Origin of the sequence: Psychrobacter sp. AOP7-C1-14, assembly GCF_052376135.1 — a bacterium.
Taxonomy (GTDB): Bacteria; Pseudomonadota; Gammaproteobacteria; order Pseudomonadales; family Moraxellaceae; genus Psychrobacter.
In genome coordinates this window covers 1-57,671 of sequence record NZ_JBQSVH010000009.1, presented here as the reverse complement: position 1 = coordinate 57,671, position 57,671 = coordinate 1, and the positions used below count along the sequence as shown (strand labels likewise).

Annotated in this window: 48 protein-coding genes (1 of these 48 running past the window's edge); 19 read left to right on the top strand and 29 right to left on the bottom strand. The window is 42.3% G+C overall.

Annotation, left to right across the window (positions count from 1 at the left end; genetic code table 11):
* The 8 genes from gmk to ACT3QN_RS07985 all read left to right on the top strand — a co-directional run.
* Positions 1–82, top strand: the 3' portion of a protein-coding gene (gmk, locus tag ACT3QN_RS08020; RefSeq protein ID WP_444522896.1) for a guanylate kinase. It extends 545 nt beyond the left edge of the window; 82 of the gene's 627 nt are visible here — the last part of the coding sequence; its start codon lies beyond the left edge, outside the window; it ends in the stop codon at positions 80–82.
* Positions 83–257: 175 nt separating this feature from the next.
* Entirely contained in the window at positions 258–518 is a 261-nt protein-coding gene (gene rpoZ / locus ACT3QN_RS08015) for a DNA-directed RNA polymerase subunit omega (RefSeq protein WP_068403827.1), read from the top strand.
* Between the two features lie 337 nt (positions 519–855).
* Entirely contained in the window at positions 856–3,054 is a 2,199-nt protein-coding gene (locus tag ACT3QN_RS08010) for a RelA/SpoT family protein (RefSeq protein WP_444522897.1), read from the top strand.
* A 70-nt stretch (positions 3,055–3,124) separates the two neighbouring features.
* On the top strand, positions 3,125–3,505 hold the full coding sequence (locus ACT3QN_RS08005) for a RidA family protein (protein ID WP_057761400.1): 381 nt from the start codon (positions 3,125–3,127) through the stop codon (positions 3,503–3,505).
* Between the two features lie 161 nt (positions 3,506–3,666).
* Positions 3,667–5,955, top strand: a complete 2,289-nt coding sequence (locus ACT3QN_RS08000) for a primosomal protein N' (protein ID WP_444522898.1) — start codon at positions 3,667–3,669, stop codon at positions 5,953–5,955.
* Positions 5,956–6,169: 214 nt separating this feature from the next.
* On the top strand, positions 6,170–7,360 hold the full coding sequence (locus tag ACT3QN_RS07995) for a cation diffusion facilitator family transporter (RefSeq protein ID WP_444522899.1): 1,191 nt from the start codon (positions 6,170–6,172) through the stop codon (positions 7,358–7,360).
* 301 nt (positions 7,361–7,661) lie between these two features.
* Positions 7,662–8,366 (top strand): hypothetical protein, encoded by a 705-nt coding sequence (locus ACT3QN_RS07990; RefSeq protein ID WP_444522900.1) that lies wholly within the window; start codon positions 7,662–7,664, stop codon positions 8,364–8,366.
* A 91-nt stretch (positions 8,367–8,457) separates the two neighbouring features.
* Positions 8,458–10,344 (top strand): monovalent cation:proton antiporter-2 (CPA2) family protein, encoded by a 1,887-nt coding sequence (locus tag ACT3QN_RS07985; RefSeq protein WP_444522901.1) that lies wholly within the window; start codon positions 8,458–8,460, stop codon positions 10,342–10,344.
* Between the two features lie 45 nt (positions 10,345–10,389).
* On the opposite strand, the gene ACT3QN_RS07980 is transcribed toward ACT3QN_RS07985, so the two are convergent.
* Positions 10,390–11,319: a DUF2628 domain-containing protein gene (locus tag ACT3QN_RS07980; RefSeq protein WP_444522902.1), complete on the bottom strand. Its 930-nt coding sequence runs from the start codon at positions 11,317–11,319 to the stop codon at positions 10,390–10,392.
* Between the two features lie 197 nt (positions 11,320–11,516).
* On the opposite strand from ACT3QN_RS07980, the gene trmB reads away from it, so the two are divergent.
* The 3 genes from trmB (at position 11,517) to ACT3QN_RS07965 (ending at position 15,602) form a co-directional block, all read left to right on the top strand.
* Positions 11,517–12,356, top strand: a complete 840-nt coding sequence (trmB, locus tag ACT3QN_RS07975) for a tRNA (guanosine(46)-N7)-methyltransferase TrmB (RefSeq protein ID WP_444522903.1) — start codon at positions 11,517–11,519, stop codon at positions 12,354–12,356.
* Positions 12,357–13,414: 1,058 nt separating this feature from the next.
* Positions 13,415–14,467: a recombinase RecA gene (gene recA / locus ACT3QN_RS07970; RefSeq protein WP_444522904.1), complete on the top strand. Its 1,053-nt coding sequence runs from the start codon at positions 13,415–13,417 to the stop codon at positions 14,465–14,467.
* Between the two features lie 40 nt (positions 14,468–14,507).
* Positions 14,508–15,602: a regulatory protein RecX gene (locus ACT3QN_RS07965; protein WP_444522905.1), complete on the top strand. Its 1,095-nt coding sequence runs from the start codon at positions 14,508–14,510 to the stop codon at positions 15,600–15,602.
* Between the two features lie 52 nt (positions 15,603–15,654).
* Here the strand turns inward: ACT3QN_RS07965 and ACT3QN_RS07960 are convergent, their stop codons facing one another.
* The 7 genes from ACT3QN_RS07960 to ACT3QN_RS07930 all read right to left on the bottom strand — a co-directional run bounded on the left by ACT3QN_RS07960 (position 15,655) and on the right by ACT3QN_RS07930 (position 23,272).
* Positions 15,655–17,112, bottom strand: a complete 1,458-nt coding sequence (locus ACT3QN_RS07960; RefSeq protein ID WP_444522906.1) for an anion permease — start codon at positions 17,110–17,112, stop codon at positions 15,655–15,657.
* 317 nt (positions 17,113–17,429) lie between these two features.
* Positions 17,430–18,140, bottom strand: a complete 711-nt coding sequence (locus ACT3QN_RS07955) for a YidB family protein (RefSeq protein WP_444522907.1) — start codon at positions 18,138–18,140, stop codon at positions 17,430–17,432.
* A gap of 230 nt (positions 18,141–18,370) precedes the next feature.
* Positions 18,371–18,826, bottom strand: a complete 456-nt coding sequence (locus ACT3QN_RS07950) for a hypothetical protein (protein WP_444522908.1) — start codon at positions 18,824–18,826, stop codon at positions 18,371–18,373.
* A gap of 50 nt (positions 18,827–18,876) precedes the next feature.
* Positions 18,877–19,158: an FAD assembly factor SdhE gene (locus ACT3QN_RS07945; RefSeq protein WP_444520182.1), complete on the bottom strand. Its 282-nt coding sequence runs from the start codon at positions 19,156–19,158 to the stop codon at positions 18,877–18,879.
* A 99-nt stretch (positions 19,159–19,257) separates the two neighbouring features.
* The gene (gene folP, locus ACT3QN_RS07940; protein WP_444522909.1) at positions 19,258–20,178 is read right to left on the bottom strand and encodes a dihydropteroate synthase; all 921 of its coding nucleotides are present in this window, start codon (positions 20,176–20,178) and stop codon (positions 19,258–19,260) included.
* 164 nt (positions 20,179–20,342) lie between these two features.
* On the bottom strand, positions 20,343–22,238 hold the full coding sequence (gene ftsH / locus ACT3QN_RS07935; RefSeq protein ID WP_444522910.1) for an ATP-dependent zinc metalloprotease FtsH: 1,896 nt from the start codon (positions 22,236–22,238) through the stop codon (positions 20,343–20,345).
* 401 nt (positions 22,239–22,639) lie between these two features.
* Entirely contained in the window at positions 22,640–23,272 is a 633-nt protein-coding gene (locus ACT3QN_RS07930) for an RlmE family RNA methyltransferase (protein ID WP_444522911.1), read from the bottom strand.
* 333 nt (positions 23,273–23,605) lie between these two features.
* Here ACT3QN_RS07930 and ACT3QN_RS07925 point away from each other — a divergent pair, with 333 nt between their 5' ends.
* Positions 23,606–23,917 (top strand): YhbY family RNA-binding protein, encoded by a 312-nt coding sequence (locus ACT3QN_RS07925; protein ID WP_444520186.1) that lies wholly within the window; start codon positions 23,606–23,608, stop codon positions 23,915–23,917.
* Between the two features lie 219 nt (positions 23,918–24,136).
* Positions 24,137–24,910, top strand: a complete 774-nt coding sequence (locus ACT3QN_RS07920) for a hypothetical protein (RefSeq protein ID WP_444522912.1) — start codon at positions 24,137–24,139, stop codon at positions 24,908–24,910.
* A gap of 118 nt (positions 24,911–25,028) precedes the next feature.
* On the opposite strand, the gene ACT3QN_RS07915 is transcribed toward ACT3QN_RS07920, so the two are convergent.
* Positions 25,029–25,757, bottom strand: coding sequence for a CHAP domain-containing protein (locus tag ACT3QN_RS07915; RefSeq protein ID WP_444520188.1), 729 nt, complete (start codon positions 25,755–25,757; stop codon positions 25,029–25,031).
* A gap of 249 nt (positions 25,758–26,006) precedes the next feature.
* On the opposite strand from ACT3QN_RS07915, the gene ACT3QN_RS07910 reads away from it, so the two are divergent.
* A complete protein-coding gene (locus ACT3QN_RS07910) occupies positions 26,007–26,522 on the top strand; it encodes a hypothetical protein (RefSeq protein WP_444522913.1) in 516 nt (171 codons plus the stop codon).
* A 299-nt stretch (positions 26,523–26,821) separates the two neighbouring features.
* Here ACT3QN_RS07910 and lpxC read toward each other — a convergent pair whose 3' ends face one another.
* The 12 genes from lpxC to ACT3QN_RS07850 form a co-directional block, all read right to left on the bottom strand.
* Complete coding sequence (gene lpxC, locus ACT3QN_RS07905; protein ID WP_444520190.1) at positions 26,822–27,739, bottom strand: UDP-3-O-acyl-N-acetylglucosamine deacetylase; 918 nt, start codon at positions 27,737–27,739, stop codon at positions 26,822–26,824.
* Between the two features lie 323 nt (positions 27,740–28,062).
* Positions 28,063–29,268: a cell division protein FtsZ gene (ftsZ, locus tag ACT3QN_RS07900; protein ID WP_444520191.1), complete on the bottom strand. Its 1,206-nt coding sequence runs from the start codon at positions 29,266–29,268 to the stop codon at positions 28,063–28,065.
* 256 nt (positions 29,269–29,524) lie between these two features.
* Positions 29,525–30,817 carry a cell division protein FtsA gene (gene ftsA / locus ACT3QN_RS07895; RefSeq protein WP_444522914.1) on the bottom strand — a complete coding sequence of 431 codons (1,293 nt, stop codon included), beginning with the start codon at positions 30,815–30,817 and terminating at the stop codon, positions 29,525–29,527.
* Positions 30,818–30,983: 166 nt separating this feature from the next.
* Complete coding sequence (locus ACT3QN_RS07890; RefSeq protein WP_444522915.1) at positions 30,984–31,772, bottom strand: cell division protein FtsQ/DivIB; 789 nt, start codon at positions 31,770–31,772, stop codon at positions 30,984–30,986.
* Positions 31,773–32,149: 377 nt separating this feature from the next.
* The gene (locus tag ACT3QN_RS07885) at positions 32,150–33,142 is read right to left on the bottom strand and encodes a D-alanine--D-alanine ligase (protein ID WP_444522916.1); all 993 of its coding nucleotides are present in this window, start codon (positions 33,140–33,142) and stop codon (positions 32,150–32,152) included.
* A 23-nt stretch (positions 33,143–33,165) separates the two neighbouring features.
* Positions 33,166–34,605 (bottom strand): UDP-N-acetylmuramate--L-alanine ligase, encoded by a 1,440-nt coding sequence (gene murC / locus ACT3QN_RS07880; protein ID WP_444522917.1) that lies wholly within the window; start codon positions 34,603–34,605, stop codon positions 33,166–33,168.
* Between the two features lie 66 nt (positions 34,606–34,671).
* Entirely contained in the window at positions 34,672–35,757 is a 1,086-nt protein-coding gene (gene murG / locus ACT3QN_RS07875; protein ID WP_444522918.1) for an undecaprenyldiphospho-muramoylpentapeptide beta-N-acetylglucosaminyltransferase, read from the bottom strand.
* Between the two features lie 269 nt (positions 35,758–36,026).
* Complete coding sequence (gene gshB, locus ACT3QN_RS07870; RefSeq protein WP_444522919.1) at positions 36,027–36,998, bottom strand: glutathione synthase; 972 nt, start codon at positions 36,996–36,998, stop codon at positions 36,027–36,029.
* Positions 36,999–37,050: 52 nt separating this feature from the next.
* Positions 37,051–37,752 carry an orotate phosphoribosyltransferase gene (gene pyrE / locus ACT3QN_RS07865; protein WP_444522920.1) on the bottom strand — a complete coding sequence of 234 codons (702 nt, stop codon included), beginning with the start codon at positions 37,750–37,752 and terminating at the stop codon, positions 37,051–37,053.
* A 62-nt stretch (positions 37,753–37,814) separates the two neighbouring features.
* Positions 37,815–38,849 carry a hypothetical protein gene (locus ACT3QN_RS07860; RefSeq protein WP_444522921.1) on the bottom strand — a complete coding sequence of 345 codons (1,035 nt, stop codon included), beginning with the start codon at positions 38,847–38,849 and terminating at the stop codon, positions 37,815–37,817.
* An 87-nt stretch (positions 38,850–38,936) separates the two neighbouring features.
* Positions 38,937–39,776, bottom strand: coding sequence for an SDR family oxidoreductase (locus ACT3QN_RS07855; protein WP_444522922.1), 840 nt, complete (start codon positions 39,774–39,776; stop codon positions 38,937–38,939).
* A gap of 87 nt (positions 39,777–39,863) precedes the next feature.
* Positions 39,864–42,008: an Lnb N-terminal periplasmic domain-containing protein gene (locus tag ACT3QN_RS07850; protein WP_444522923.1), complete on the bottom strand. Its 2,145-nt coding sequence runs from the start codon at positions 42,006–42,008 to the stop codon at positions 39,864–39,866.
* A 151-nt stretch (positions 42,009–42,159) separates the two neighbouring features.
* Between ACT3QN_RS07850 and ampD the strand changes: the two genes are divergently transcribed.
* The 3 genes from ampD (at position 42,160) to ACT3QN_RS07835 (ending at position 45,206) form a co-directional block, all read left to right on the top strand.
* Positions 42,160–42,789 (top strand): 1,6-anhydro-N-acetylmuramyl-L-alanine amidase AmpD, encoded by a 630-nt coding sequence (ampD, locus tag ACT3QN_RS07845; protein WP_444522924.1) that lies wholly within the window; start codon positions 42,160–42,162, stop codon positions 42,787–42,789.
* 112 nt (positions 42,790–42,901) lie between these two features.
* A complete protein-coding gene (gene murJ, locus ACT3QN_RS07840; protein WP_444522925.1) occupies positions 42,902–44,452 on the top strand; it encodes a murein biosynthesis integral membrane protein MurJ in 1,551 nt (516 codons plus the stop codon).
* A 130-nt stretch (positions 44,453–44,582) separates the two neighbouring features.
* A complete protein-coding gene (locus ACT3QN_RS07835) occupies positions 44,583–45,206 on the top strand; it encodes a hypothetical protein (RefSeq protein ID WP_444522926.1) in 624 nt (207 codons plus the stop codon).
* Here the strand turns inward: ACT3QN_RS07835 and ACT3QN_RS07830 are convergent.
* Positions 45,203–45,868, bottom strand: a complete 666-nt coding sequence (locus ACT3QN_RS07830; protein WP_444522927.1) for a GNAT family N-acetyltransferase — start codon at positions 45,866–45,868, stop codon at positions 45,203–45,205. The two genes, ACT3QN_RS07835 and ACT3QN_RS07830, sit on opposite strands and share 4 nt — an antisense overlap.
* A gap of 157 nt (positions 45,869–46,025) precedes the next feature.
* Here ACT3QN_RS07830 and ribF point away from each other — a divergent pair, with 157 nt between their 5' ends.
* Positions 46,026–47,120 (top strand): riboflavin biosynthesis protein RibF, encoded by a 1,095-nt coding sequence (gene ribF / locus ACT3QN_RS07825; RefSeq protein WP_444522928.1) that lies wholly within the window; start codon positions 46,026–46,028, stop codon positions 47,118–47,120.
* Positions 47,121–47,216: 96 nt separating this feature from the next.
* Here ribF and ACT3QN_RS07820 read toward each other — a convergent pair whose 3' ends face one another.
* The 4 genes from ACT3QN_RS07820 to ACT3QN_RS07805 all read right to left on the bottom strand — a co-directional run bounded on the left by ACT3QN_RS07820 (position 47,217) and on the right by ACT3QN_RS07805 (position 52,368).
* Positions 47,217–47,456, bottom strand: a complete 240-nt coding sequence (locus ACT3QN_RS07820; protein ID WP_444522929.1) for a DUF2789 domain-containing protein — start codon at positions 47,454–47,456, stop codon at positions 47,217–47,219.
* A gap of 277 nt (positions 47,457–47,733) precedes the next feature.
* Positions 47,734–48,723 carry a malate dehydrogenase gene (locus ACT3QN_RS07815; protein ID WP_444520209.1) on the bottom strand — a complete coding sequence of 330 codons (990 nt, stop codon included), beginning with the start codon at positions 48,721–48,723 and terminating at the stop codon, positions 47,734–47,736.
* A gap of 365 nt (positions 48,724–49,088) precedes the next feature.
* Positions 49,089–49,793 (bottom strand): ribonuclease T2, encoded by a 705-nt coding sequence (locus tag ACT3QN_RS07810; protein WP_444522930.1) that lies wholly within the window; start codon positions 49,791–49,793, stop codon positions 49,089–49,091.
* Between the two features lie 442 nt (positions 49,794–50,235).
* Positions 50,236–52,368, bottom strand: coding sequence for a transglycosylase SLT domain-containing protein (locus tag ACT3QN_RS07805; RefSeq protein WP_444522931.1), 2,133 nt, complete (start codon positions 52,366–52,368; stop codon positions 50,236–50,238).
* A gap of 347 nt (positions 52,369–52,715) precedes the next feature.
* Between ACT3QN_RS07805 and miaB the strand changes: the two genes are divergently transcribed.
* Entirely contained in the window at positions 52,716–54,209 is a 1,494-nt protein-coding gene (gene miaB, locus ACT3QN_RS07800; protein WP_444522932.1) for a tRNA (N6-isopentenyl adenosine(37)-C2)-methylthiotransferase MiaB, read from the top strand.
* 174 nt (positions 54,210–54,383) lie between these two features.
* On the opposite strand, the gene ACT3QN_RS07795 is transcribed toward miaB, so the two are convergent.
* The 3 genes from ACT3QN_RS07795 to ACT3QN_RS07785 form a co-directional block, all read right to left on the bottom strand.
* Positions 54,384–55,676, bottom strand: coding sequence for a DUF711 family protein (locus ACT3QN_RS07795; protein WP_444522933.1), 1,293 nt, complete (start codon positions 55,674–55,676; stop codon positions 54,384–54,386).
* Between the two features lie 230 nt (positions 55,677–55,906).
* On the bottom strand, positions 55,907–56,143 hold the full coding sequence (locus ACT3QN_RS07790; RefSeq protein WP_444522934.1) for a hypothetical protein: 237 nt from the start codon (positions 56,141–56,143) through the stop codon (positions 55,907–55,909).
* A gap of 141 nt (positions 56,144–56,284) precedes the next feature.
* Complete coding sequence (locus ACT3QN_RS07785; RefSeq protein WP_444522935.1) at positions 56,285–57,499, bottom strand: RtcB family protein; 1,215 nt, start codon at positions 57,497–57,499, stop codon at positions 56,285–56,287.
* Positions 57,500–57,671: the final 172 nt, after the last annotated feature.

Genomic DNA, 57,671 nt, shown 5'->3' with positions numbered 1-57,671 from the left:
AGATAGACAGACGCTTACCCGTCAACAACAACGCTATCATCGCACGATTAACAACTTGCTAAATACTCAGGTAGAAGAGTAAACTAAGCATTAATCGCATTTAGCAACTTATCTCTCAAGTAGATATAAAAAAGCAACGACGCGACTTGGCAAAAAATGCTATAATCTTTAGCTATTCCCCTTTATATTTTTGATATTATTTTTATTGAGTGGTGGGCAAGGTCCGCTACTAATAAAAACAACCGAGGTAGCTATTTATGGCACGAGTGACGATTGAAGATTGTTTGGATAATGTTGATAATCGCTTTGAGCTAATTTTGGTCGCAAGCAAACGCGCCCGCCAACTGGCCAAAGGTATTGCTGAGCCTATGGTTGATGTCGATAACGACAAGCCTACGGTACTAGCACTACGTGAAATTGCCGCTGGTAAAATCACACGCGACATTCTAAACCAGCCAGAGCATAATTTTGCTACTAGCTCGTTAGATTTAGCACTATCAGGCGACCATAGCTTCTAATAGGCTGCCTAGATAAGATGTGTTTTATAAAACCAATATGTTTTTATAAAATAAGCATACATCTTGAGTAACAATAGAGACCACAGCATAAGCTGTGGTTTTTTGGTTGTAAATATAATGTATTGGCTATTTTGGCGGCTATTTATCTCCAAAATAGACCATTGAGTTATTTTTTTCATCGTCTACTCGCTTATCAGTTGACATTGAAAGCAATTTGCGATTAATTAGAAGATGGCGTACTCATCCTCAAGTTTTGTATGGTAGGTCATTATTTAGACTCCATTTACTTTGGTAAGTGGCCCAATAAGTAGGTCATGGAAAATAGGATCATTATTTTATGAGTCAAACCCTACCCAAACTCAGTCATCAACTTGTCGATGATGCTCAATATAACTTGCTACGTTCAGTAGGTTATCTCACTGCTGCTGAACGCCGTGATATTATTGACGCTTGTGAGTTCGGAGATATTGCGCATATCAAAGACAAGCGCAAATCTGGGGAACCTTATATCACCCACCCAATCGCTGTCGCTGAAATACTAGCCGGATTTCGCTTAGATCGAGATACCATCATCGCGGCTATTTTGCATGATACAGTCGAAGACACCGAAGTAAGTGACGAACAGATTGAGCAGCGTTATGGTGCCATAGTATCTAGGTTGGTTGATGGTGTGACTAAGCTGAAGTCATCTTCGCACAATAAGCAACAAAACAAAGCGGCCACTTTTCATAAAATTTTGACGGCTACACTTGCTGACCCTCGTGTGCTTATCATTAAGCTTGCTGATCGCCTACACAACATGTCTACACTTGATGCCGTACGTCCTGAGAAGCAACGTACAACAGCACAAGAAACCTTAGATTTTTATGTGCCATTTGCACGATTGATGGGCCTGAATGATATTGCTGATTATATCGAGGTATTGTGTTATCGCAATTTAAACTCTGATATGTACAACAAGCTATCTGATAAGCTGTTACAGCATGGGCTTGGGCGTAATTTTCAGCAAGAAGCCATTCATCGTTACTTGAGTATTGTCCTCAATAATTTAGGGCTCAGTGGTCTAGTCAAAGTTTTAGACAATCGTGTGGTCATATACCGTCAGTTTTTCCGCAACCGCGGTGAAATCAGTTCGCTACTGCGTCATTATGCGTTTGAGATCGTCCTTGATAACATCGAAGCATGCGACAAACTGGCTTACTATCTGATCAAAAAGTATCAGATAGATGATAACCATATTGCTGATAATATTCGTAGGCCTCTACCAGGTGGCAACCAATCCCTCACTCTTATCTATAAACGTGATAATGATGTAGTAAAAGTCACCATTTTGACCAAGCAAATGCAAAGTGCTGCAAGACTTGGTGTCATTGGTGCTGAACATGCATCAGACGTTAGCCAGTCAGTGATTCAAGCATCACTACGTAACATGAAAGACTTGGTTGATGAAGACAACCTAAATGAAAACAGTCCTGACTTTTCAGCGGCAGTCTCTACCATCAATGAGCTAATGGATTACCTGCACTCCAGTAAAATCATTTGCTACAGTCCTCAAGGCCGTGCTTATGAGTTACCACAAGGAGCAACTGCTCTAGACTTTGCTTATGCTGTCGGGCCTATGGTTGGCAACGTCGCTGTTGGGGCAAATATTGATGGCACAGTGGCAAAGCTTGGTACTGTCGTAAAAAATGGACAGTCAGTTGAGATAGAAGTGAATAGTCATTCAGAACCAAAGGCTGAATGGCTAGGATTTGTAGTGACCAACAAAGCGCGTGAAGAGATCCTACGTTGGTTCAAAGATTTGTCCGTCGCTGACAAACAACATCACGGGCGACAAGCATTGGATCGTGCGCTTAGAACCCATCAAAAGAGCTTCGATGATCTAACAGAGTCGGACTGGAAAGATTTGACTGAGTGGCGTGGCTTGACAGAAAAAAACGCGTTGTTTGAACAGATAAGCTCAGGCACGCTGCTGCCACAACTAGTAGTAACTCGCTTATTCAGCGATGAATTAAGTGATTTACAAGCAAAAGTACATAGCGATGACATGACTGAACCGCAACAGCTAATTGCGAATGCTGCTGGTGTTGAGCTTAATTTCGGTAACTGCTGTCACCCAATATATGGTGATCCTATTGTAGGTCACCTATCACGTCACGGCTTGGTTGTTCACCGACATAAATGCTTTTCCTTAGATGATATCCGTAAAGATAATCCTTATCAGGTGATTCAACTTCGTTGGCGCAGTGACAATGCGGTCAAGCAAGGTGATATCGATGAACAAGAACTAAAAAATAGTGGGAAAATTCGTTTCCCTGCTTATTTGAAGCTTTCCGTTGCGCTTAGTGACGAACAGATTAGTGAAGTTATTTATCACTTGCGCCAGCTAAATATGGGTGTAGAAACCATTGATGTTCGTAGTACTGACAGTATTATTCAGATTGTAGTGCGTAGTCGCAATCATCTAGCACAGGGTATTCGTGAACTACGCTCACTGCTAGGTTTCCCTAACATTATGCGGTTATATCAATTATAATAAGCCTGTTTGCTGACGTATAAATTAGCAATGTTATAACCTTCAATTAACCATATACAAAGGATATCCTATGACTCGTCAAACCATCCAAACTGATAAAGCACCTGCAGCTGTCGGCACCTATTCACAAGCTGTCAAAGTCGGCAATACTGTCTATATCTCAGGTCAGCTTGGTTTTGATCCTGACACTATGGAGCTAAGAGAAGGTTTTAAGGCACAGGCTGAGCAAGTATTTGAAAATATCAAAGCTATCTGTGAAGCAGCTGGTGGCAGTTTAAATGACGTGGTCAAATTCAATGTATCTCTGACTGACTTAAGTGACTTTGCCGTCCTAAACGAAGTTTTTGTCGCCAACCTAAGCGAGCCATACCCTGCCCGCGCTGCCGTCCAAGTAGCCGCTCTACCTAAAGGTGGCGTGGTAGAAATTGAGTCTATTCTATATATTGAATAAGACGCTATTGAATGCTTAATATTTTTTGCTCATTATTAAGCGCTCATTTTAGCAACAGCCTATAAGATAAATCACAATAAGCTTAGCATCATGCTAAGCTTATTGGTCTCTGTTCTATTATTCTGATCTCATATTCACCTAATAAGACTGCGAAGCCGTTTATGTTGGTACAAGTTGCTCTGCCCGTCCCCCTTTATCGGGTATTTGACTATAGCTTACCAGCTGATAAGCCTGCTCTGTCAGACAGTGCGATACCGCCAATCGGGAGCCGCGTCGAGGTTTCATTCGGTCGTCAGACTCTGATTGGTATTGTGATTGCTCACATCTCACAAGACGATAGTAGCGTACCTGTAAATAAGATCAAACCCATCAATAAACGTCTAGATGCTGAGCCTATTTTGGACGCTGGTATGCTCAAGCTTGCCTATTGGCTAGCACGCTATTACCACTATCCACTTGGTGATGTATTGGCCGTTATCCTGCCAAGCCTTGTCCGTCAAGGTAAACCATTAGACTTACTAATTACCCATTGGCGAATTTTGCCTCATGTTACTGATGATGATTTTCGAGCCAATGCCAAGAAACAAAAGCAGCAGTTCGACATGCTAAAGCTACATGGTCAACATGGCGCAAGTGAAGACGTATTGCTACTAGAAGGAATGCAACGAGCATTTCTAAAGACACTAGAAGATAAAGGGTTAGTCGAGCGCTATATTCAGCCAAAACAAGCGCCTGCTCCAGTTAAACTGGCAAAAATGCCACTCGACCTCAATGATGAGCAGAAACTTGCTGTCGACGCTATTATCACTGCACATGAATCTGATACTTATACTGGTTTTTTGCTCAACGGTATTACTGGTAGTGGTAAAACCGAAGTTTATCTCCAAGCGATGCAAGCAGTACTAGAGGCTGGTAAACAAGTCCTTATTCTAGTACCAGAGATTGGCCTTACACCGCAAACACGTGCCAGATTTGCCAGTCGGTTTGCAGCCCACATTGTGCTATTGCATTCAGGCATGACCAACACTCACCGTTTGCAAGGTTGGCAAGACTGTCGCACGGGGCATGCACAAATCGTAATCGGTACGCGCTCGGCTGTACTATATCCGTTTGCAGACTTAGGTTTAATTGTTGTGGATGAGGCGCATGATGGCTCATATAAGCAGCAAGACACATTACGTTATCACGCGGCTGATGTTGCGCTCTATCGAGGGTTACAATATAAAATCCCAGTGATACTTGGTACTGCCACACCTTCTCTTGAGCATTTAAAACTGGTCAATGATGGCAAACTAGTAGAATACCAACTGCTTACTCGTCCGGGTAATGCCAAGCCTGCAACCATGCAACTGATCGATGCACGCTTGCAAAGCACCCATCAACAAATACAAGATGACGGTGCACGTTACGATACAGGGCTGACGGATGCCATGATCGGGGCAATACGGCAAACGCTAGAAGCTGGCGACCAGGTATTGATATTTTTGAACCGTCGTGGCTATGCGCCCGTTCTGTTGTGTGAGGCTTGTGGCTGGCAAGCAGATTGTCCTCGCTGTGATGCTCACCTGACCGTTCACTATAATAGCCAAGCCCAGCGAAGCAATTATTCAAGCAACTCTTACTTAAAGTGCCATCATTGCGATTGGCAGGCCTATATCCCTACCGTATGCCCTGATTGTGGCAGTCAAAACCTAGATGCTAAAGGGATGGGAACGACAAGGCTCAGCGAAAATCTACACGCAATCTTTGCTAATCCTCAAACAAGCAAAAATCTCTATCCGATTATTCAAATAGACCGTGACACCACAAGACGCAAAGACAGCTGGGAAAACATCTACGAGCAAATCAATAAAGGCAACCCTGCTATATTGGTCGGTACACAAATGGTCGCCAAAGGTCATCATTTCCCTAATGTCACGCTAGTTTGCTTACCCAATGCCGATCGCGGATTTTTATCAGCAGACTTCCGCTCACCAGAGCATACCGCACAGCTCATGATTCAGGTGGCTGGTCGTGCTGGTCGAGGTGACAAAGCCGGCCGCGTGTTGATTCAAACCCTACAACCTGACAACGAATTACTATTAAAACTGGTCAAAGACGGCTACTTATCATTTGCGCGCGAGTTATTGCAAGAGCGTCAAATGATGGGCTTGCCTCCTCATCGACATGCTGCATTGATACGCTCTGAAGGCAAAACATTGGCAGCCACCACGCAAGCGCTTAAAGATGCCATTGCGCATTTGCCTAATGCTCATAACCTCGTTGTCCTAGGTCCTATTGATGCACCCATGAGTAAAAAGAACAGTCGCTACCATGCACAGCTTTTATTATTGGCCAAAGACCGTCGACAACTGCATAACGTATTAGGACAATGGTGGCAGCCAGTGCTTGCTCTACCAAGCGCCAAATACCTAAAGCTCACTTTGGACATTGATCCTGTCGGTTGGTAACTTTCATCTAAAATTTAATAGACAACGACATACATTTCTACTCTTCCTCTTATCCTGTTTACTTCGTCGTTACAGCTTCTCAAGCTTGCCTGTGTTAAATTTATAATTATCAAACGGTATAGGATAAACGCTCTATGCCTACTTTATCCATAGCAAACATCACTTATCAGTAAACATCATCTATCGAACGTAGTTATCAGCGAATTTGAGTATTATGATGAATCCCAATAATCCAAACTCTGACAAGCACAATCATAGCCAGCAGCCTGATAGTACTGATGTGTCTAACTACGTTCACAAAGATGAAGAAAATAACTACACTCAGGAAAACCAAGGCCATCATGATCATGACGAGCATCTAGAACAGACAACAGTAGCGCGAGATACCAAAGGCTATCAGCGCACCTTGCTGTTCAGTTTTGTTATTATTACTGGTTACATGTTTATTGAAGCCATCGGTGGCTGGCTCACTGGTAGTTTGGCTCTGCTATCTGATGCAGGGCATATGCTAAGCGATGCGATAGCACTTGGTGCCACTTTGGTCGCATTTAAGATTGGTGAAAAAGCCGCTAATCACCAGAAAACCTTCGGCTATAAACGCTTTGAGATATTAGTCGCTACGGTAAATGGCGCGACACTTATCATAATCGCTTTGATGATTTTTTATGAGGCGATTAAACGCTTTAACTCACCGCCAGAAATTGCGACCCAAGGCATGCTTATCGTGGCGACTATCGGTATGTTGATTAATATTCTGGTCGCTTGGCTAATGCACCGAGGTAGTCAAGGTGGCAAGTCACATGGTCATAGTCATAACCATGGTACGGATGATGCCAAGGTCACAGATCAGAAACCTAATAGCACAGAACCCGTTAACCTCAATATGCAAAGTGCCTATTTGCACGTATTGGGCGATTTGTTAGGTTCAGTAGCTGCGATTATCGCTGCACTACTCATGATGGGGTTCGGTTGGGTATGGGCAGACGCAGTGGCATCAGTAATTGTCGCCGTGCTTATTTTAACCAGTGGCTACCGCGTCGTACGTGATTCTGTACATATATTGATGGAAGGGACGCCTGCCAATATATCGCTAGTCGATGTGGAACAAAAATTGCTCGAAGACTCTCAAGTACAAAAAGTACATGATCTACATGTTTGGAGTATTACTAGCGGACTTAATGCACTCTCTTGTCATGTGGTTGTTGATGGCGAAATGAGTATCCATGAATCAAATATTTTGATTGCTAGTCTAGAACAAAGACTACTAGAGCTTGGTATTCACCATGTTACTATTCAGGTCGAAAGCTCGTCTCATCCGCAGAATATCTCACATAGCGATGCATTGGTCTGTGATATCTCAGGACAGCTACCTAATTACAATAGCCATATTGGTCATAACCATTAACGATACATTCTCAGCTAAATGATTGAATAGAGAGGTCAGTAGCTCGAACCAAATCCTAGTGAATACAAGTATAGATATTTGATACTGGCCCATACTAAAGATTACGTAGAACTAGAATCTGGATTAAATCAGTACAGTTGTGATTTTCGACAAACTTTTACTTTACTCAGCTTAAAAAACTTAAGTCCAAATCAGCTTATGTGGTTATAATAACTATTATAAAGTTTTGTTTAGCATCTCAGTTAATTTTTATAATCAAGCTTTTTAGTATTTTCACTCTATCTATTGATGATACAACACTATGTCTAGACGCTCAGCACCCTTTGTCGCCCCAGACTATATCGATGATCCTGCATCAAAGGGTGGCAAAAAACACGCCAAAGTTTTGTTATCAACGCTGCAAGAAGACATTGCAAACTTTCGTAATGAACAGTTTCCACCCGATATTTTGCGACAAATTCGCGATATGCCTATTTATGAAGGTAACTTAGCCGAAGTCCAAGCATATCAGCAGCGTTGGCAAAATCTACTTGAGCGCGCAAAGGATTTTTATCCAGCGGCCAACATGCCACCGGATTATCTGCCACTCCCTGCCAGCCTTGAGATACCGCAATTTATCTATCATGTTCAACGTTTACATTTAACTAAGACACGTGCGAAAGAATCCAAAAGCTTTGGGTCAGTAGGTGCTCTGACTGATAAATGTGGTCAATATACAGATGATGAAATCGAGCGCATGACAGCAGTGTTAGACAACGATGACGAAGCGCGACTAGTAGCGCATCGTGAATTTATCGATCTGCGGGCTTATGTCTTCTGCCGCGATAGTAAGGGCGAAATGTTAGAACCTGAGCGGGTTCGCTTTTATCGTACTGGTCTTATTGTACAAGCCCTGCCCGACTTTAAGATTGTAGATAGTCGTCAGACACCGCGTAAACGCCGCAATGATGCTTATAACAATCCGCTTGCAGACAATGGTGTGTGGAAGGTTTATCGCAAAAAATAATAGATACTAGCGCGATACTGTTTTAGTCATACTGATCTTAGTCACGTCCATTTTATGTTGTGTATTTTATTCAAATTTTTAAGGAGCCCAGATGTTTGCTGCCGCCGCCGGCTCACCAAATCTCATGTTGCAAGCCACTATCTTTTTGGGAGCAGCATTGCTCTTCGTACCCCTTGGTAAACGCTTTGGTATTGCAACGGTTTTAGGCTACCTCATCACTGGACTTATATTGGGCCCGAGTGGCTTGGATGTGGCAGGCGACGCTGAGAGTCTATTGCACTTTTCAGAGTTTGGTGTGGTCATGCTGCTGTTTATTATCGGGCTTGAGCTTCAGCCTTCGCGGCTCTGGGCATTACGCCGCTCTATATTTGTATTGGGCGGTTTGCAAGTCGGTTTGACTGGCACGCTACTGATGTGGCTTTTACATCAGTTTTTCTCCTTACAGCTAGATACCGCCTTTATTGTTGGCTTTGGTTTAGCCCTATCCTCTACCGCGTTTGTACTACAGATACTGACTGAGAAACAGCAGCTTTCAAGCACGCACGGTCGAGAAGCTTTTACCATTTTACTATTCCAAGATATTGCAGTCATTCCATTGTTGGCAGTCATTCCATTTTTATCAGGGGTGCGTGAACAAAGCTACGATTTGATCTATTTTGGCAAGGTGTTTGCTGTTTTTGCAGGTCTAATTTTTGCCAGCCGTTATGTGGTTCGACCTTTCTTTAAATTTGTCGCCTCAAGTGGCGCATCAGAACTACTGACAGCGGTTGCTCTATTTATTGTGATGGGTGTATCTATTTTGATGGGCCAAATCGGTCTATCAATGGCATTAGGTGCATTTTTGACAGGTGTGTTGTTAGCAGATTCTGAGTATCGTCATGAGTTAGAGGCCAGTATCGAACCTTTCAAAGGGTTGCTACTAGGTCTGTTCTTTATGTCGGTCGGTATGCTCACCGACGTCAAACTCATTTTAGCAGAACCTATCTTTATTATTGGCTGCGCGCTCGCTCTCATGTTTATCAAGTTTGCTGTTATTGCCACTATCGCAAAAGTGTTAGGTAACCGCTTACCAACCAGTATTAGGTTAGGCGTCACATTGGCTCAAGGGGGTGAGTTTGCCTTTGTCCTATTCAGTGTTGCCACCGCTCAAAATGTCTTGCGTCCTGAACTTGCCAATACTCTTAACCTTGTCGTTACTATCTCGATGGCACTGACACCTCTGGCATTTTTATTATTAGAAAAAGTGGGTGAACCATTATTTGCTAAGAACAAACCAAGCCGCGAATACGATACTATTCCTGATCATGAGCATCAGGTAATTATCGCAGGTTTTGGTCGAGTTGGACAGATTATTGGTCGTGTACTTCGCATGCATAATATAGAATTTACTGCCATTGAACGCTCTGCAAACCGAGTAGATTTCGTACGTAAATTTGGTAACCAAGTCTATTATGGCGATCCCAAAAACCCTGAGATTCTACGTGCTGCAGGCATTCAAAAAGCACGGGTGTTTATTCTTGCCATCGACGATTTAGAGCGTTCTATCACTACTGCTCAATACTTACGCAAGAACTACCCTGAACTGATTGTATTAGCAAGAGCGCGCGATCGTCAGCACTATTATCGCTTGCGTGAGGTTGGCGTACGGCATATTTGGCGTGAGACGTATTTGTCATCTTTGGACATGTCACGCGAATCACTACAGCTATTAGGTATTTCACCAGAAAAAGCGAGAGAAACAGTAAAAACATTCCGTGATTATGATGATGATTTGATCGAACGCCAACAAGCTATTTATGATGATGAGGCTAGTATGATTGAATCCGCACAGTCAGCAATGGCTGAGCTGGAAAGCTTGTTTGACGAAGATATTGGTAAAGCGCGTAAGATGGATTTAACCGACTTTTATGAAGCGTTAAAAAGCCAAGCAACACCAGTTGATGGGAATAATGATACTGCAACGGACTCTAAGCCTTAACTCCCAGCACTAGCAATATTCAAAAACACTCGTTAAGTACAGCCCCTAATCTGCTATGCAGTTTTTAGGGGCTTGTTTTTTATTCAGTGAGCTGGTGCAATCCCAGTTATCACTGTCTGGTATATGATAAAAGACCAACGTCTGCTCGTTTAAGTAACGTATTGGGAACGTCACGTTTTGAATCGTTGCCACTACCGCACAGTCGGTCTCTGGCACGCCTGCGGCCTGAGTATCGACACGCATACGCAGCTGCTGTTGTTCGGTACTCAAAGGTAGATTGACTGGGCACTGCCCTGTCTGTTGATAAATCAATGCCACTCGGTTTTGAGCATTTTTTGCAATATTATAAGAATCAAACAACACCTCGTTTGCTTTTGGCTTGGCAATGATTGGTAAGAACTGCACCTTAATAACCGATAACGAAAACGCAAAGAAACCAAATCCTAATGCCAATCCAAATAAGCTAACGCTGCCTTCTCTTTGCAGGTGCGCCTTCTGTGCTTCCTCATCTCGTGGATGGTCATTTATCGCATCAGCGATTTCACGCCTCGCCATTCGATAGTAATATGCATCCGTCCAACGTGCGACCATGAACGACCAAAATAGCCAAATAGCGGCGGCAATACCGATACGTGTTGCCATCTGGTAAGCATCTGGTACATAGGACATTGCTACAAACTCGAAAGCAACCAGCACCAGCGCTACATTTAGCTGGATAAAAGACCACCCTGCGACACTATAGACAATTGCATCCATGTAGCGTTTGCGATATAGCAGCCAAGGAAAAGTGATAAAAAATGCAGCCCAATGCCATTCTGGCGACAGATAACCTTGCTGATCAAACTGCTCAAAACGTTTAAGGTAATAACGCTGGGTACGATTACCGATAAACCACTTATCTAACTGCTTGCGTTTAGCAGGTGTGAGCGACTCTTGATAAAATGGTGGCGGTGAATCCGTCTCGATAAATAACATAGCAACACGCTCTACTAATTCTTAGGAAAAGCATTTAAAAAACACCATTATATGATAACGCCAAAACCCGTGTGTAACATAGAGAAACCATAGCATTGACTAGCAAATGCGTGAAAATAGGATTGTTCGTTCACAGTTGTATGGATTTAACTTATAATAAGCAAACATTACCCACCTAATTAAGTCTTACGAATCCTATGAGTCAACATTCTGATATCAATGACAATATCAATAGTACCGATACTACTGATGAGCAAACCTTTAATAGCACAAGCGAGCCTATCGATACTGATAACAGCTCCAACCAAGAGGTAGAGCCGAACTCTGACAAGCACATTCGCATCGTCAATACGTTTATGAAGCGTCGTACGCACATGAACAAAAACGCTGAGCTTGCACTAACTGCTCCAGAGTTTTCTGAGTATTTGGTCAATAATAGTTTTGGTGATGGCGATCTTACCGGTATTGATAACCTACGTACGTTATTTGCAGATAGCCCAAACGGTCCAGATGCGCCGCTTACGGTAGAGATTGGTTTTGGCTTAGGTGATTCGTTTATTGAAATGGCAGCCGCTGACCCTACTCGTAACTTTGTCGGTGTAGAAGTGCATGAACCCGGTATTGGTAAATGCGCTTATATGGCTGGTACTCAAGATTTGAACAATGTAAAAATTGTCAACGGTGATGCCATTCAATTGCTCAAGCAACTACCAGAAAACCATATCGACCGTATTCAGCTATACTTCCCTGATCCATGGCAAAAAAAGCGCCACTATAAGCGTCGTTTTGTCAGTCCTGAACGTATGACCATCGTTACGCGTAGCTTAAAACAAGGCGGCTGGTTCCATACAGCAACTGACTGGGAGCATTATGCATTTTGGATGGTTGAAGTCTTGGATGGTTTCGATGGATTGACTAACAAAGCTGGTACAGGTAACTTCACTGAACGTCCTGACTTTCGTCCAATGACTAAGTTTGAGCGTCGTGGCCTCGACCGTGGGCATGGTGTTTGGGATTTGATCTATATCAAAGACTGATTGATACAGCTCTACTTTTAAGTGTTTTGACAAAGCGGCTATCTGATGTAGCCGCTTTTTTGTGGCGTTCTAAATGTTATAGAAAATATCTTTAAAAATACTAGACATCCTATGTACAACTATGTCTACTGACATCTCAGTTGAAACTCTTGAGTCATACTCCTGACTTTTAATGCCTATAGTATGGTTATGCATAAAAAAAGATAAATTTTTAATTTGTGAAACATAGCACTCACAAGTCTATTTATAAACAAAACAGCACCTTTAAAGTAACTAAAAACAAAATATAGCATCAGCTTCTAATGCCAAAGATCTACGTAAACTTATGTATTATAAGGCTTTACAGAGTTCTCCCCATAAGTTGTGGATAACCCTGTGCATAAGTCACTACTTGACAAGTTTATAGCTAAGTAAATTAAAGGATAAGGTAAAATCGTTCATTTTTTGTACAATTTATAAATTAAATAAAATCAACAACTTACATTAAATTCATATGCATAAAAAATTATTTTAAATAATCTATAAAATAATTTAACCATTCATAATGTTTCACAATTAGCGAAAATAAATGTTTTATTTATTGTGGACAACTCCTAAGTCTATTGACAAACCTAGTCGTTATCAGGTTCAAAAAACTAGCAGCCTGTAACCCCACTTCTATAGTTTTTCAAGTTTATGCCATACGACAGGTAGTGTCGTTTAGCGTCGCTCAATGCTAATTATAGTTCCTTGCTTTTGCTATAATTACTTTATCAAATCAGCAGCGTTAAGAAATAGAGTCGAGTAATTAACAGATAAATTCTGATTTAAAAACAACGATAAAGACAACGTATTGCAGATTTATTTTTACTTCTCTCGCTATTTAATTTTAATGTATAGTAGAACCATACATTTGATACTACTACCTATACCAGCCACGTGACAACCTATTTTTCGATAAAACAGCCAGACAATAATTACTGACTTTATAACAGCCAGTATTTGTTTGCCAAAAGTTTTAACAGTACTAATATTTTATTTATAGCATCAATCTAACTACAGAAAACAAGGAATCCAATATGGACGACAACAAAGCCAAAGCCCTCAAAGCGGCGCTAGGTCAAATCGAAAAGCAATTTGGTAAGAATACCATTATGCATCTAGGTGATGATGCAGCTACTATGGATGTAGATGCGGTTTCTACAGGCTCTCTTGGGTTAGACATTGCGCTTGGTATTGGTGGCCTGCCAAAAGGGCGTATCATTGAAATTTACGGCCCAGAAAGCTCGGGTAAAACGACAATGACACTGCAAGCCATTGCAGAATGCCAAAAGCAAGGCGGTACATGTGCCTTTATCGATGCCGAGCACGCGCTTGATCCTGTCTATGCCCGCAAGCTTGGTGTAAACACTGATGAATTGTTGCTATCGCAGCCTGATAATGGTGAGCAAGCGCTCGAAATTACCGATATGTTGGTGCGCTCAGGGGCAATTGACATGATCGTGATTGATTCAGTAGCAGCTTTGACACCGCGTGCCGAGATTGAAGGCGAAATGGGCGACTCGCACATGGGTCTACAAGCGCGTCTTATGAGCCAAGCCCTACGTAAAATCACTGGTAATGCTAAACGCTCTAACTGTATGGTGGTCTTTATTAACCAGATTCGTATGAAAATTGGTGTTATGTTCGGTAGCCCTGAAACCACGACTGGTGGTAATGCACTAAAATTTTACGCCTCAGTACGTATGGATATCCGCCGTATCGGTGCAGTTAAAAATGGTGATGAGATCATCGGTAACCAGACTCGTGTCAAAGTTATTAAAAACAAAATGGCACCACCTTTCCGCCAAGCTGAGTTCGAAATTACTTATGGTGCAGGTACTAACCATTTAGCCGAAGTTATTGACTTAGGCGTTGAGATTGGCGCTGTTGGCAAAGCAGGCTCTTGGTACAGCTATGGAGACGAAAAAATTGGTCAAGGTAAAGCCAACTCTGTGCTTTTCTTAAGGGAAAATCCTGCCATTGCTAAAGAGATTGAAGATAAGATTCGTGACGAAAAGCTTGGTACGAAAAAAGATAGCAAAGACTCAGAAACTGAAGAAGCAGAACAGGCTTCTGAAGCTGTACAATAATGGTTTAACAATTAACCGTTGTCAGTAACTATGATTCATTATGAAAATTAAAACTTTAGCTGAAATTCTAGCTGAGTCGGGTGCCGACTCAGCTAGTTCTATTGATAGCAAACCAAAAAAACCGTCCAAAAACTCTCGTACGAATGAGTTTAAAAAACTAGGGAAATCTAGTAAACGGACTATCCGTTCAAGTAAAGATGATTCAATCACGAATGACGCTACTATCGATACCGCGTTTTTTGAAGACCCTTCTCCTAAATCTAAAAAAACTTCTAAATCTAAAAAACGTAAGAAGCGTTTTCATCCAGCGGCTAATTTTACCGCTGAGCCTAGTGATGCCCCTACTTATCAGCTACCTGAAGCGCAAACCATTAAAGAGATGCTAGCAGAAGTCAAACACGACGTTCATAATAATGATGACGTTGATAACGGTTTGACAGTTGATACTAGTAATAGTACTAAATCACTATCCAAAAACTCAGAAAACGAAGCTGATCTTTTTGCTGTCAATGATAGTGAAGCAGGTAGCCAAAACGATAATATACCAGCCGCGCTCAAAGCCTACTTACGAACTCCTGAGCAGAAACAAGCGGAAATCGATGCGATCAAAGCAGAAAGTCGGTTGCGTTGGCTCGCATTTTATTATTTATCACGCCGTGAATACGGTAAGGCCGAGCTAAAGCAAAAGCTGATTGACAAAGAACAAAATCCAGAGAGAATTGATACTCTACTCGATGAGTTTGAAGAAAAAGGCTATCAAAGTGATTACCGCACTACTCTAATGCTAATACGTGAGAATATCCGTAAAGGCCGTGGACGTGGCCGTATCAAACAAGAATTTTATCGTAAGAAGATTGCTATGCCAGGCAACATCGATGAGTTAATTGATATGGCAAACGCAGAGTCTGATGAATTCAGTGAGTTTGTAGATGACGATGCAGATAACCTAGTGGATGGTGTAGATTGGTTAAAACTGGCAGTGGTAGCACGTACCAAAAAATATGGTGATGAGATACCAGTTGAGCAAAAGGAAAAAGCTAAGCAGCTACGGTTTTTGCAGTATAGAGGGTTTAACACCGATATCTGCTTTGCCGCACTCAATTATACGCTAGAGTCTTTAGATGAGCGTTTTTAGCCAACACTCATCTAAAGGCTAACCGGGTAAAACAATAATCTTAGATGTCCTATTAATAATAACCAAGCACTTTCCACCAAATTAAACCAGCACCTATCCAAATCACCAAATTAACCACACTCATAATCGCACCAATACCCCACCACTCTTTCAACGTCACATAACCAGAGTTGAAAATTACAGGTGCTGTGCCAGTCGCATAATGGGTTAATGTCATCATGATATTACCTGCTGCAGCCAAGATTAAAGCATATAGCATTGGCGGGGCACCTAGTGTCAAACCAACCGCATAAAATGCTGCAAATAGTGCGGTAATGTGGGCGGTAGTACTGGCAAAAAAGTAATGTATGTATAAGTAAACTAAGGTCAACATCGTCGCTGCACCTATCCAGCCTACCCCAGTTGTTCCAATGAGAGACTCAATGTTACCTGCAAACCAGCTAATCAAGCCAAGCTTATTTAGATAAGCGGCCATCATAATCAGTGCACCAAACCAAACAATAGTATCCCATGCAGATTTTTCTTTGAGAATGTCATCCCAAGTCAGTACGCCAGTCAATATCAATGTCGTCAAGCCAATGAAGGCAGTTGTCGTGGCATCAACACTATATTGCTCACCCAAAATCAGTGCAGGAATATTAGCCCATAATACCAACATAAGACCAAATACACCGAGCATTATCTTCTCATGGGTACTGACCTGCCCCATCTCTGTCAGATTATCTTTTGCAAAATTTTTGGCATCAGGTGTTGCTTTGACATCGGGGGGATAAATCAAGTAGATAACCACTGGCATGACGATCAGACAAAGCATCCCAGGTATGAACATCGCTACTGCCCACGTTGTCCATGATAGCTGAATATCGCCACCCGTTGCTTTATTCACCAGCTCTACGACTAAAGGATTGGGGGCAGTCGCCGTGATAAACATCCCAGAAGTAATAGGATTCGCGTGGTAATTTACCATTGCTAAATAGCGCCCAATTTTATTTTGAGTGCCTTCTTCTGGTGTCGAATGAAAGCTTTGCGCAATGGACTTCATAATGGGGTGAATAATACCACCACCACGGGCCGTATTAGAAGGTGTGATGGGTGCGACCATCAGTTCAGCTGCTGCTAAGGAATAAGCCACGCCAATGGTTTTTTTACCAAAAATAGAAATAAAATAATAAGCAATACGTCGACCTAAGCCTGTTTTTATCAACCCACGCGATATCATAACCGCGATACCAATTAGCCAAATCAGAGGACTGGAATAACTTGACAACGCATCGCTAATGGCTTGCTTCGGATTATCATTTGTGACGCCAGTTAGTGCTACTAAAGTGACAGCAATAATAGCAATGGCCCCAATAGGCAATACCTTACCTATGATGGCAACAATAGTCGCAATAAATAATGCCAACATATGCCACGCTTCTGGTGTGACACCCGTCGGCACTGGGATGACAAACCAAATGACCAAACCAACTAAAATAGCAACAGCTGCTTGAATGGGCTTAAATGGCATAATTAATAATCCTTGTAAAATCCTTAAGCGATTAGAGGAATGTACCTTTCGTTCAATACCATTGAGACGCTGGAACTACAACCACAACTTGAATACTAGTTCTATCCATTTTATAGGACTTATAGAACCCTTATATCACTGTTTACTTTTTTTAACATATACATTTAGATTAGCAGACAAATAGATAACAAGAACTTTGTTAAATATGATATCCATATATAAGCTACAAAAAAATAGCCCATCTATCGACGGGCTATTTTTTATTGTGTTTTCATCGAAACATCTAATTCTATAAATAGTAGCTCTTTTATAAAAAGCTACTTAAAACTACCAAGGCGGTTAGATAATTGACTAATGATTTGATCAATTTCTTCATTAGCTTCAGCTTCATTATCCAGATTGCCATTAGGAGTTAATTGGTTCATTACTTCAGGCAATAGCTCAGCGAGCCCTTGTTTTACCTCAGTTTCATTAGCGCCAGTATGAGCGGCTACTTGCTGGATTTCACTTTCGTCAAACAATCGGTTAATCTCATTCGGATCTAGATTATCATTTGTTTCGTTGTTGCTCATCCAAGAACGTGCCTGACCTTCATAGCCCATACCAGTGATTTTTGATAATGCTCCACTTAGACCACCATTACGCTTAATCCAGCTGAGTACCATGGGCATTAACGCAGCAACGAGCATACCTTTACCACCAAACCCACTACTGGTTTGTTGACCCCCTAATACACTTCCTAAAATATCACCCAGACCACCAGTACCTGCATTCATACCACTGCGCTGGCTACCGCCTGCGAGACCACCAATAATGTCATCTAAACCAAAACCGTTATCTGACTGACGATTATGCTGCTGAGTGCTATAACCACCTGCCTGACCACCGCCCAGTACACTGCCTAAAATATCACCAAGGCCCCCTGTTTGGCGTGTCTCCGTACGCTGATTGACTGGATTGCGCTGAGCATCGTCTGGATTCATTGCACTACGCGCTACTTGGCTCACTAAACTCCCTAATAAGCTCATTATATATTCCTCTTGTTATTATGTGGTTTACTACAAAAATAATGCTTTAATCTACAAAAATGTCGCATCTACCTACATGACTCTTAATAACATAATGGCAAATCTATGCGTTTTGTTCTCATTTTTTAATATAACAAACCTATTTATCTTTTGAGATAGCTGTTTTGTTATGACATGTTGAGCTTTTTCATCGTGCACAAAAAATTTAAAACCAATAGACGACTCATTATCTAGGATGAACTCTTACTGATATTGGCTAGGATATTTAACTGTCGCCATTGCTCATGATTTACTTGATCGCGAAATATAGTTGTGGAAAACATTTTTTGGTAGGGCTCAATGATATTGAACTCAATACTCGTCGCCCACTGATAGCGATGTATAGCGACTAATTCTGCTTGCCATAATTCATCACCTCGACCCGTTCGTATCAACAACTGCCATTGTTTATCGACACGCTGGCTAAGCCGTGGCTGACTGATATGCAATAGTATCGGTCTCGATACTATGAGGTAGCTTGCGACTGCTGCTGAGACTATTAAGACCAGCAAATATTGCCATAAGGCCAAAGAAGCCAGCCATGCCAATATCATCATGATGCCGATCAAACCTATATATAGTAGCCCGCGTACATAACTGGCAGGCTTAATAGGTGTATCAATGCGTAAGGAGGTTACAGATGTCATGTCAGCATACTATAGGAGATATTAATAACTACTGTGACTTTTTTTGAGGCCTAAACCAGGTCTTTGGTATGGCGCCATGTTTTTATCTTATTGACCAATGCCCAGATGTCGTCGTCTTCTGGACGATTTTGATTAGTAAAATAATCCAATAAGTCAGGGTCTTCATGAGTGAGCATTTGAGCAAATGTTTCTTGCTCAGTAGGATCGGCTGTCAAATAAAGCTCTTTAACATAAGGGTCGATATAAAAGTCTAATTCTTTTAAGCCACGGCGAGCTTGATAAATAATACGGCGCTGCTCATTGGTCGGTTCTGGCTGAGTTGTACTAGTCATAGGTTTACTCTTATTAATTTAAATAGTTTTATTAGTTGAGATAGTTTAGAAATAAATATCAGGCATAGCGTATAGAATATTGATAGTCTTAAAATCTTACTATTCGTTTGAACATGTAGAATGAGCTTCACAACGATATTCTGACAGTTGACTCCATAATGCCACTGCCTGCTGCATCATCGCCACATTATGCGTGCGAACGATGCTCGCGCCTTGTTGTAGTGCAAAAATACCAGCTGCTGTACCGATCATATCTCGTTCTGTCGCTTGGGTAGTAGCAAAGGCCTCTACTCCACTTTTGGTCAATACTTCTGCTAAAAATCGCTTACGTGAAATACCAAACATTATCGGTAGGCCAAGCATCTGTAGACGACTCAATTGGCTTAATAATGCGCAGTGATGCTCATAGTCTTTAGCAAAACCAAAACCTGGATCGATGATGATTTTTTCATGTTTTATTCCTAAACTGATGACTTCCTCAACACGCATGGCAAGCTCTGTAGTAACGTCATTAATGACATCATCGTATTGAGCCAAACCATCCATCGTCGTTGGTTCGCCGCGCATGTGCATGAGCATAACCGGTATATCAAGTTCAGCCGCCAATGCTGCTGCACCTTCACGTTTAAGAGCACGCACGTCATTCCATATGTCGGCACCTTCATCAAAAGCTGCCTGCATCACTTCAGGGCTACTAGTATCAATAGACAACCAAATACTGTCACCACAATACTGTCGGATAGCCCAAACCACTGGCACAACGCGCTGTATTTCTTCAGAAGTACCTACGACATTTGCGTTTGGACGAGTAGATTCACCACCGATATCGATAATAGTAGCGCCCTGCTCTATCATCTTCTGACAATGAGCAACAGCAGTATCTACTCTGTGAAATTGCCCTCCATCTGAAAACGAATCTGGTGTGACATTAAGAATACCCATAATATGTGGCTGTGATAAATCCAAAATCTTATCACGGCTCGTTACTTGATAATTGGGTAAAGGTTGGAATAGTGACATGAATAATCCATCAGCAGTAAAAAGTATAATACGGTTTTAGTTATTGTTCTTCATACTTATAATACCAGTAAATCTTATAGGGTTCTAAACCATTCATACAGTGTTAATAAGAAAAAAGCCCTTTATCGTAAAGGGCTTTTTATTGAACATGAATACGCTAGCATTTACATCGCCGGTAGTGGTGGCGGTGTTGAACCTGTCGTTTTAATATCATTCTTTGACAAGTTCACTTCGTTATGGCTATAGACCTTAGGCGGACGTGGGTCTTCACCTGCTAAGATATCTTGCAATTGATCACGATCAATGGTTTCCCATTTCATTAATGCATCAACCATAGCGTGCATTTTTTCTTGGTTGCCTTCAATCAACTCGCGAGCAATATCATACTGCTCTTCTAGCATGCGGCGTACTTCCTCATCAACTTTTTGCTGCGTGGCTTCAGAAATCGTACGACCTCCACCACCGAAGTACCCTTGCGAACTATCATCATCCTCATATACCATGATACCAAGTGCATCAGACATGCCGTATTTTGTGACCATTGCACGTGCCATTTTGGTAGCGCGCTCAAAATCGTTTGAAGCACCCGTTGACATTTGATTAATGAAAACCTCTTCAGCAATACGACCGCCGAACAGAATGGCTAGGTCGCTCAACATTTTTGATTTATACATACTGGTCTGATCATGCTCAGGCAGCTGCCATGTAACACCTAGGGCAAAACCACGCGGCATAATGGTAACTTTATGCACCGGATCAGTACCTGGTAGCAACTCCGCTACTAAAGCATGACCTGCTTCATGATAGGCAGTCGCACGGCGTTCTTCTTCGCGTATTACCATAGACTTACGCTCAGGACCCATGTATAGCTTGTCTTTTGCGTCTTCAAAGTCGTTCATATCGACACTGGTCTTGTTACGACGTGCTGCAAATAATGCTGCTTCGTTTACAAGGTTGGCGAGCTGTGCACCACTAAATCCAGGTGTACCACGAGCAAGAGAGCTTGCGTCTACACTAATCGTATTTGGCAATTTCTTCAAATGGACTTTTAAGATTTGTTCACGGCCTTTGATATCTGGCAAACCGACTTGTACTTGACGGTCAAAACGACCTGGACGTAATAATGCTTTATCAAGTACGTCAGCACGGTTGGTTGCAGCAATGACGATAACACCTTCATTACCTTCAAAACCATCCATCTCGACCAACAACTGGTTCAGTGTCTGTTCGCGCTCATCATTACCGCCACCCATACCGGAGCCACGATGACGACCGACTGCATCGATCTCATCAATAAAGATAATACAAGGAGCACTTTTCTTCGCTTGCTCGAACATATCACGGACACGCGATGCACCAACACCGACGAACATCTCAACAAAATCAGAACCTGAAATTGAGAAAAATGGTACTTTAGCTTCACCAGCGATAGCTCTTGCAAGTAGCGTTTTACCAGTACCTGGAGGACCTACCATCAAAATACCGCGAGGAATCGTTGCCCCAAGTTTGGTAAATTTATCTGGATCACGTAGAAAATCAACTACTTCAACCACTTCTTCTTTGGCTTCTTCACAACCTGCCACGTCTTCAAAGTTAACATTGATTTGATCTTCGGTCAGCATTTTTGCTTTTGATTTACCAAAGCTCATCGGGCCACCGCCTTTACCACCAGCACCACCCTGCATATTACGCATAAAGAATAAGAACAGACCAATAATCAGTAAAATTGGGAAGCTGGCTATCAGTAATTGCATCAATACGCTTTGGCGCTTTGGTGCAGTTCCTTGAACTTCGACTTGGTTCTCACGTAGCATTGGCATGAGCTGGTCATCTGACACAGCTGGTCTAATGGTCTCAAAAGATGAGCCATTTTTCTTTTCGCCGGTGATCTGCTCGCCGTCGATCTCGACACTGGCTACTTGGTTTTCTGACACTGCGGTCACAAACTCAGAGTAGTTAAGGTTATCCGGCTCAGAAGATTGATCAAAGCCGCTAAACACCAGCACCAAAACGCCGATTACCACCAGCCACAATAAGGTATTTTTTACCATGTCGCTCACTAGTTATTCCCATCCCTTACTTATTGGTGTGTTTATTAAACACGTGACGTCTATAAACGTATTGCTCATTTTTAGCGAATATCCCGATACTAAAAAACTGCTACATTAAACTTGTATGACTTCTAGATAGCCTAAAAATTGTTTTTATAAATAATCAGTATGAGATAAACGTAGATATACGATCATTGAGCTTGTAAAACGCTTATTATCAGACGACTTTGCCTAAAACATATGCTAAAAACAAAGGTAATATACCATGATATGTGGTGCTAACCCGTATAATTCAAGCAAGTTTCACGATTATTCATTTAACTTCTGTCACAGCGCTTATATTTCGATAAAAACACTTTATGGCGGTTTATCATCTCGCTTGCAAGAGCAGCAACTTATTGATGTTAAAACTATTTAATCGCTATCCAAAACATCTCTTTTGACCGTGGTCGTGACGCACCTGGCTTTATACTACGAATTTTACTAAAATCTTGCTGCATCTGCTTGCGTAATTCTTGTGTACCCTGACCTTGAAACACTTTCATAATAAGTGCGCCACCTTCTGGTAAGGTTGCGAGTGCGAAGTCCACTGCCAGCTCGCACAGGTACATCATACGCGGCTGATCAATCGCACTATTTCCAGCGGTATTGGGTGCCATGTCCGACAGTACTACATCGACTTGCCTATTCCCTACTTCTGCCATAATAGCGTCGAAAACCTCAGCCTCACGAAAATCACCCTGAATAAAGGTAACATCAGGCAAGTTATCCATGGCCAAAATATCAGAGGCAATTAAAATACCATCATCACCTACCAATCGACCAGCAACTTGTGACCAACTACCAGGCGCACTACCTAGGTCTACGACCGTCATGCCCTTTTTAATCAAATTGGTTTTTTCGTTAATCTCCAATAATTTATAAGCAGCCCGAGCACGATAGCCATCTTCTTGAGCTTTTTGCACATAATGATCGTCAATATGTTCTTTCATCCAAGCACTGCTGCTCTTTGATAGTTTTTTGTTTTCGATACGCGTGGCCAAAATACCTGCTCCTATTGCTTTACTAGATCTAGCTGCTTTAATTACTCTATCACTTACATACTGATATTAATTAGATGCGTATTATCCTAAATACGGTGTCAAACAAGTTTTTGATTCATTAGTGGTCACAAACTGACTAAATTCTATTGGTTAAATAACTGTTTTATAAGGCAGTAGCGTTTATAATGTACCAAACATTCAGTTTAACATTTTCGTCACGTAAAATCGTGCAAAATCCTGCTGATCTCATGCAAGATGGTTACAGATTATCTATAATGATCAATAACTGTTTTTGACAGTACCACTTTATTTTTACCAACACTTAGGAATTATATGCAACTCGATAACGCTACTATCAAACGTCTAAAAGGCATCGGTCACGAGCTAAAGCCTATCGTTATGATCGGCAACAAAGGCATTACCCCAACTATTACTGAAGAAATCGATCGCGCGCTGTCAGATCATGAGCTTATCAAAGTGAAGCTACCTGCTGGCACGAAAGAAGAGCGTGACATCGTTGGCGCTGAACTCGCTAAAGCGGCTAATGCATCTCTGGTTCACTCTATTGGTCGTATGGCATTATTACTACGCAAAAACCCAAATGCTAACCCAAAACTGTCTAACTTAGCACGTCACGCGCAGTAATCTGTCATGACCGACTAGACTTAAGTGTTTAAGTTTTATATTCACTTATCTCATAGCTAAATGATAATGAAATACAGAAGCCGCGACGCATCCTGCTCGCGGCTTCTGTATTGTCTGATGCTCTCAGTTATACTTCTAGAATAATATAAGAGCACTTACTCAGTACAACTTCTCTTCTGACTCTCACTTTTTTATTAATACCATCGAGACTTATTAATAATGAACCAATCTTTTAACCTCCGTATAGCCACCGAGACGATAGCGAAAGATGCTCAGCAGATGAGTGTGTCTATAGAAGAACTAGAGAGTATCTCTATCGAAGTAAGTGCAAAGATTACCCAACAACCAGCTTTGCAGCTAGTACTGACCTATCGAGTGATTCTGCCTAGCCAAACTCTAGCCAATCAATTAAATTGGCCAATATGGCAGCAAGCCCAAGTAAATTTCACTGATTATCTATGGGAAGAAACCTGCCTTGAATTTTTTATTGCTGGCAGTAAGCTGAATGACAGCAAGGTTAATGACGAAGATATCGTAACAACTCACCAAACGATGCCTCACAACATACTATTCCAACATTCACCCTCTTATGTAGAAGTTAACGCTAGCCCTGATGGACGTTATGCTCTGTATCAATTTGAAAGCTATCGCAACCCTGCGGCACTACCGCCTGTACCTTTATATGAGGCCGATAGAACCACGCGCGTATCTATTGATTGGAACGACCACAAGGACCTGACTGCTATATCAGTAGAAAGCCTGTCATCTAGCACTCCGACGGTAGTACAGTCAGCTTTTCGTTATGAGCGCAGCTTTAGCCTGCCTATAACTCAACTGCCGAATCAACAATACGCTGTTGCAAACATAATGATCGAACAAATACATCCTTGTGTCATCTTATGGTTTGGCGAAACTGATTTATACTTCGCCACCAGCCATGCCTCCCCGCCTGACTTTCACAATCGCGACTATTGGCCAAATTTTGAGCTTTAATTCGGTTACATGAGCTGTACTCACTTAGACATCACATTTTAAGCACAAAAAAAACCCAGCAATGTCATAAGGAGCATTACTGAGCTTGGAGAAAACTTTAACTGTGTTTAACTGATGCTTATTTATCAGCCATTGCAAGGTAAATACCACGGTCTGACGCATCATCAACATATTTCGAATCACGCCATGTTGTATAGCTGTACGTACCGCTATATGGGCTAATGCTATTTTGACGGAAATCAGATACCCAGTCGTTACCATCAAAAATCTGGATATGACCATGTGGACGGCCTGAAGTACGGTTATAGACTACAACGTCGCCAACTTGTGGTTCCATGTCGTTGCTAATCTTGGTGAAGCCAGCTTTGGCGAGCGTACCACGAGAAGCATACTGATAAGCGGACGGATTAGGCGTAAATTCGTAGCCAGCTGACTGCAATGCTTTACGTACATAGCGAGCACAGTAACCAGAGCTTCTAGATAGCGCTACACGAGACGCATTTGCTGCTGCAATAGCAGGAGCAGAGTTACGGTCAGGTACACGGCTAGCTTGCTGTTGGCGCTGCTCATAAGACAAACGGCTAGTCAGTGAAGCTAGCTGATTTTCTTTTTGCTTAGCATGAGCACTCAAATTATCGATGGCCTGACTGATTTCATCATTACTAAATACATGTGCACCATTATTAGTGCTATAGATATTACGGCTGGAACCATAGTTCGCAGTAGTAGAAATATTTGTGATGGTATGACTCAAGGTATTATTTGGTTGAAAGGTTGTCTCGGCAGCACCACTCGTCTGTGCAATACCCATCCCCAATACTGACAAAATTAATAAAGCTTGTTTCATAAATTTACTACCTATTGTTAATACAAGTCTGCTCGTCATCCGTAACGAAGCATCAATTAATTTAGAGGATATAATCGTCAAATAGACGTGATAAAATCCCTATTACAACGGTTCATTTTTTTCAAATAGTGACTAGTGCCAGTAGCACCTTCCACCTAGTCAACTATCTTATAAGCCATCTGCTATATGTTGCTTTTGGCATGTCTGTTATGAGTATCGAGTTTGTCACCCATTAGATGAGTACTTACGATGTCAAAAAAACAACCTAATCGGCTTGCCCAGCTGATAGATCATCAAGCATTTGCTGGTAGTGCGCTACCTCAGACCCTTGCTAACAACATGCGGCTATATATAAAAGCAACCAACGAGATAAAAGAGCTATTGGTAGACTGTCTACCTGAAGAGATCCTCAATACCTGTTGGGTTGTCGGCTTAACACCTGAGCAATTGATATTAAGTGTTAGCTCAATGACAGCAGCAAATCATATTCGCTATTTACATAGCTCGTATTTGCAAATACTAACAGAGCAGTCAATTACATTTAAACAACTCAGGCAAATTCGCGTCGTTGTGGCTAAAAGCTCTGCTGATAATTATCTATCTAAGCCATCGTCAGTAGCATCGCTGCAATTGCCTAACTCTCGTAAAGCCAATGAAAATCAGGCGCTTAGCCAAAACACAAAACGGACTATATCACAGGCCGCAGAGCATGTCACCACTGACGAAAATCTCAAAAAAGCCCTTTTGCGCCTAATGAATAACTAAAAAATACCTACTGCTAAGTGTAAAGTTATGTAAATAAGAACAGATAATGGCATTGATATAAATGGTTTTTTGTAATGTATCAGCCAAAAAAAATCCTTCGTTAGTTATATCTATAATACAGATACAACTAACGAAGGATTTAAAAAATATCTACAGCTTTTGTACTATGTGCCTTAACGATAAAAACATAAAACAATATAGGTAATATATCCAGAATATAAAATATTATATAAATGTAATTATAGCCTAACTATGTAATATTGCGTAAATGTTTCGATAATTCGTGTATATTCCTGTATTTATCCTTCGATAGCTAAATTACTAAGCGATAAATACTCGATAGGACAGATTACATTGTCATCAAAAGTTACAATTTCAAAGTTATCTTCGTCAGATAGTATTTCACGTACTAATAAATTATTTAGAGCATGACCAGACTTATAGGCATTAAAACGACCTAAAATTGGGTAGCCAATCAGATGCAAGTCTCCTAAGGCATCTAAGATTTTGTGACGGACAAACTCATCATTAAAACGTAAGCCTTCTACATTGAGTATATTGTCATCATCAATAACAATAGCGTTTTCCATACTACCGCCCAATGCTAGGTTGTTTTGACGTAGCGCTTCTATATCACGTAAAAATCCAAAAGTACGAGCAGTGCTCAACTGCTCGATGAAGTTCTGTGTAGAGAACTTCAATTGTGCATGTTGAAAGTTTTTATCAAAAGCAGGATGATTGAAATCGATTTCGAAATTTAATTCATAGCCATCATAAGGACGCAGCTCCGCCCATTTATCTTCCAGTTTTACTCGTACTGGACGTATAATTTTAATGAATTTTTTAGCTGCTTCTTGCTCACAAAATCCTGCGTCAAGTAAAAGCGCAACAAAAGGCGCAGCACTACCATCCATGATCGGTATCTCTGAGGCAGAGACCCGAATCAATAGGTTGTCTACACCTAGACCGGCGATGGCGCTAAGCAAATGCTCGACCGTTCCTACCCGCGTACCACCAAATACTAAGTTCGATGACATCATAGTATCTTGTACTAAAAACGCACTCGCTGGGATTGGTTGACTACCCTTTATGTCTGAGCGCTCGAAAACAATACCAGTGTCAATCGGCTGTGGATGGAACTCCAAGTCAACAGGCTGACCACTATGTAGACCAGTACCCGTAACGGCAATTGCTGTTTTTATGGTTCTTTGGTTCATGGTTGTCTTCTCACATATTTTGTTACAATTGACATAGTGTACCATTACCTACCCCTCATTCGCTATATATAAAAAGCGTTAATTTCCTTATCTCCTTGATTGATAACACTTATCGTCAATACTCTGTAGTTAATTCTTACTTTGCATGACCTTCCTAATGCCATAAATCAGTAAGCCTTATACCAAGTTCAACAGTCATAAATCCTCAAACTATATGGAAGGTAGTCACAATTTTTTTATCGAAAACGATCTAACTTTCTTTAAACACAAAAAAGCCAGCGTACAAACGCTGGCTTTTTCTCACTTACAATGAGCCAAAAATACTATTTATTTTGTTGACGCTTCAAATAGTCTTGGATACTGTTTGTTTTAGTCTTAGGTTGCTCCTGAGGTGCCCTTGCGCTAGGACGTACAACGCTATCTTGGTACTGCTGAGCTTGTGACTGCTTTTGACTGTTTAAAGCGCTGGTATGTACGTTAGGATCGACAGGTTGCGTGCTATTAACAGAAGGCACTGCCTGCTCTGCTACTTCTGGCTCTTGACCTGCGTTTTCGTCCAACGTTAGACCAGTTGCAATGACTGTCACATGTAAGTCATCGCCCATTTTTTCATCGATAACAGAACCGTAGAAAATGTGAGCGTCATCAATATCAGTAATTTCTTCTACTATTGCACTGATTTTGCTCATCTCATCTAGTGATAATGACTCTGAAGAGATCACATTAACCAGTAGACCTTTTGCGTTCTCTAAACGCAAATCGTCAAGCAATGGTGATCTAATGGCTTTTTCAGTTGCTTGGCGCGCACGATCATCACCGCTAGCACGACCAATACCCATCATCGCATGACCTTTAGCAGTCATTGCAGTACGGATATCGTTAAAGTCAATATTAATCATACCCTCGCTAGCGATGGTTTCAGCAATACCTTGAACGGCATGCAACAGTACATCATCCGCTTTTTTAAAGGCATCTTGCATAGAGATATTGCCGTATACACTCATCAACTTATCATTTGGAATCGTGATGATCGAATCGACAAAGTTAGTTAGCTGCTCGATACCTGCTTTAGCAGCTTTGATACGCTTACCACCTTCGAATTTAAATGGCGTCGTTACAACAGCAACTGTCAGTACTTCCATTTCTTTTGCAATACGAGCAACAACTGGTGCTGCACCAGTACCCGTACCGCCACCCATACCAGCAGTGATAAACACCATATCTGAGTGATCAAGCAATGCGCGAATCGCTTCTTCTTCGCTTTCTGCTGCTTCACGACCAACTTCTGGATTTGCCCCTGCCCCTAGACCGCGGTTCGTTTTTGCACCCAGTTGCAGCTTATGCGGTGCAGTAAGACGATCTAGCGCTTGTTTATCGGTATTGGCACAAACGAACGTTACACCTCTGATGCCTTGTTGTACCATATGTTCAACTGCATTACCGCCGCCGCCACCAACACCGAATACAGTGAAGCTTGCTTGGCCATTATTTTGAAGCTGATTATCATCTGGCATGGTGTATTTTGACATAAAAAAGATTCTCCAGTTGCAGATAGCGTATAAGTCGAAGCATAGTAACGCACTCATGTGGCGCGCTATCGACATACTATATATAAATGTATTTAAATAAAACAGGGTATGGCTAAAATCATTCAGTGTAGACAATAATATGTCATTACCATTCAGTACGTTTTTTTTGAAACTAATTTATTCGAAATGTTACCTTGTTTTTTGCTTAACCAATTTAGAGGCATTCTATAGCGTATGGGTGCTTTATTAAACAAGTCTATAATATTTTCTTTAAAACATTCGCAAAACGTTGGCCCGCACTTCGAAAGACGCCTGATACTCGATTATTTTGAATGGCTTCAGGTTCACTTTTTTCACTGCGGCGGAATTGCTCGCTCTGACTATATAGCAACGTACCAAAAGCCGTTTGATAAGCACGGTCGTTAACTTGGCTATTGAGTAGCTTAAAGGACTCGTCATTATCAAAATGATTATAAGCACTGATAGCAGGATGGATGTTGGTCAATACCACAGGCATTTTTAGTAGCTTTTTGGCAAAGGGTATCATACCTTTAATAGTACTACCGCCACCAGTCAACACAATCCCTTTATCGATATAGCCTATCAATCCTGCCTCGTGTAACTGACGTGCTACTTCAGTAAATATCTGAACATAACGAGCTTCGATGATACGTGCCAAATTATAAATACCGATGTTAATTTCGTCACCCGATCCTTGAGGTTTGAACAAAAAGAATGCGCTTGGATCGACACTATTGACATCAGCTGTACCATGAGATTTTTTCAGTTTTTCAGCTTCAATCATGGAAATACCAAAATCCGCTGAAATATCCATCGTCACTTCATGACTACCTGTCGCGATACAATGTGTAAAAATCAACTTATTCTCTTTATACACACAAATACTGGTCGTACTAGCACCAATATCTACCAAGCAAACACCTTGCTGGCGTTCCTCAGTCATCAAACTATACTCAGCACTGGTTACGGCATCAAAAACGATATGATCAATGCCAACGTCACAACTTTGTAATAGTTTTTGGATATTTTGACGGCTAGCAACAGGCATCATCATCATGTGGTACATCACAGTAATATTGTGTGCCATCATCTCGATGACATCATCCACCATAAAGTCTTGCTCATCGACATAGATACCTTGCTGGCAACAATGCATCAAGTAATTATCAGATGATAAATCGCGCGACTTTGCATTAGCCAATGCTTGTACCATGTCTTTTGCACGTACAACTTCGTCTTCTACTTTGACCTCTCCAGCACTGTTTTTGCTAGATAACTCAGGTGTCGCAAGTGTTAACCAAACACTATGCACACGGCAGTTAGCCGTATCTTCTGCTTCTTGAATGGCTTGTTTTATAGCACCTTGCAGACGTTCACGGTGTTTTATCTGACCCTGATAAAAATCACTGTTTTTAACTTGTCCTACGCCTAAAATACGAATGTCTTTTGCAGATACAACATTGCCTATTACGACATATACTGCCGTGGCACTTAGATGGACAACAACCAGATTTTCATTATTTTTCATGGTACCAGACAAATTATCGCTAAACAGAAGAACAAATGATGCTCTTCTATTAAATTATTAAAAAAAGCGTCACTAATACGCTATGATGTTGTACATATCTTATTTAAACTAAATAAACCGTCTTAGCCCAGCTGTCGATTATCTATAATCATTATTCCTACTTAGGCTATTCTGATTCATCACTTTGCGTCGTATTCCAAGCAATGGTAAAACCATTTTTATATCGTAAATCTACAGACTGCATTTCATCTCGACGCGTACTTAATTGATTGCCAAGCAGCTGGCTTAAATTCAATAGTTTTTGTGCTGTATTCTCATTGTCTACAATCACACGCAGGCCATTGTCAAAACGAATCAGCCAGGTCATTCTTGGTGATAGAATGATATCTTCGACCTGCATACCAAGTGGTGTATACCAATCATTAACTTGTTGCATCTGTTGCATAATGACTGGTGCTTGAGACATCTCACCTTGTAAGGTCGCAAACTGCTCTTGTATTAAATCTCTGCTATCAGCAGGAACAAACACAGCACCTTTTGCATCAACCAAACGTTCTGTACCAAAATTAGCAACCGCTTGTTTGGGTAGTGCATTGATAACAATACCACGTTGCCAGTCACGAGAAATGCTTACTTGATCTACCCAAGCTAAACCCATCGTGATGTCTCGCAATGCCTGCAAATCAGAGGTAAAAAAGCTACTTACTTGCTGTTGTTCCATTACTTCTTGCAATGAGCGATATTGAGCAACAGACAGACCTTGATTACTAACATAAATATTTGCTGGCGGTGCATCACGTAATGCTTTGCCGCCCATCATTAATATTAGCACTAACAAACCTAAAACCAGTACCATAAATAGATACTTTACCGTTGCTGGTATTTGGAGCTTAGATTTTGGGCGACCGTCTTTATCACTCATCAAGTCAGTTACCTCGTTGACAGTTTGAGCCATAACGACCTTTGTCCCTATATTTGCATAAAACTGATCATGCTATTTATTGATATAAATCTGCGTATTCTTGGCAGAAGCTTATTAAGTCGATATATTATCAAATTTTATTAAAAATACAGCTTACCTACAGCCATTACGCTCATCTAAACGTAACATTTTTCTTAAATTATGAATAAGTTAACAGCTGTATCCATCAAAAAACACAAATATCGTCAAAACATGCCTATTTTTACAATATTAACGTATTTTATGGTTAAACAATAGTCAAACACTAATTAGTGGTAGTGAATTTACACAAGTTTACATGAGGCTGTGGTATAGCAGCTCTAGTGATACAAAAAGACATCATCACTTGCTTAATTTGATTGAAATGGCGACTATAACGTCTGTGCCAAAATGTGCCAACATAGGGCGTCAAAATCTAGTCCCCGAGCTTTGGCTGCCATTGGAACCAAACTATGACTGGTCATACCTGGTACGGTATTAATTTCGAGCAACCAAAAATTGCCCGCTTCATCTTGCATGGCATCGACACGTCCCCATCCTTTTGCATCTACTGCACGAAACGCCGCAAGACTCAAATCTTGCAAATGCTTTTCATCAGCAGCACTCAATCCACATGGAATATAGTAACTGGTATCATTACGATTATATTTGGCTTCAAAATCATAGAAGTTAGTGATATCAGCTGGTTCGAGGCGAATAACAGGATAAGCTTCATCATCGATGATAACGATCGTAAACTCACGACCTGTGATCCAGCGCTCAGCCATCACCGCATCGCCGCATTGCACCGCAGTTGCATAAGCAGCAGGTAGCTCATCAAGATGATGGACCTTGGTCATACCAATACTTGAACCTTCATGAACTGGCTTAATGATAAGTGGTAGACCTAACATATTGACCACTTGCTGCCAGTCGGTATCAGCCGTCAACAATGAAAACGGTGCAGTCGATAGACCGCAACCATGCCATAGCTGCTTGGTACGTACTTTGTCCATACCAAGTGCAGAAGCTAGAATGCCTGATCCTGTCTGCGGTATCTCAAACCACTGTAATACGCCTTGTAGCAGACCATCTTCGCCGCCGCGACCATGCAATACATTAAACACACGGTCATATCCGCGTAGATCAGTAATGTCCTGGTGCTTTGGATCAAAGTGAGTCGCATCAACGCCTTGGTTTTGGAGCGCTTGCAATACTGCTGCACCACTGTCCAGAGATACGCTGCGCTCATTGCTACTACCACCATAAACAACCGCTACTTTACCAAACTGACTAGCGTCTTCTGCATTAGTTGTCACATCTAAAGATGTATCATTGATAGCTGACTTTTGAGTGCTATTATTGTCTTTATTATCAGTTGTCATGAGGTTTGTCCCTAAATTTTAGCTTACTTAATATAAAGGTTATTGGCGGCCAAATCGATAGCAATCTGCCCAACATTACCAGCACCTTGGGTGATTAGCATATCGTTGGCTTTCAACAAACGCTGCATAACAGGGGCTAGATTGTCTTTATCAACGATGGTCGGTTCAACTTCACCACGCAAACGAATACTGCGCGCTAATGACTTGGTGTCAGCACCTGTAATCGGACTCTCGCCTGCTGAATAAACATCTAATAATAATAGCTCATCAACACTCGATAGCACTTCCACAAAATCATCGTAACAATCACGGGTACGGCTGTAACGATGCGGCTGAAATAGCATCACTAAACGACGATCAGGGAAGCTTTGACGAGCGGCTTTGATGGTAGCATCGACTTCTTTTGGATGATGACCATAATCATCAATCAATAAGACATTGCCATCATCGATATCAACAGAGGCATGTTGCTCAAAACGACGACCCACGCCTTCAAACTTCTGCAAAGCACGCTCAATTGCTGCATCGTCAACGCCTTCATCGGTCGCCATAGTGATGGCGGCAAGAGCGTTATAGACATTGTGCGTACCAGGAATATTCAACGTCAGGCGCAATGGTTCACGGTCACGGCGTAATACTGTAAAGTGAGTTTTGGTACCTTCAGTCTCTAAATCAACAGCTTGCACATCATTGAACGGCTCAAAACCAAAGGTCAATACTGGACGACCGATATCATCAATCATTGCATATAGTTCAGGGTCATCACCGCAGACCACTGCCAAACCGTAAAATGGCATGTTTTGTAGAAACTGGATATAAGCGGCTTTTAATTTATCAAAGCTATTTTCATAGGTTTCCATATGGTCTTGGTCGATGTTAGTCACAATCGCCGCCATAGGATGTAATGATAAGAAGGATGCATCAGACTCATCAGCTTCTGCAACCAAGAAGCGGCTGCTACCTAATGCTGCATTTTTGCCTGACGCATTTAATTTACCACCGATAACATAGGTAGGGTCTAGTTGCCCTTCTGCCATCATCGTAGTAAGCAAACTGGTCGTCGTCGTTTTACCATGTGCGCCAGCAACCGCAATACCATGACGATAGCGCATTAGTTCACCAAGCATATCGGCACGGCGTACTACTGGCAATCGAGCTTCAAGCGCTGCTTTTACCTCAGGGTTGCTACGGTCAATCGCTGATGAGACAACGATAACATCAGCGTTGGCGATGTTTTTGGAGTCATGGCCAATCGATATCTCAATGCCAATTTGCTGTAACCGTTTGGTCACTAAGCTTTCTGCGATGTCAGAGCCACTGACCTGATAACCTTGATTATTCATCACCTCAGCGATACCGCACATGCCTGAGCCACCAATACCGATGAAATGCAAATGCTGAATACGGCGCATCTCTGGTATTTCAATCAAACGCTTAGGTAAAGCTTTCGCAGAGGTAGGCATAAGGGTCTCTCTTTATTAAAGGTCAATAAAATTTAGTAAATTCAAATAAGGGGGCTAGGTTACAGACTATAGCGCTTGCCAAATGATGTCAGCAACTTGCTTACTCGCACTACGGTTGGCCAATGCATGGCCTTTCTTAGCCATTGTTAAGCACTTCTCTCGATTGAGTGCGCCAAGCTCATCACTCAGGCTTTTGGCAGTTAGCTCTGACTGCGGCAACAAAATTGCAGCATCATGCGAGGTCAGCGTGCGCGCATTAGCCGTCTGATGATCATCAACTGCATGCGGTAGTGGTACAAAGACAGCGGCTATTCCGACGTTTTGAATTTCAGTCACTGTCAATGCACCTGCGCGGCAAACGATGATATCCGCCCAGTTATAAGCTGCAGCCATATCATCAATAAATGGCTGCACAGTAAACTGATGATTGTTTAGGTCTTGTTCGCTATAAGCCGCTTGCGTGGCTGATTCATTGTTGCGTCCACACTGGTGAAGCACTTCAAATGGCTGACCTAGCAATGCTAGTGCTTTTGGTACTGTATCATTTAATACCTGAGCGCCAAGTGAACCGCCTACTACCAACAGTTTAAGCGGTGAACTGTTATTTAATTCGTAGCGTATGGTTGGATCTGTGACACCAGTGATGGCATTACGCACAGGATTGCCTACTGTCTCAAGCTTGGCATCTTGCTGACTATTAGCAAAGGTATTTTCAAATGCTTGTAATGTCTTGGTCGACAGCTTAGATAAATAGCGATTGCTCATACCAGCGATGGCATTTTGCTCATGAATAATCAATGGCGTATTAGTCATACGCGCAGCAATACCACCAGGTGCAGTGACGTAACCACCAAACCCAACGACCACATCAATCTGATTACTACGAATCACTTTTACGGCAGCCATCGTCGCTGACAACAGAGTGACAGGCAGCTTTAGTAGTCGACCAACGCCTTTGCCACGCAGCCCTTGCATATTAATAGCATGGAAGGGATAGCCTGTCGGTTCAACCAAACCGTTTTCCATCCCATTTGGCGTCCCCAACCAGTGAATCACCGCACCGCGTTGGGTCAGCTCGTCGCTCACTGCAAGCGCTGGAAAAACATGCCCGCCCGTACCAGCTGCCATCATCAATATATGCGGTGTTTTCATGAACGCCTGCCTGTCTTTACTTTATTTATATGAAGAGTTTATCTCACTGCTGCGATGCCGGTTATAAAAAATAATGACCTAGCCAAAGCCCGCATAGTATAGAGGAAATTATTGTCTTATATACAGTACTTTATGCAGCAAAAACAACAAAAGTCCAAGCCATGACTGCTCAAGGCTTGGCGCCGTGTAATGCTAATAAACGATAAGAGAAATTAATGACTAACAATACCAGCTTTACGTAGTCAAAAGCTTCCTTAGTATAGATAAAACTATGCCTTAACTTTATTCTCAATCGCCATGATAAAGTCGGTTGCGATATCTGTACCGCATTGATCATCAATCTCACGTACACACGTTGGGCTAGTGACGTTAATCTCCGTGATACGCCCACCGATCAAGTCTAGACCAACAAACATTAGGCCTTTTTCTTTAACGATTGGTGCCACAAATTCTGCTACTTGGCGTTCGATACCAGTCAATGGCATAGCAACACCATTACCACCAGCTGCTAGATTACCACGGGTCTCGCCTTTCGTTGGAATACGGGCCAAACTATAATCTACTACGACTCCATCGACGATTAACACGCGTTTATCGCCCTCTTTAATCTCTGGCAGATAACGCTGCGCCATGATGGGTAAAGTCTCAAGCTCAGTCAGTATCTCTAACGTCACCCCAATATTTGGGCTATCAGCAGTCAAACGGAAAATACCAGTGCCGCCCATACCATCTAGTGGCTTGACGATGACGTCCTGCTGTTCAGCGATGAATTTACGAATATGTGCTTGTTTACTAGTCACAATCGTTGGGCTCATATAATCGCTAAACCACGTTGCAAATAGCTTCTCATTACAGTCGCGAATTGCTTGTGGATCATTGACCACGAGTACGCCTGCTGCTTTGGCATGATCAAGCATATAAGTGGCGTAGATAAAGCGCATATCAAACGGCGGATCTTTACGCATCAAGATCACGTCATAATCGCCGACTGGTCCTGTGCTTTTATCACCCAATGTATAGAAATCTGCAGGATCACGCTTCACTGTAAGCGGCTGCGTATCAACCATCAACTGACCACGGTCCAACCACAAGTCATGAATCTGACAATAACCAAGCTGATGTCCACGATCTTGAGCGGCCCACATCATAGCGAGGCTGGTGTCTTTTTTATAATTGACTCGCTCGATAGGATCCATAATAACGAGTATTTTTAGCGATTTCTCTTGTTTTTGTTGGCTCATGATAAGACTCACTTACGTTATATTGTTAATATGAAACGAACTCAGTGCCCAACTATACGCCGTACTGCTCACGGTAGTGTTGCATTTTGGCTAACTGGGTCGCGTCTTTATATTGGCTATTGTCGTCGGCCAAATAACTGATCAAATCGTCGATATCGACCAATGCACGAACTGGCACTTCTAGTGTTGCGGCAAGCTCTTGAATAGCAGAGTGCTCGGCTTGACCTTTTTCTTTACGATCGAGTGCGACGATAATACCAGCAACGCTTGCGCCTGCTTGCTCTAAAATCTCGACCACTTCGCGCATGGCTGTACCTGCTGTGATGACGTCATCAAGCACCCAAACGGCCTTGCCAGTTACGTCAGCACCTACTAGATTTCCACCTTCGCCGTGAGTTTTGGCTTCTTTACGGTTGTAGCCCCATTTAGCATTGATGCCATGGTGTAACCATAACGCTTGCGCTGTCGCTGCGACAAAAGGAATACCTTTATAAGCCGCACCAAAGATGACTAGCTCTTGCTCATTATCGCCATTATTTGCACCCATTTGTTCAGCTAAGGCATCTGCATAACCACGTGCTAGTAACGACAACATCTCACCAGTCGCAAGCAAGCCTGCATTAAAAAAGTATGGACTAATACGACCAGACTTTAGGACAAACTCACCGAACTTGAGAACTTGGTTGTCTAGAGCCAGTTGAATAAATTGATGAGATGAAAATGTAGGGTCTTGAGGGCGTGTTACATGAGACATTATGACATTCCTATCAGCAAAAAGAGGGGGCAAAAAATTTGCATTATTGTACGCATTATTGATCAACTTGACCAACCATTGATCTCATAATCCTGCATATTGGCATAGCGAGTCAACAAACCACTACGCGACGAGATATTAAAATAGCTTTGTCCATCTGCTCGTACTTGTATCTCCCAGCCCAAATGATAAGCGGCAACAATAATATGACCAGCAAACAGTCGAATCTGACGATATGCGTGACGCTGTGACGGCTCACAAACGATCTGACTGAGCAAGTAGCTACGCATATGCTGACATATTTCTGCGGCGCTATAACTATGATTGATACTCTTACGGGTACTACATTGCTTTAGCGCATGGACAGCCACGCTACATGCCATGATATCCGTTGCCAAGCTGCCCTCGCCTGTCTCAAACTGCTGCGGTTGCAATATCACTTGCCAATCGTCAGCATACAGACTGTTAAGTAGCTCATCAGGATTATAACGTTTGGTCAATGCGCGCATAGATACGGAAGAATTTTCAGCCCTGTTGTCATGATTTGAGTCATTATCTGAGTCTCTAGCTGATTCAACTACTGTAGAACTATCAGTAGGCAAAAACCCATAACGGTTCAGTTTTGGATAAGCACGAATCGCCTGCTGAATATCTGACATATCTAATAATGTCATATCTGACAATGCTGGCAATAATGGCTGCTCACTATGATTCTGATAAAAGCTATCAGGTAATTCGATAAGCTGTGCCGCATTCAGCAATGATAAATGCTCAGCCAGTGCTTCTGAGGCAATTAGTGACCATTTCGATAAGCTGTCTGCATTGGGCTGATAGAATCGAGTCGAGTTGCCATAAAGCTTGCGCAGTTGACCATTCAGGCGACGAGCAGGCTCAGGAATATCACTCAATGGTCTGGCAGGATCAAGAGGATGTTGTTTGGGATCAAAGTTAGGATGTACGATCGCAGGTTGCTGCGAATCAGCTAATATAGACGATTGCTCAGCCTTTTTTTGGACGTTACCTTCTGCTAGCTGCCCGCCTTCTGTTGCCAGATTAGCATGAGACAAACGGTCGTCAGAAGTAGAAGGCTGGGACATGAAATCTCCATAAACTATAAAATACGAAACAAATAAAAACGATTACATCAAGGGCTATTTTCCTCTCTAGGGCTTAACTCTAAAGGCTTACTCTTGATGATTTAAAATATCTCGGTAGCCTGTCTGCCAATCAGCATAATCAAGCCAAGCTAACGGAATGTTGCTGTGCAAGCGTTTTCCTGTCACTGAAGTTTTTGTATTATCAATAGTAGGAGGTGTCTCGCCAACCTGCTCACTGAGCCAAACCCCTAGCTCAAACGTAGTAACAGGTCGATAGTCCGTCGCTAGATAGACAGACTTTGGTGTCTCTATGGTCAAAACTTTAGTGATGATATTGACCAAGTCGCAATCCATAATACGGTTGCTCCAATGCTCAGCTGGCACTGGATCTTTATTCGGCTCACGAGCCTTACGTAGTCGCATTAAGCGCTCACGCCCATAGATACCACTAGGACGGATGACCACTGCTTTATCACCAAAGCCTTGTTGCAGCGCTTGTTCTGCTTGCAATATGACCTTCGAGGCTTCACGCGCAGGCGTGACAGGTACAGTATGCACATCAATCCATTCGCCATTGTCCTGACCATAGACACCAGTAGAAGAGACGAATACCACACGCTCAATTTTAGCGAGCTGTGGAGCAAGCGTTGCCAAATGCTGACTAATCGCTAGATAACTGTCGTGATAACCGGTGGTTGAATACTCGTCAGGGGTGACGATAATCGCAATATGAGTAAACTCTTGCAGTTGCTCAGTCGTCAGCGTCAACGCATCAGTCTGCAAAAAATCTGCGCTATCTACTAAATCATAATGGTGGCGCTCACTACGAGCAAGCCCAGTCACACAATAGCCATCTTGCGCAAGTTTGTTGGTCACTGGCAGGCCGATATCACCTTGACCGATAATTAGTAAGTTTTGCGTACTCATAAAGCACCTTTCCCTTTGTATAACTATTACAGCGCTTAGAAGCCATTTTGTTTAAATTAATGCCTAAATCAGTGGCTAAACCAAGGTCTAAAAATACCGTCTGTACGATAGCTGTATATCATCATTGGCATCGATACGTTCTTGCCATTCATAATTAGCATTAATACGTAATGCTTGCTTTTTATCAATATCGTATTGCAGTCCTAGGCTTGATATTGGTTGCCAATAATGGCCACGAACGTTGGATTCATCGCTGCTGCCATGATACCAATATGGCAATTGCAATTCAGCTTGTGCGCGTAACTGATTGTTAATCTGATAACGGCAGCCCGCATTGATACCTGCGCCTAGACGAAAACCTTTATTGATACCACGTCCTACTTGCCCCGTACCTGCCAAAAATGTATAGCACAGTTGCGGCGGCATCTCACCAGTACCTGCAGCTGGCGTACCAAATGCCCATGACCAGCCTTTCTCGTAACCGATACTACCGACCAGATGATCCGTACCTGTTTTTTGCGAGCCATCATTTACTCGTGTTGCCTCGATACTAGCGCCCCAAGTGTTGCCCTTTTTGGCAGTATTAATAGGGTTAAAAGAGCGGCCACGAATTAAGGTAACGTTTTGCAAGACCACACTGTCTGGCTGATGAGGTTTATTGTCATCCGTATCATACAGTCGCAATGTTGCCGCTAGCCCTTCCAAGTTAAAAAACTGTGGGTATCCTGAAGCATGGTCAAGCGTATCATGAAAGCCCGCTCGAAACCCAATATCCATATAGTCATTGTCCCCACGCTGCCCTATAGCTATCGTGCCCAACTGTAGCGGATGCCTGTCTATCGGATTATTATCGGATACGTCGATTTGACGCTTAAGTAGCGTTTGCCCATCACCTGACATGCTCGATACAGGGTTAAGCTGCGCAGACTTGATCTCATTCACGGTTTGTTTAGCTCTATTATGATAGCCCAACTGCGCGTACTGTTGTTTTTTCTCATTGAGCTGAGCTTGACGTAAAGTATTATCAGCAGGTGTATAAGTGGTACTTGCCAGCAACTGCTCATCATTTAGTAGCTGAATCACATCAAAAGGTACGACGGCATAAGACAAGTGGCTCAATAAGTTTTGCTGCGGACGAACCACATCAATAAGGCGCAAAATCTCGGAAGCACAGTTGTCCGTGGTAAAGTAATACGGCATCTTTAACGCTTTGGTTTCCCAAACGTGGCGCATAATCTGCTGAACTTCCGCTGGCGTCAAACTCAACTGATATGTCCACGCGTCACGTTCATCACCTTGCAGATATTTCGCTAGCATCTCTGGATAAGAATCAATCTCGATAGCACTATCGTAGCTACCAATCATTGACTTGGTAGCATAGACTGGAAAACTGTCGTTTGGATCACCGTCTACCGTATAGTTCAGCGCATAAGCCTTATCGATTTGATTTGGATCGGCGATGCTCGCTTTTGAGTCAATGCGTAGCAACGTATGAGCAAACGCCGAGAGTGGATTGTCCAAATACTCCTGCGCAAACATAATAGATAGCTGCTCAGGCGCCAGTGTCGACATCCATTCATCTAACTCAGGACACTCAGCTGATAGACTTGCAGCATCGATCGCTAGCACCTCTGTCAACCATGCCACTCGCGCTGGAAAACGACATAAGACAGAATTATTATTATCAGTTTTAACTTGGTTGTTATCAGTTGCTGATGATGACGCTAACTCTTGCGCAAGTGCTACGAGCATCGCATCTAATTCTACACCTGAATCTCGTTGACCATTCTTACTCAAAAAAAAGCTCGGGTCATCGACCAAACTCTCGGTTTGCTTTTTACCAAATACACTGTTTTTATCATCGTAAAAATACAATAAGCGTCGCCATGTTGTATGCTGTGCCAAATTGTCTGCTTTTACTTGTTGCCGCCATGTCGATAGCAACTGGCCTGTAGCCACACTTAAATCCGATAAAGTACTATTTTGAATACTAGGTTCAGTGCTATTAATATCTTTGGGCTCAGCCAATACGTCTGAATCAGAATAAATCGGTGCTATGCTAGATGCGTCAGGTGACAGTGCCTCTGTTTCAAGAACGGACAATGGCGTTGGTAAAAATGCCTGCGCTTGCGCCGAAAGTAATATTCCTGCTACTGCTAACGGTAGGCTTGCTCGCAGGCCAATGGTCATTAGCGTACAATCGATAGGTATGGACATCAGTTTTATAGACATGAGGTAGAATCTCGCACGTTATTGTTCATACGCTATCAGCGTTATTAAAGTTTCTGGGTCAAAAAACCAAATACATCGCCCGCTATCGTTTAGCTACTTAGATAGATTGCCTATCACATCATTATCAATACTAGTATAAAAAGAGAGTGTTATGACTGCATCATCACCAAACTCATCATCCACGTCGCCAATGACCATCAAAGATGGACTGCTATCAGCAGCCACTTGGCTAGCCTCACCCAATTATAATGTAAGACCAACAGGTTTGAGCCTTGACGCCATCGTTGTACATAACATTAGCCTACCACCGAATGAGTTTGGTGCCTGCGACACTAATGGCACACACTATGTGAAAGCATTATTTACCAATCAATTAGACTGGGATGCTCACCCTTATTTTCAAACAATCAAGGGCGCAGAAGTATCAGCGCACCTGTTAATCGAACGTGATGGCGCTATCACTCAGTTTGTCAATTTCAACGAACGGGCTTGGCATGCTGGGCGGTCTAGCTACTTAGGCCGACCTGAATGTAATGATTATAGCATTGGCATCGAGCTTGAAGGGTCGGATTTTACGCCTTTCACTGACATGCAATATGACAGGCTCGCACAAGTCGTCAGTGCTATCTATGAAGCTTATCCTAAAACACGTCGCCACTTGACTGGCCACAGTGATATCGCGCCTGGGCGTAAGACTGACCCTGGTGATTACTTTGAATGGGCAAGATTGCGCCAGTTAGTTTCTGATTCAACAAAAAACGATACACCGTCGCATAAATGATTTCCACACTCAATCCATTTATCTCAATTATGAAAGTGATATAATTCGTCAGTTTTTCATCCACATTACACCAGCACATAATTCAATATACAACTTGGCAAGATAGGTTCTCATGGCAAAAAGTCGGTTATTTCGTTCAACCATGGTGGTCAGCAGTATGACCATGTTATCGCGTATTTTAGGTTTGATACGTGATGTTGTATTGCTAGGGGTTTTTGGTGCAGGTGGTCTGATGGATGCCTTCTTGGTCGCCTTCAAAATCCCAAACTTTTTACGAAGACTGTTTGCGGAAGGTGCGTTTAGCCAAGCATTCGTGCCTGTACTGTCCGAATACAAAGAAAAGTACAGCTTACAACAAGTTCAGATTTTGGTCAGTCGTACCTCGGGCGCATTGTTGCTAGTGTTATCGATGCTTACCGTGGTTGTCATCCTAATTGCACCTTGGGTAGTAACATTGTTTGCCCCTGGGTTTGCCGATCAACCTGATAAATTTGCCATTACCGCTGAGCTGCTACGCCTTACCTTTCCGTACTTACTATTTATTTCTATGACAGCTTTTGCGAGTGGTATTTTGCAAAGCTATGGCCGTTTTGCTGCACCTGCCTTTGCACCGGTGCTATTGAATCTGTGTATGATTGGTGGTGCGCTGATTTTCGCACCGATGTTTGATACGCCCATTATGACGCTTGGATATGCCGTGGCTATCGCAGGTTTGCTACAGTTCTTGATACAACTACCGCAGCTTTGGCAACAAAAACTGCTTGTCGCACCAAAGGTTGATTTCCAGCACGAAGGCGTTCGTCGAATTTTAAAATTGATGTTACCTGCTATCTTTGGTGTATCTGTCACCCAAATTAACCTCTTACTCAATACTGTGTTTGCTTCATTGATGATCGGTGGGTCGGTCTCTTGGCTTTATGCAGCTGAACGTATGAGCGAGCTGCCATTAGGGCTGATTGGGGTGGCAATTGGTACAGTTATTTTACCTAGTTTGTCGAAAAGTGAAGCTCAAAAAGACGATGTCAATTTCAAAAAAACCATCGACTGGGCAGCACGCCTTATTATCTTAGTCGGTATACCTGCTTCGGCTGCGCTGTTTGTACTGGCAGATGTCTTGATGCAAGCACTGTTTTTACGTGGTGAATTCACCTTACGTGATGCACAGATGAGCTCACTGGCTCTGCGTAGTATGGCAGGTGGCATCTTAGGATTTATGCTGATTAAGATATTTGCTCCCGCTTTCTTTGCGCGTCAAGATACCAAAACTCCCGTAAAAATCGGCATCATTTCTGTCATTGCCAATATGATCTTTAGTGTTATTTTTATCGGAATATTTTACTTCTTAGAAATACCGCTGCATGGTGGTTTGGCATTGGCTACGACTGGTGCTGCTTTTGTAAACGCAGGCTTGCTATATTACTTCTTGCATAAGCGTAATATCTTCCGTTTTGGCCCACATTGGAAAAAGCTGTTTGTACAGTTTGCTATTTCGACTGGCTCTATGGTTGGCGTACTCTATTTTATGCTACCTTATTTCCCTACAGACGATGCCCAGTGGCAACGTATCGTTGCGCTAATTATTATGTGTGCCATCGGAGCACTAGTGTATGGTGTGGTATTGCTAGCCACTGGTTTTCGCCCGCGCCAGCTAAAACACGGTTAGTCTAAATGATAAGAAAATTCATAATGGGCTTACGAAACCAAAACAAGCCTGTTATGAGAAATGACAATGCTCGCTGCTGATCATTGTCATAATAGATCACTAATAAATACATAAAGTCTGAGGTTTTAATATGACAACGAAACAGCCAATCTTCCAGCGCTTACCAATTCTGCTAGCCACTGGTGTGTTAAGCACTGGACTACTTATTAGTGGCTGTAGCAATAATGAGTCGGCTGAAACTGTTACTGATAGTGAAGATATGGCGGAGACCGTTGATACCTCAGAAGATGTCACATTAGACAACGAGACAACTGACCAGACAGAGGTCGCTGACAGTGATAGCGAAACAGAAGAAATTACAGATGACGCTGAAGATGAGATAGCAATTAATAGTGACAATATTAATCCAGTAACTGCCCCCGCCGAACAAAAAAGCTTAGTAACCAACCCTACTCAAGCAGGTACACCAGAGGATACTGTTAAGCAAGCATTAAACAGCTTATATTATGGAGACGTAAAAGATGCAGCGTCATATTATCAAGTAGATATGGCAAACTTTGAAGAAGAGCTTGCCAATACTCAGGCTGCATTTCAGCAAACGGTAGATGGCGTTACGATTACTGATACCAAGTATAATGATGACAAAACTCGTGCCACCATTACTGGCGAGCTAATGCTAAAAGGACAGAGCGAACCTGCACCACTGACCTACCAGCTACAGAAGATAGAAGGTCAATGGAAGATTTTAGGTTAAAGCGTATCAGATGCCTCATCTAAGATTTCATCTGATGTCACTGTTTTACCAAGCATCACAACATCAGCGATAAACCCTTCCATATCGCAAACTTCTGGCATATAACCCCATTGCTCAAAGCCAAGCTTACGAAACAATCCTAAACTTGGCTGATTATGAGCAAAAACTAGTGCGATGATGTTTCGAATACCCAAGCTTGGTGCTTGCGTCAACATCCAATGGGTCAGCAAACTTCCCAATCCTTTGCCCTGATAGTCTTGATTCAAATAAATACTAATCTCGGTACTGATATGATAGGCCGTACGCGCATATAAATCACTAAAACTGCCCCATGCAACTACTGGCAGCTTTGCTTGATTTGCATCATTTGATTGTAATGCTTTGACCACATATATTGGTCTGGTTGCGCTATCTAGATGCTCGTTAAACCAAGCAGCACGCTCCTCTACCGTAACCAGTGCAAGATTGGCTGTTGCTTGCTTACCCGGTATGCTTTGATTATAAATATCTAAGACTTCTGCCAAATCTTCTTTACTCGCACGCTGTACAACGAACTGATCAGTAAGCTGATATGTTGATAATTCATTTGGTATAGTGTTCAAGGCAGCATCAGTCATAAGATCTCCATCGTCGTTAGGATTGTTATTAAAAACATTGGTCATAAAGAATAGACTTCCTATGCGTCATACTTGCATTACACGTAGACTATAGGATGTTAGTGTGGCTATTTTACTTTATAATGGCTGGTTTTAGACACATCAATTTTAAGCATAGACGTGTTTTTCGTTTTTTATTTGGTCTCATCATAGCTGAAAACTTATGAAAACCTATTTTCTTGAGCAACTAATTTTGTCAACAAACCCTTCATCTACGGACGCTGTGCCAGTAGAGTTGGCATCTTGCGTGCTCACTATCGGTAATTTTGACGGTGTACACCTCGGTCATCAGGCAATGCTAGCCCAAGTTCGCGAGATTGCGCGTACCCAAAATTTGAGGGCAGCGGTCATGATATTTGAGCCACAGCCACGTGAGTTTTTTGCACCCGCCAAAGCACCTGCACGTCTGACTAATCTGGCAGAGAAGCAAGCACTGTTAGCAGAATATGGTGTTGAAACATTGATCGTAGCAGGTTTTGATACAGAGTTTCGGTCACTATCAGCACAAGCATTTGCCGATATACTAGCCAAGCGTCTGAACGTAAAAGCATTGGTGTTAGGCGATGACTTCCGCTTCGGTCATGACCGTACTGGCGACAGTCAGTTTTTGCGTAACTATGGGCTACATGTGACCAATCTGCATACGGTCACTGATGACAATGCTAACAGCATTATTGACGAACATAACGTAATTAATGACTGTACTACTGATATAAATAGTAATGCTACACGCATTAGCTCTACTCGTGTTCGCGATTTACTATTGGCAGGTGAGCTTCAGGCAGCTAACAGGCTACTTGGTCGTACATATGCAATCACAGGAGTGGTTGTTCGCGGTGACCAGATAGGTCGCACGATAGATTTTCCTACCGCAAATATCGATTTGCAACGAATAAAGCCCGCCTTACATGGTATTTTTGCGGTCGATGTGGTGAGCTTAGACGCTGATGGCAATGTAATAGCAGATGGCTTGACTACCCTTGCCACTGACGGTCATGCAGGTGTTGCGGGGTTGCGCGCGCATAGTTTGTTTGGCACAGCTAATATTGGCAAAAGACCCTCTGTCGATAAAGGTAGTGACTGGCGATTAGAAGTTCATTTTCCAAAGTTACAAGCCGATTTATACGGATTGAACCTACAAGTACGTTTCTTACACTTTTTGCATGGTGAACGTCGCTATGATGGATTAGAAGCCTTAAAAGCTGGCATTCATCAAGATGTCGCTGATTTACTTGAGTGGCGCGAAAAGCAAATTTAAGATGAAAAGCAAATTTAAGATTTAGTTATTTTCTAGACATAAGAACCCCCGCGATAGGACTAGTATCGCGGGGGTTTTGTCTAATGTTATAAGTCTTTATGCACTAGGATGTAGACGTACGTTTAACTCATCGATAGTTTCTACCCACGCTGCATCTTTTTGCCATTCTTCTTGCAAGAACATGCGTTGATTATCTGTCCAAATATTAGCTTCTGTAAGCTTTTCTTCTTTTGCCAAAGCATTTTTTTCAATAAAGTCATTGATTGCTTCATCTGAATTATCTAGACCCAGTTGTGCAAATAGCTCATTCATTGTATATTCTGGTTCACCCAACATATCTTTCTCCTTAAATAGTACGAACATGATCGCACTTCTTGTTTAACGTGCTTATTCTTCAAATTGATACATTTATTGTAGCAAGCTTTACTTTAATAGCTGTTAATCAACGTTTATCTAACGTTATCAATTGTATTAACGGTAAACTACTTTTACCGATTTAATAGAGTAAATTCGACTGCTCTCATTTGCCTATTTCTCATAGGTACAAAAAAGCCCTCTATACTAGAGGGCTTTTTCTAAGCTGTTTATATAGCAGCTTTAGCAGATTAGCTACTTATGGAAGCAGGTGTGCTACTGCATCACGCTCTTCACTAAGCTCTTGCTCAGTGGCAGCCATTTTCTCTTTAGAGAAATCTGATGATACGTCAACGCCATCTACGATAGACCAGTCGCCGTTAGTACATGTGCATGGGAATGAGTAGATCAAACCTTCAGCAATACCGTATTCGCCGTTTGAGTAAACGCCCATCGATACCCAATCATTCTCATCACTACCTAGTGCCCACGTACGCATGTGTGCAATAGCAGCGTTGGCAGCAGAAGCAGCAGATGATGCACCGCGAGCTTTAATGATCGCAGCACCGCGCTGTTGTACTTCTGGGATATAAGTCGCTTCGTACCAGTCACGATCCACTAAGTCTAGTGCAGGCTTACCGTTTACAGTACAAGCGGTTAGATCTGGATACTGAGTTGATGAGTGGTTACCCCAGATGATCATTTTTTTCACGTCATTTACAGTGCTGTCAGTCTTACCAGCCAACTGTGCCATAGCACGGTTGTGATCAAGACGAGTCATTGCAGTGAAGTTGCGTGGATCAAGATCTGGTGCATTACGCTGAGCGATAAGTGCGTTCGTGTTAGCAGGGTTACCAACTACCAATACTTTTACATCACGGCTAGCGACTTCGTTCAATGCTTTACCTTGTGCTGAGAAGATCGCAGCGTTGGCTTCTAGCAAATCTTTACGCTCCATACCTGGGCCACGAGGACGTGCACCAACCAGTAAAGCATAATCGATATCTTTAAATGCGACATTAGCATCGTCAGTTTGGACAATACCAGCCAACAATGGGAATGCACAGTCTTCTAGTTCCATGACCACACCCTTTAGGGCGTCAAGAGCTGGCGTAATTTCAAGTAATTGCAAAATAACTGGCTGATCTTTACCTAGCATCTCGCCAGATGCAATACGAAATAGCATCGCGTAGCTGATATTACCAGCGGCACCAGTGACGGCAACACGTAAAGGCTGTTTCATTGACATTGAATACTCCCTAATTAATTATTAGATAATTCTAATGAACGATTATCATTTTAGATATCGACTTGTTTGCCGCATAGCAGCATGTATAAACCGAGAGCTAGTGTAGCACTTCATCGCAGTGACCGTCTAGATACAGTCATAGACCTGTCAGGGATTATATTGTTACATTTTATACGGAAGAATTTTTGTAGAGGCTAAGCGCTTATAGATAAAGCGCTAAAGGGCTGTAGAAGTGAAAGACAAAGCATCTTGTGATCATGTTATACGTAGCTAAAACGGTCAAAATAGGCAGTCTATACTGCTAGATACAAACAAAAGATATTGAAAATGATATTAAAAGAGAGGTCTAAGCAGACAAGTAAAGACTATCGTCCACCTGAAATGATAAATCGACTACCACAGCTGTCTACAACATCATGACAAGTACCGAAGTCATTACCTTCATAACACACATGTATATCAGTGAGTATTGATTGACGACGGCTGCCATTTTGACAAATAAGATCCACACTATTGGAAGACATACCACTATTGAGACGGGTCATTTGACTGATAAATCTTGATTTGGAAACCGTATAACTGTTGCCAGTATTTAGCTCGTTCGGTAATTTTAATCCACCTGCATAGTTAGTAATCTGTCGAAAATAACTGCTGGCACTAAGTGGACTACAGGCTCCATAGCGCTGCCACGCTTGGCTACGTACCGTGGTGTCAGGCATGATGCGGTTGACGACTTTTAATTGTAGTGGTGTAAGGCGTGGCTCACTACCACGGCCGCAGCGTTCACCATATCCCATATCCAGACCAGATACGGTCAATGAATATCCTTCTAAACACTGACGCATACGGGCACGTGTTGGCTGCATACTACATAATGCTGGTGTCATCTCAATCATTAATACGCGCTGACCACTCTTAGCTGTACTAGCTGCCTGTGCTGGCAAAAGAACAACACCTTGTATGAGTAATAAAGCGCCGAAGCTCATCGTTGCTTTAATGCTACCTAAGCTGTGGTTACTAGCCAAAGTTGCACGCAATCGAACCATAGAATTGACAGCCTTATTACTCACGTTTGTCTTTGTATTTGCCTCTGCGTTCGATAGTGAGCATATCCGACTAAATAGCGAATATTTGGTTTTTGGCGACATAGACAGACTAGAATATTTTTTGATCATAGGACTAAAGGCAGTTAATTAGCAATGATAAGACATAGGCTATAACTTAAATCATTAGACGCGATACATAAAACACGCATTGACCTAAGAACAAGACTGAAGAATAGGATTTTCCATTAAGGCAATGGTAACAAAACGTTTTTTTTAATCTATAGCAAAAACGTAAACGTTGACGACATCGTCAGAAAGCTCGATAAATATTGGTAAAGTACTGAAAAATAACGGATGTATAACTTGCCTGAGCCAGCTAAGCAATACCTTAGCAGAACAAACCAGCAGATAAAAATAAACCACTAACAATAAATCATTAGTGGTTTATCGAATATACATTCAGTGGCTAAAATCCAGTTGGTATCGTACCCATACGCTGGCTAATCGGCTGACCACGGCCTAACAAACTACCATAAATAGTGGCATTTTCCATCACGTGTTTGACATAGTTGCGTGTCTCAGGAAACGCAATCGATTCTACATACTGATCTGCGGCGAGTGAACCATAAACTGGCTGCCAGCGTTTGGCATTGTTAGGTCCAGCGTTATAGCCTGCAGTTGCCAATACGGGCTGATAGTTGAGCTTACCCAAGATATCACCCATATACCACGTACCATAGCGAATATTGGTATCACCGCTATTAGCACGGCTCGCACTATAAGTCTCACCTAGATTTCGAGCGATATATTTTGCGGTATTAGGCATGACTTGCATTAGTCCACTCGCGCCTACGTTTGAGCGCGCAGAGGATACGAAACGGCTTTCCTGACGCATAATGCCATATGCCCACGCTGGATCAATACCTGCTGACTCACTATAACGCACGACTGCACTTTGATGCGGCATCGGATGCGAGAGTGCTAAGCTATCCACCCTATCGGTATTATCAATCGCATAAATCGCTCGATCGAGCCAGCCCATATCATAGGCTTGACGAGCAGCAGCAATAATCAAATTATCATCACGATTGTCACGAGCTTGCTTAACTGCCCAGTTCCATTCGCGGTTGGCATAACCACGGCTAGCATCAGAGTTGTACAACGCAAACGCACGAGCAAAGTTGGCATCTTGCATGACGCGCGCGCGATCAGCAGTACTCACGTTAGGTAAATTACTACCACCTAAACGGCTAGCATCAAAACGCTGGCCTATTTTATCTTTTGCCATCAGTCCATAGTAGTCATTACTTTTTGCTAGGTTTTGATACATTTTTTTAGACGTATTACGCTTGCTGCTATCGCTTGACTGCTCGTAAGCACGAGCCAGCCAATACTGCCACTGGGCTTCTCTTTGTGTTTCGCCATTCATTTTTGAGATGGCTTCTACCACATCATCCCAACGACTGAAGCGGATTGCCGCCATGGCGTAGTCTTCTGCTTCTTCAAAATTAAAGTCATCATCCAAACTATTGCGGAACCAATCGACTGCTTCAGCGTTAAAGCCATCGTCAGTATTGTGATTCATACGCTGTACGCCAAGGGTGCGGTAAGCATAGCGTCGGGTTTCGTCATTCAATAATCTGACGGAGCGCTGATTGTCTTGTTTGATATCAAAGTCTAACTGTAACGCTGCTTCACGATAAGACTTATCAGCCATACGGCCGATTGCATACATATATAGGTATTGATTGGTTTGGCTAGCAGGCTCACGACCGAAGCGGCTAAAGAAAGACGAAGGGTTTAGCTGAATTTCGCTCAGCGCAGAATAAGCAATAGGTGTACCAAGGCGTGATGATAACGCCATAATGTCGCCTGTCTTGCCTTTACGTAACATACGCTTGAGACGAGCAGCACGATCCTGATCACTAATTAGCGCGTTGTTATTCATCTCCATCGCTAACTGATCACACAATGCTGGTTGCTTTTTGGTGGTTAGCCATACATCAGACTTGGCTGCCATAGCACGCATGGTGTCACCACCATTATTGAACCCAAGCGCAATTGCACATCGTTCACTGGCATCTGCATTGGTGATCAAGTTGGCTACTTGTCTCACCGAAGCATAATCGTTTGACCCTGCTTTGGACTCCGCAAAATCAGCTACCAATTTCTCAGCCATAACCGTGTCTGGATACTGACGTACAAACTGAGAAACAGCCGCTGAACTCTGTGAATTAAGGTCTAAATTCATACGCCAATAAGCCGGATACATCGCAAACAGACCGCCACTCATCATCTGTTCATAGTTATAAAGCGCACTCACATCACCGCGATCTGCGGCGATAGCAGCTGACATAAATGAGTCGATACTGTTGTCTTGCTGGTAACCTTGCTGATAATTACTTTCTTGTTGGTAGCTGTCCTCATCGCCCCACGTCAACTCTGCACAAGCGACTTGTGACACACCAAGTGCACTGACTGCTGTTACCACGCTCAACGCGCTCATCCGTAGCGTACCTACTGTAATTCGCTTTGACGCGTGCTTTTGACTGATAGACTCGTCGTCCTTGATACTGTGCGCAACACGCAACTTTGTCATACTGACTCTCTTTATGATATCTCTACAAATATGTGAACAACGGTTCGTTAAGTACCGCCAAGGGTATATCAATCATCATACTATACTCATTGTGCTTTCAACTATCTCCTTTACCTTTTGTTAATAAATATGACAGCACGGTGTAACATAAAAGTGATAGTGAGCTTCTATTTTTATGATTAGCAGTATTAGTAATAGTAAACAATTGATACTGCTATGAATTATTTACCGTATTGACAATTTATCGCTTGTGCTAATTTTTCACATTGGCACAGGGTTGTGATAAAATACGCCACCTGTTAATCATCGACTTTGCTATATTTTTGGTCAATCATGGACTTATCCTTATGAGTGTTACTGTATTCAACCCCCGCATCAATGACGCTGCCGTTACTGAAACAACTGCTGACGCGCCAGCTATCACTGCACTCAATGAAGCAAGTTCAGCCCAAGCGCCCGTCGAGAAAGCAGTGACGAAAAAGGTCTTTGTGACCACTCAAGGCTGTCAGATGAATGTCTATGACTCTGACAAAATGCTCGACGTCCTCGGTGACTCACATGGTATGGAAGTCACGCACGATATCGATGAAGCCGATGTGTTACTAATGAATACCTGCTCTATTCGCGAAAAAGCACAAGAGAAAGTGTTTTCAGAATTGGGTCGCTGGCGCAAACTAAAAGAAAAACGCCCAGACTTAGTCATTGGTGTGGGTGGCTGTGTGGCCTCTCAAGAAGGCGACAACATTCAAAAACGTGCGCCTTATGTCGACATGGTATTTGGCCCGCAAACCTTGCATCGCCTTCCAGATCTCTATGATCAGTCAAACGAACAGCGTGAAATCGCACCAAAAAATCGTATTGGTACGATTGATGTGTCATTCCCTAGTATTGAAAAATTTGACTTTTTGCCAGAGCCAAGAGTAGAAGGCTATAAAGCCTTCGTATCTATTATGGAGGGCTGCTCAAAGTATTGCTCATTCTGCGTAGTACCTTATACTCGCGGTGAAGAACTGTCACGTCCACTTGATGACGTATTGGCTGAGATTGACAGCCTTGCCGCTCAAGGTATCCGTGAAATTAATCTATTGGGTCAAAACGTAAACGGCTATCGCGGTGAAAAAGACGACGGCAGTATTTGCCGTTTCGCTGAGCTATTACACTATGTCTCGCACGTTGATGGTGTAGAGCGTATTCGCTATACCACCAGCCATCCGCTAGAATTTACTGATGACATCATTGATGCTTATGCACAGTTGCCAGAGCTGGTATCGCACCTGCATCTACCCGTGCAGAGTGGCTCAAACGCTATCTTGGCTGCGATGAAACGTAATCATACGATTGACGTTTATATCGATCAGATTAATAAGCTTAAAGCCATTCGCCCAGACATTCACTTGTCGAGTGACTTTATCATTGGCTTCCCTGGCGAGACAGATCAAGATTTCCAAGACACCTTAAATCTAGCAAAAGAATTGAATTTCGATCATTCTTATAGCTTTATCTACTCTAAGCGTCCAGGCACGCCAGCGGCTGAGTTACCAGATGATGTTAGCTTTACCACTAAAAAGGCACGCTTGGCAGAATTTCAAAAAGTCATTGTTGACTCAACGCTAGCGAAAACGCATGAAATGGTCGGTACTACGACACGCGTATTGGTTGAGCAAATCGCTAATCGTCATCCTGATTGCTTAATTGGCACAGCAGATAACACTCGAACCGTCATGTTCCCATACGATGTTGAGCAAATGGATGAAATGTTGGGTAAGCTTGTCAGCGTACGCATTACTGATTTCGTTAGCCCGCACATGGTTAAAGGTGAGCTAATCGAAATACTAGCGTAACTGTCGCATTATAAGTTTGAGTAAGAATAAAAAAAGCCGTTCGCTATTATAGTGAACGGCTTTTTTATCGTTTTTAAGTTGAGCAATATGTATTGATCACTTATAGAACTGCAATTATCGACAAAAACTCATCACATAAAAATGACTGCCACTGATAAATAGCAGGTGTTACCATCAAGGCACTGCTAATACGGCACAATTGCACAAATCACTACTCTCAAACTGAGTAATATCACCAGCATCAAGCTCTGGAACAGGAAATACTCTCACGGTCAGTGGTTTATTTAACCGATATGCCATGGTACCTGTATCTCGCATTAAGGCACATAACTTATCCTTGGGTGTATCACCTGGAATAGGAACTGTATCAAGACCGATACCGCAGATGGCACTGTTGGTCAACAACATAGGAATATCAAACTCATTATCAAGTGTGGCTTGCGCCAATCCTTTGTCTTCAGTAACCGCCAGCATCAATCCTGAGAAACCGACTATATCGATGCCTGTGATTGACTTAAAAACTCTGGTCAGTAAAGCAGAGGTCTCCACTGTACCTGAAGCGCCAAAATAAGGTACGCCAAGCAGTTTGTAGACATCAACCATAGAATAACAATCTTTAGAAGGCGCTGGTGAGGTGTCTATGCCGAGATAACGCCAATCTGATGCTGAATTAAGCTGCTGCACACAACCATCGATATTGTTGATATGGTACTGCAAGGCTTTGCTCAAGGCATCAAATATAAACTGCTGGTCTTTTTGATAAGTCATACCATCTAAGAGAGACTCTTTACGGATGTACTGCAACGTTTCCACCAACAAATCGGGAGTTTCAAGACCAACAACAAAACCCTTCTCAGTCTTGCCGCTATGATAGCTTGCTGGAAAATAAGGAATAAACTCATCGCAGTTAAAATTTACAGTGAAATTAAAATTCCCTTCACCTCTGGGTGTCAGTTTAGCGATAGCTTGTACCGTATCAGCGCATTTTTCAATAAGTGCATTATCTAAAACACCTATCTCATTGGCAGTCACATTCACACAAGCGTTGCATAAATCACCATATCGCGCAATCAGTTCGGGCAATAACTCAATCTCCTGTGCTGTCTTGGCTTCACCGATTGCAAAGCGCACTCTCAGACCACTTTTGCCTTCATTAAGTACGTCTAGAATATCAGTGATTGTTGCCAATCCAGTAGAAGCCGTCGATAGACTTGAAGTATCTAGGTATTCACCGTATGGGTTAGTCACTATCCGTATTGATTGCACGGTATAGTCTTTACTATTTAGATTTGCGACTACTTTTTCACAGTGTGTAATAGCATCTTCCAGTGCAGCTTGCCACGTTGCCATATCTGAATATAAGTTGATAAAAGTTGTCACTGTCCGAACTTTACACAGCTTTTTATCTTTTAGTTTTTCTATCATTTCAAAACCTAACGATGTATTAACATTACTATTATCACTCATAATCTCTCCACTTTTTGAACGAAAAAATCCATAATACGTAGCATACAAACTTACTCAATTATGAGTATACATAGGGACTGCTAGTAAAATGGGTTTGTTTTCGAAATGATGTCAAGCGTGCCGATAAAAAGCAACGCATCATGTATTATCATTACACTCATTGATGATACGCCGTTCTAGGCTTAACACCAAAACTCTTTGGAAAATGAGCAATGACTGCTTTGGTATGGTTATTCAGCCAACCAATCCGTCTGGCGCAAACGCTGCTTGGTCTCACGGCGACGTTTTTTGCGAACGATATCGATGTCCTCCTTTTCGTGAATACCGCCTTTTTTTAATAGCGGATCCAGTGCCAAATAGTTGCGTGGCTTAACAGTACCTAACGACTGCTGAACGCCTGTTTCAGCTTGTTGCTCTAACTGCCGTTCGATTTGTTTGGCCTTTTTTAATGTTTGTTTTAAGCTCATGTTGTTACCTATATTTTTAATAATGCTAAATCTGTTTTATATATTTGAGTAACCGCATAGTGAGGCCACGACTAAGACATCAAGCGTAAACAGTACATTTAACTCAATTAACACCGGCGTGACTCGCTATAATTTTACTCATTAGCCTTTAATACACATGACTTGCTTCAGCGTATGCACCACTTCTACCAAATCAGCTTGATTGGCCATCACTTCATCAATGTCTTTATAAGCGCCAGGTATCTCATCGATGACACCTTCGTCTTTACGGCACTCGACGCCATCAGTCTGTGCTTTTAACTCATCGATAGTAAATGCTCGTACAGCCTTGCCACGGCTCATCTGTCGCCCTGCCCCATGCGAACATGAGCAAAATGACTCAGCTTCGCCAAGACCACGTACGATAAAAGACTTTGCACCCATAGACCCTGGGATGATACCGAGCTCACCATCATAAGCACTGATCGCTCCTTTACGCGTCACATAAACCTGCTCACCAAAATGCACTTCTTCGGTGACATAATTATGATGACAATTGATGGCTTCTTTGGTCAGCTGAAATCGTGGCAATCCTGCTTGTGGCGATTGCAATGACTTAATCACTAAGCGCATCATCTCGCGGCGGTTCTCTAGCGCATAATCCTGTGCCCAGCCAACCGCTTCAACATAATCAGCAAAGCTATCAGACCCTTCGGCAAAGTAAGCCAAATCACGATCAGGCACATGACCAAAACGCGATTGACGTTCTTTTTTTGCCAGATTGATAAAATAGCGACCGATACAGTTACCAATACCGCGACTGCCCGAATGTAACATTACCCAGACATCTTTGTTCTCATCCAAACACAGCTCAATGAAATGATTGCCACCGCCTAGTGTTCCCAGCTGCTTTGCCCACGTCCGCTCAAAACCTTTGAGCATCTTTAGCAATCCCGGATACTTATCAGTAATTGGCTTTAGACGCTTGCCTAATGGATCAAGCGTTGAGTTCTTGGCTTGAATTTGCTTGTGCATATTAAAACCGACTGGCACTTGCTGCTCTACTACTGAACGTAATGACCGTAAGCTGTCAGGCAAATCACTCGCCGTCAGGGACAAACGTACTGCGTTCATACCACAGCCGATATCGACACCGACCGCGGCAGGAATAATTGCCGACTTGGTCGGGATCACGCTGCCGACTGTGGCGCCTTTACCAACGTGTACATCAGGCATCACCGCAATATGCGAGTGTACAAACTCTAGCTGAGCCAAATTGCGTAATTGTTGCATCGCCCCTTGCTCAACATCCGAGGTGTAAATCTTAACTGGTACGCCGTGTTTACGGTTTTCATTTAATACTAATTGAATGCTCATAATTTTTCATTTCCATTTTATTTTTTTAATAACCATATAGTATTTTTTTGATTATTATAATTTTTAGACATTACTTTCCTATCTCAATTAAACAAAACGTTTAATAAGAAAATTATTTAATAACCCATAAAATTTAGGCAATAAAATACCGTTTTTTATTAATTAAAAAAAC

Bases quoted from the DNA above. Each gene is read 5' to 3' on its own strand.
- ACT3QN_RS07820 (WP_444522929.1), bottom strand. From the start codon at position 47,456: ATGTTGGGTGAACCAGAATATACAATGAATGAGCTATTTGCACAACTG.
- ACT3QN_RS07850 (WP_444522923.1), bottom strand. From the start codon at position 42,008: ATGTCTATAAAACTGATGTCCATACCTATCGATTGTACGCTAATGACC.
- ACT3QN_RS07890 (WP_444522915.1), bottom strand. From the start codon at position 31,772: ATGGCTCAAACTGTCAACGAGGTAACTGACTTGATGAGTGATAAAGAC.
- ACT3QN_RS07955 (WP_444522907.1), bottom strand. From the start codon at position 18,140: ATGAGCTTATTAGGGAGTTTAGTGAGCCAAGTAGCGCGTAGTGCAATG.
- murC (WP_444522917.1), bottom strand. From the start codon at position 34,605: ATGCCTACCTCTGCGAAAGCTTTACCTAAGCGTTTGATTGAAATACCA.
- murJ (WP_444522925.1), top strand. From the start codon at position 42,902: ATGGCAAAAAGTCGGTTATTTCGTTCAACCATGGTGGTCAGCAGTATG.
- ribF (WP_444522928.1), top strand. From the start codon at position 46,026: ATGAAAACCTATTTTCTTGAGCAACTAATTTTGTCAACAAACCCTTCA.
- ACT3QN_RS07885 (WP_444522916.1), bottom strand. From the start codon at position 33,142: ATGACAACTGATAATAAAGACAATAATAGCACTCAAAAGTCAGCTATC.
- rpoZ (WP_068403827.1), top strand. From the start codon at position 258: ATGGCACGAGTGACGATTGAAGATTGTTTGGATAATGTTGATAATCGC.
- ftsA (WP_444522914.1), bottom strand. From the start codon at position 30,817: ATGAAAAATAATGAAAATCTGGTTGTTGTCCATCTAAGTGCCACGGCA.
- murG (WP_444522918.1), bottom strand. From the start codon at position 35,757: ATGAAAACACCGCATATATTGATGATGGCAGCTGGTACGGGCGGGCAT.
- ACT3QN_RS07965 (WP_444522905.1), top strand. From the start codon at position 14,508: ATGAAAATTAAAACTTTAGCTGAAATTCTAGCTGAGTCGGGTGCCGAC.
- ACT3QN_RS07915 (WP_444520188.1), bottom strand. From the start codon at position 25,757: ATGAAACAAGCTTTATTAATTTTGTCAGTATTGGGGATGGGTATTGCA.
- recA (WP_444522904.1), top strand. From the start codon at position 13,415: ATGGACGACAACAAAGCCAAAGCCCTCAAAGCGGCGCTAGGTCAAATC.
- ACT3QN_RS07990 (WP_444522900.1), top strand. From the start codon at position 7,662: ATGTCTAGACGCTCAGCACCCTTTGTCGCCCCAGACTATATCGATGAT.
- ACT3QN_RS08000 (WP_444522898.1), top strand. From the start codon at position 3,667: ATGTTGGTACAAGTTGCTCTGCCCGTCCCCCTTTATCGGGTATTTGAC.
- ACT3QN_RS07920 (WP_444522912.1), top strand. From the start codon at position 24,137: ATGAACCAATCTTTTAACCTCCGTATAGCCACCGAGACGATAGCGAAA.
- ftsZ (WP_444520191.1), bottom strand. From the start codon at position 29,268: ATGTCAAAATACACCATGCCAGATGATAATCAGCTTCAAAATAATGGC.
- ACT3QN_RS07980 (WP_444522902.1), bottom strand. From the start codon at position 11,319: ATGTTATTTATCGAGACGGATTCACCGCCACCATTTTATCAAGAGTCG.
- folP (WP_444522909.1), bottom strand. From the start codon at position 20,178: ATGTCACTATTCCAACCTTTACCCAATTATCAAGTAACGAGCCGTGAT.
- pyrE (WP_444522920.1), bottom strand. From the start codon at position 37,752: ATGTCTCATGTAACACGCCCTCAAGACCCTACATTTTCATCTCATCAA.
- ACT3QN_RS07910 (WP_444522913.1), top strand. From the start codon at position 26,007: ATGTCAAAAAAACAACCTAATCGGCTTGCCCAGCTGATAGATCATCAA.
- trmB (WP_444522903.1), top strand. From the start codon at position 11,517: ATGAGTCAACATTCTGATATCAATGACAATATCAATAGTACCGATACT.
- ACT3QN_RS07950 (WP_444522908.1), bottom strand. From the start codon at position 18,826: ATGACATCTGTAACCTCCTTACGCATTGATACACCTATTAAGCCTGCC.
- ACT3QN_RS08005 (WP_057761400.1), top strand. From the start codon at position 3,125: ATGACTCGTCAAACCATCCAAACTGATAAAGCACCTGCAGCTGTCGGC.
- ACT3QN_RS07995 (WP_444522899.1), top strand. From the start codon at position 6,170: ATGATGAATCCCAATAATCCAAACTCTGACAAGCACAATCATAGCCAG.
- ACT3QN_RS07945 (WP_444520182.1), bottom strand. From the start codon at position 19,158: ATGACTAGTACAACTCAGCCAGAACCGACCAATGAGCAGCGCCGTATT.
- ACT3QN_RS07985 (WP_444522901.1), top strand. From the start codon at position 8,458: ATGTTTGCTGCCGCCGCCGGCTCACCAAATCTCATGTTGCAAGCCACT.
- ACT3QN_RS07785 (WP_444522935.1), bottom strand. From the start codon at position 57,499: ATGAGCATTCAATTAGTATTAAATGAAAACCGTAAACACGGCGTACCA.
- ACT3QN_RS07830 (WP_444522927.1), bottom strand. From the start codon at position 45,868: ATGACCAATGTTTTTAATAACAATCCTAACGACGATGGAGATCTTATG.
- lpxC (WP_444520190.1), bottom strand. From the start codon at position 27,739: ATGAACCAAAGAACCATAAAAACAGCAATTGCCGTTACGGGTACTGGT.
- ACT3QN_RS08010 (WP_444522897.1), top strand. From the start codon at position 856: ATGAGTCAAACCCTACCCAAACTCAGTCATCAACTTGTCGATGATGCT.
- miaB (WP_444522932.1), top strand. From the start codon at position 52,716: ATGAGTGTTACTGTATTCAACCCCCGCATCAATGACGCTGCCGTTACT.
- ampD (WP_444522924.1), top strand. From the start codon at position 42,160: ATGACTGCATCATCACCAAACTCATCATCCACGTCGCCAATGACCATC.
- ACT3QN_RS07835 (WP_444522926.1), top strand. From the start codon at position 44,583: ATGACAACGAAACAGCCAATCTTCCAGCGCTTACCAATTCTGCTAGCC.
- ACT3QN_RS07790 (WP_444522934.1), bottom strand. From the start codon at position 56,143: ATGAGCTTAAAACAAACATTAAAAAAGGCCAAACAAATCGAACGGCAG.
- gshB (WP_444522919.1), bottom strand. From the start codon at position 36,998: ATGAGCCAACAAAAACAAGAGAAATCGCTAAAAATACTCGTTATTATG.
- ACT3QN_RS07815 (WP_444520209.1), bottom strand. From the start codon at position 48,723: ATGTCAATGAAACAGCCTTTACGTGTTGCCGTCACTGGTGCCGCTGGT.
- ACT3QN_RS07860 (WP_444522921.1), bottom strand. From the start codon at position 38,849: ATGTCCCAGCCTTCTACTTCTGACGACCGTTTGTCTCATGCTAATCTG.
- ACT3QN_RS07805 (WP_444522931.1), bottom strand. From the start codon at position 52,368: ATGACAAAGTTGCGTGTTGCGCACAGTATCAAGGACGACGAGTCTATC.
- ACT3QN_RS07925 (WP_444520186.1), top strand. From the start codon at position 23,606: ATGCAACTCGATAACGCTACTATCAAACGTCTAAAAGGCATCGGTCAC.
- ACT3QN_RS07795 (WP_444522933.1), bottom strand. From the start codon at position 55,676: ATGAGTGATAATAGTAATGTTAATACATCGTTAGGTTTTGAAATGATA.
- ACT3QN_RS07855 (WP_444522922.1), bottom strand. From the start codon at position 39,776: ATGAGTACGCAAAACTTACTAATTATCGGTCAAGGTGATATCGGCCTG.
- ACT3QN_RS07960 (WP_444522906.1), bottom strand. From the start codon at position 17,112: ATGCCATTTAAGCCCATTCAAGCAGCTGTTGCTATTTTAGTTGGTTTG.